This is a genomic window from Acinetobacter sp. 22301 (assembly GCF_052045285.1).
GTDB classification, from domain to species: domain Bacteria; phylum Pseudomonadota; class Gammaproteobacteria; order Pseudomonadales; family Moraxellaceae; genus Acinetobacter; species Acinetobacter pittii.
Map to the genome: position 1 here is coordinate 57,403 of NZ_JBQEOR010000010.1, position 57,671 is coordinate 115,073.

The window sequence follows — 57,671 nt, forward strand, 5'->3', positions numbered from 1 at the left end:
TCATACCAATAAGCAGAATAATGCCATCAGGACGATAAAAATTTTTCGGTGCTTGAGTGGTATCTTCATGTGGCTTTTCATCCTGTTCAAAAGACGTTAAACAAGAAGGAATAGCAACACCACCAATAACAAGTAAAATCATAACGACTGATAAAGTACTCATTAAGGGTGAAAGACCTACTGCCAATAATGCTGTCACAAGCATAGCGCCTGTTAAGCCACCAAGACTGCACATTCCATGGAAGCTAGACATAAGAGCTCGCACACTATGTTTTTCAACAACTACTGCTTGTAAATTGATAGCTACTCCAAGACATCCTGCTGCCGATCCAAAGATAAACAATGCTACAGCCATCGTCACAATGCTGCTCCACATCGTAAGGCTAGGCAATAAAACCATTAACAACATCAATGCCAAAGCAATTAACGGACGACATCCCCAGCGCTTTACTAAAGCACCAGTCGCAGGCATAGCAATCATTGAGCCAATACCCATACACAGCAAAAGTAAACCAAAATCGGCATGATTTAGGTTTAAACGCTGCTGTGCAAAAGGAATAAGAGGTGCCCAAGCTGCAGTCGCAAAACCTAAGCTAAAAAAGCTTAGTCGTGTTGCAAGACGCTGTGTGCTTAGAAGAGTAGCTGTATCTAAAACAGCAGGTTTGGTAAATAACATATTTCGCGAACTCACCATAAAATCATTGGCGATCCATACCAACCGATTTTCCATAGAAAAACCCTTGCCTCATTAAATTTCTAGGCAAGGGTTTTGTTGGCGAAATTATAAACAATTTCATAAAAAAAACAGGGGGTGTGATACAATTTTTCTGACTTTTTTGTAACTGCCAAAGCCTTATATAGTAAGGCTTTGAATATGTTCAATTTGACAAAATCAACATCTAAGTTAAGACTTCATTTTATTAAAATGAGTCAATAAAAAACCCAGCCTGAGCTGGGTCTTTTTATTAAATTTGAGATTGAATATAGTTTTGCAAGCCAATCAACTCAATTAAACGTAATTGCTTTTCTAACCAGTATGTATGGTCTTCTTCAGTATCTGATAATTGTTGACGCAACATATCACGGCTAATGTAATCGCCCTTCTCTTCGCAAAGTTTGATACCTGTCGCTAACTTTTCGCGAACGTGATATTCAAGCGCCAAATCAGCTTTTAAACAAGATACAACGTCTGTACCAACATTGATATCTTCACGGTGCATGTTTGGTTTAGCACCTAAAAACAATACACGGCGAATGATCGCATCAGCATGAGAAGCTTCTTCTTGCATCTCATGATCAATACGTTCATAAATTTTATTTAAACCCCAATCTTCATACATACGAGAATGGATTAGATATTGATCACGGGCAGCCAATTCTCCGCCAATGAGCATATTTAAATAGTCTATGACTTCTGGATTGCCACGCATAATAAATCTCCTATCGTATGAGAACTATTATGGGCAATCTTAAAAGTGATTGCAAAACAAAAAATGGTTAAGTTTATGATTTTTATCAAATTAAAATGAGAAACATACGCATTTGCAGTTTAAGTTATTTAAATTTCCTCTGCAAAAAGAAACGCTTGTCCAATTTATAAGTTCAGACAAGCGTTAAAATATGGCTCAAACCATCAATTTATAAATTTGTAACTAAAATCAATGGTTCTTATTTCGGTAGATCTATTCGCTTAAAGTCTGCCCATAGCTTGCCATAAGTGATAAGAAATCAGTCTCATTCATAACTGCAATACCAAGTTTTGCTGCTTTTTCTAATTTAGAACCTGCCTTCTCGCCCGCAACAACACATTTAGTTTTACTTGATACACTTCCGCTTACACGCGCACCTAATGCTTGTAGCATTTGAGTTGCCTGATCACGGGTCATTTGCTCTAAAGTGCCTGTTAACACCCAGCTTTCGCCATTTAATGGCTGTCGTGTTGGTGCAGTCGGTGCATCCCAATGAATTCCTGCCGCAATTAAGCGATCAAGCACTTCAATGTTGTGCGGTGCCAAGAAAAAGTCAGCAATCCATTCTGCAGTAATATCGCCAACATCTGGTGTTTTCTTTAAAGCTTCAACATCAGCAGCTTTAAGCGCTTCCAAAGTTTGGAAAGTATTGGCTAACATTCTAGCTGTTGTTTCACCTACCCCACGAATTCCTAAAGCATAAATAAAACGCGCAAGCGTTGTCTTTTTACTAGCTTCAATCGCATCAATCAGATTTTGTACCGATTTCTCGCCCATTTTTTCAATCCCGAGTAAAGTTTCTCGGTGTTCGTGCAAATGGTAAATATCGGCAACATCTTTGAGCAAATCGAGGTGTAATAAAGACTCTACCCAACGATCGCCTAGACCTTCAATATCCAGAGCTTTACGTGATACGAAGTGACGAATCGCTTCAATACGCTGTGCAGCACAGTACAGTCCACCAGAACAACGTGCTAAAGCTTCCCCTTCAGGCATTACAACTGGTGAAGCACAAACAGGACAGTTTTCAGGTAAATGTACAACTTCGGCATCAACAGGACGGAATTCTGGCCAGACTTTTTCTACTTTAGGAATAACATCGCCTGTACGATAAACACTCACCGTGTCACCAACACGTACATCTAGGCGATGGATCTCACCAATGTTGTGTAAAGTTACATTGGAAACTGTAACTCCTCCCACAAATACAGGGTTTAAACGCGCTACAGGAGTCAAAGTACCTGTACGCCCTACTTGCCAGTCAATCTGATCAACTGTAGTTAATGCAGCTTGTGCAGGGAATTTATAAGCAGTTGCCCAACGTGGTTCACGACTTAAAAAACCAAGTTGTTGTTGTTGCTTTAAGTCATCAACCTTTACAACCATCCCATCAATTTCAACTTGTAGATCTGAACGTTCTTGCTGAATTTGCTCATAACGTTGCTGTACTTCTTGAATTGAATTACACAGATATTGACGTTCAGCAATTTCAAATCCAAGTTTTGTGAGCCATTGCAGACTGTCATGCATGGTAGTTAAGCCATGATTAGGTTCACATTGAGCGATGCCGTAAGCATAAAATGCTAAAGGTCGAGCCGCAGCAATATTAGGATCGAGTTGTCTTAAACTACCAGCTGCGGCATTACGCGGGTTTGCAAATGTTTTATCGCCTTTGGCTTCTTGTTCGACATTGAGTTTTTCAAAACCGGACTTTGGCATAAGTACTTCACCACGAACTTCCAGCAAACGTGGAATTTCAAAGTGATCTGAATGTAACACTTTAGGCAAATTACGAATCGTTTTAACGTTCTGGGTAATGTCCTCACCAGTTTCTCCGTCACCACGTGTAACGCCACGTATTAACACACCATTTTCATACCAGAGAGAAATCGCAAGACCATCAAGTTTTAGTTCGACTTCGTATTGTACTTTTTGATTAGGCAAACGCTCTTCAACACGGCGTGCAAATGCGAATAAGTCTTCCTGATTAAAAACGTTCCCCAAAGAAAGCATCGGAACTACATGAGTCACACTTTGAAATTTAGAGAGTGCTTGCCCCCCTACTTTTGTAATTGGTGAATCTGATTGAACAAGGTCAGGATATTGCTCTTCTAAAGCTTTTAACTGGTGAAATAAATGATCATATTCACTGTCCGAGATTGTCGGCTGATCCATGACATAGTAGGCATGGTTATGCTTTGCAATCAGTTGAATAAGCTGACGCATCTGTTCGATCACGGAAGTTGTTGCCATTATGTTATTCACCATAAAAAAGGGTGGAAATTTCTCCACCCTGAGCTGCGACTAGATATGTTGCAATTATCGCAACGAACGTAAAAAATTAAAACTAGGCGGTCGCCTGTGCCGGACGATAATCAATCACATGATGACGCCAGTGCTCTTTTAACTGTGGCGTAAATTCAAGATTATTCTCATCGTAAACTTTGCCATCAATTTCGCGAGCAATTAAACCTGCAATACTCGCCATCATATCAAAACCAGTCACGGCTTTACTGTTTGGAAGCGCAAGGAAAAATGCCAACCCTTGAACTTGTTCAGTAGATAGAGTTTCAAGATCAAAACCAGCTGGTCCATTGTCTGTCATACGCAATACAGAGAACATGAGTACACTCGGCTCATCGGTATTTTCATAACGATGGAAGCACGACATTTCGCCGTAGCGTAAACCATATTTCAACAGCACTTTAAGCGCTTTATCGCCAGACAATGCACGACGAGGGTTTGGATAAACATTTAGCGCAATAATCTGTTCAGCCATCGCTAATGCACTTTCATCATCATAACGTTGCTGTTCATGTAAATGCACATCCAGAATATTACTCTCGCCTTCAAACTCAGCAATTTCGGCGGTTTCAATATTCGGATTTAAACTCAACTCAGGCTCAGTTTTTTCGCTTTCAGCTTCCAAATTTTCTTTTGCTAAAGCTTCAGCTTCCGGTTTAACAGAAACTGTATCAACCAATTCAACTGAACCATCTTTATGAATGGCAGAGCTTGGTACTGTTTCTTCAGATTTAATTTCTTTTACAGAAGCGTTTTCAACAACTGCTTGAGTTTTTTCAGTTTGAATTGCTTTAGCGGGTTCTACGGTCTCAATTTCTGACTGTTTTGTTTCAGGAGCTTCGCTTAAAGTCGGTTCTACTCGCTCTGCACTAGTCACCGCTACAGATTCAGCTTCAGTTTTCTCAAGCTGATCTCTCACGTGCCTAGGTATAACCGGTTGATTACTATCAGGATTAATATGTAAATCACTGTCTAATGAGGGTTCAGCATGGTTTGGCTTTTTTAAAATCATTTTTAAGCCAATTAGCATAATTATAATGGCAACAACGATGCCAATAATCGTATTGATTTCCATTCTATGACTCCGAAACTAACCCGTATTCTTTTGCCTGTTCTAAATCGACAGTGACTAATTTTGATGTACCCGGTTCAGGCATGGTCACACCCAACAAATCAGTTGCCATGGTCATCGCCAGCTTATTATGTGTAATGTAAATGAATTGTACATGTTCAGAAAGTTCTTTTACCAAATTACAATATCTCTGAACATTCGCATCATCAAGTGGTGCGTCCACTTCATCTAGTACACAAAACGGTGCCGGATTTAATCTAAAAATCGCAAATACTAATGCTAACGCTGTTAAAGCCTTTTCTCCACCGGAAAGTAATGCTAGAGAACTATTTTTCTTACCCGGTGGCCTTGCCATCAGTTTAACACCAGATTGCCAGTCATCTTCAAGACTTAAACTCGCCTCACCACCATTAAAAACCTTTGGAAACAGGTTTTGCAACTCCTGATTGATCTGATCAAAAGTTGTCATAAACAGCTTACGGGTTTCCTGGTCAATGCTTTTCATCGCATCTTTTAATTGAGTTACCGTATTTTCCAAATCTTGAATCTGGCGACTCAGCTCATCAAAACGCTGAGAAACTTCTTCAAACTCTTGCGAAGCGGCAAGGTTAACTGCACCGATTTTTTCAAACTGTTTCTGTACTTTTTCCAGTTTTTGCTGGTGCTCGACTAAATCTATTTGTAAGCCTTTTTGAAACTCGGCATTTAGCTCTTTAAGCTGCTCTTGATAATGCTCACGATCTGACTTGGCTGCTTGCCATGCCAACCGTTTCGCTTCAAGTTGTTCTCTGAGCTGCTCATCTTTTTGTTGATATTGATGACGCTGATCGGTCAAAGTCTGCTGTTTTTCCTGCACACTATTGAGTTCAAGCTGCCATTCATTCCAGTTCTTTTGCAACTTTTCAGTTTGAGCAAATTGTTGCTGAAACTCTGACTCAAGATTTGGTAACTCTAATTGAATAGGGTCAACAAACTTTTTCGCTTGCTCCATTTGAGCTGCAATTTGCTGATATTGGCTCTGCAAGAATGAGATATCTTTTTCAAGCAACTCAATCTGTTGAGTTGTCTGCGTGCTATTACGGCATAAAATTTCACGTTCTTGTAGCTGATGTTGCAGGGCTTGTTGCTGTTCTTCTAGCTGCTCTGTTAATTCTTCTACCCGAAATTGCAAAGTTTTATAGTCAGGTAAAATGGTTTCGAGCTTGATTGCTAATGCATGCAAATCAATTTCAAGATCGTCTTTTTGCATTGCATCTTCTTCAAGCTGCATGTCTAACTGATCAAGTTGATCTTTTAATTGCTGTTTTTGCAGTAAAAATGCTTGTGCTGCGGTTTGTTGCTTGACAATTTGCACATCAAGCTGTTGCAAGTCTTTTTGTTTTTGTTTAATGACTTGTTGTTTCTGCTGCAAGTCAACTTGTAGCTGTCCCAGCTCATCTTTTTGCTGAACTACAATTTGATCTAATACTTGTAATTCTGGTTGCTGCTTTTGAAGAACTTGTTCAATTTCGTCTAGACGAATACGGTGGCTCAGCATACCTTGCGCACTTTGACTTTCGTCATCATACATAAGAGCAATGACCCAATCCTGCCCGACATGATAACCATCTAAAGTCAAAATAGACTGGCCATATTGCAGTTGCTTTTGTACATTTAAAGCATGAGATAAATCTTGTGCAATCGCTACATTTGAAAAAATTGATAGTTGTGGCGATGCAATCCACTCATTTAAACAAGCCAAGTTCCCTTTAAATTGACTTGTTTGCTCTGAAGGTTTTAACTGGCGGGCAACTCCTTCTTGAAAGACTTGTTCAGTCTCAAGAATATGAGCTTGCAACCATTTTGCTAAAAACTTCTCAACAATCTGCGCATGTGGTTTACCTTGCTCGGTTAACTCTAGAGCCTGCATTAAACGTAGCGTATCTTGGTTTTGCTTTGGATTTTGTTTAGCAACAAGCTGGCTTAAGTTTTTCTGCTCTGATAATAAAACTTGGATTTCTGTTTTCAGCGTTTGCTGCTGATTTTTACTTGATTGATGTTGCTGTTGAGATTGCTCTAAATGCAGTAATTGTTGCTCAATTTCAGTTTCAAGCGACGCGATTTCGCCAAGTAATTTCTGTTGCAGTTGCTCAAGCTCGCCCTGCTCATCTTCATGAACATGCGATTGAATTTGGTTTGCTTGATGTTGCAGCGTTTCTTTTTGCTGCTCAATGCGCTGAACATTTTTACCCAACTGTTCAATTTGAGCTGACATCTGCATTTTTTGCTGCTGTTGTTTTTCAACCTGAGCTTTTACTTGCTGAAACTGTTGTTGTGCTTGTTTCTGCTGAGATTGTAAATCAGCAAAGTTTTGTTCAGCCTCCGTCGCTGTATGCTCAACTCCAGTTAAAGCTTCTGTTTGTTCTTCTAGCTGATTATTCAGTGTTTCAAGTTGCAATTCAGAAAGCTGTAAACGTTCTTTAGTTTGGAATCTTTGCTGCTCTAACTGAACGAGAGTCGTACTATTTTGCTGGTATAGACTCTGTTTTTGTTCAAGAGTCATTTTCAGCTCTGATAGTTTCTTTTCAGCTTGTTGCCATTCTTGTTGTAGCGGTGAAGATTGCTGAATAAGTCGCTGAAACAAAGCACTGGTTGCTTCTAAATCATGTTCAATCGTGCTTAACTCTGAGCGAACCAATTTAAAGGTTTCACCCAATTCATTCATTTGAACAGTATATTCTTCTTGTAGACGTACACTTTTCTCTGCCTGAAAAGACAAAATTTCAATTTTGAGCGTACGGATCTGGCTTTCTAAAGTTTTATATTGAACCGCTGCTTCCGACTGACGCTTAAGCGTTTTAAGCTGCGATTTTAACTCTAGTGCAATATCGTCTAAGCGCGAAAGGTTTTGCTCTGTATGTTCAAGATGCTGCAAAGTTTCACGACGACGAGCCTGATAACGAGAAACACCCGCGGCTTCCTCAATGAACACACGCATTTCTTCAGGCTTGGCATCAACCAAGCGGTTAATCATGCCTTGCTCAATGACCGCATAAGAGCGTGGTCCTAAGCCTGTTCCCAAGAAAATATCGGTAATATCACGGCGGCGACAACGTGTACCATTTAAGAAATATTCTGACTTACCCTCACGCGTGACCTGACGGCGAACAGCTAACTCATTATAAGCATTATACGATCCGCCCAACTTTCCATAAGTATTATCAAAGCGTAGCTCAACACTGGCCACACCAACGGGCTTACGTTTGGAAGTCCCCGTAAAAATAACATCTTGCATGCTACCACCACGGAGCTGACGAGCGTTTGACTCACCCATCACCCAGCGGATCGCATCAATTACATTGGATTTGCCACAACCATTTGGACCAACCACTGCTGTGCGGTTAGCCTTAAAATTTAAGGTTGTACTATCTGCAAAAGATTTAAAGCCGGAAAGTTTTAAACTGCTTAAACGCATAATGCCCTAACTAGCGGCGTGAGCGTCTTGCCCAAGCCAATTCAATCTGTTTCATTCGTGTCAGCGATTCCAACACAAGGTTACGTAAGTGTCGACAAAAATCTTCCATAAATAAAGCGGCTTGTTGTGATTTTCGGATTAAAATTGCATCAGTCACGAGTTTAAATAATGCAAATGCTTCTTGTAGTTCCCGCTTAGAGGTATTTAAGGTCAAAAAATAACTACGACGTAATGAAGGTAATAACTCTTTATAAAATTTCATTAGATAAGGATTCCCCACCATATCTTGCTGTTCAGCTAAATATTGGAAGACCCCATCATAAAATTTTTCGATATCACCTGCTTTGACATGCTCAAGAAGTTGCTCTAATAGCAACTGTAATTGATCTGCTTCATGCGCACGCCATGTTTCGCTCATGCGTTGTACAATATGCCCCAATAACATCATATTTGTATCAAACAACGCTTTAACTTGTTGTGCAGACATTTCTGAAACAATTGCCCCACGGCGTGGAAAAATCTCAATTAAATGAGTACGCTCTAATAATAACAATGCTTCACGAACTGATCCTCGGCTAACGTCAAGTTCTTTGGCAATACGTAGTTCTTGAATACGTTCGCCTTCTACTAGCTCGCCACTAATGATCTGTTCGCTAATATATTTGACAATTTGCTCAGAAAGACTTTCTGTGTCTTCGAGATTCATAAATCACCCGCTACTTTTTATATGCATTAATCCATGCTTTTCTTTCGCATCCTTGTTTTTAACTGATCCCATCGATTAAAAACTATGTCATTGTCTGACAATTTTATTGCATTTTAAGCCAACTCATCTAAAAACAACACCAAAATCAGATGAATAAAAGCTGGAGCGCTCTTATATTTTATAAATAAAAAAAGCTCGAACTCCTAAAAATTCAAGCTTTTAACTATAGTCTTATAAATTTAAAATTTTAGTCTCTAGTGCATAATGCCTTTATAAATAAAATAACTACCTACCACCACTAAGAGGCAAGCAAAACATTTTTTTAACATCTGCGGCGACAACGCATGAGCAACCTTTGCTCCAAACTTCGCTGTGACAAAACTCATGACACTAATGCCAATAAACGCATAGATATGTACGTAACCAATCGTGTTAGGCACTGAGATTTGTTCTTTTGCACCAAACCACATAAAGCCAATCGCTCCAGCAACCGCAATTGGTAAACCGCAAGCGGCAGAAGTCGCGACTGCTTTTTGCATAACCACGCCATGACGGTTTAAGTATGGAACGGTTAAACTTCCTCCCCCAATTCCAAAAATTGCAGAGGCAATACCAATTCCTCCACCCGCCATGAATTGCATAGGGGTTGTAGGAAGCTGACGCGTTGGATCAACAACTACATGTGCTCCTTTAAACATCCGATAGGCCATCACAACCGCAAAAATACCAATAAGAAGTTGCAAATGCTGGCCAGACATCAGGTCAGCAATACCCGCCCCTAAAAATGAACCCAACACCAGTCCAGGAGCTAAATTACGAAAAACAGGCCAAAGTACTGCACCCTTTTTATGATGAGCTGAAACAGAACTAAAAGACGTCACAATAATGGTTGCAAGCGATGTTCCGACTGCAATATGCATGATTACCGCTGGATCATAGTGTAACTGGGTAAAAACGACATAGAGGATTGGTACAATAATTAGTCCACCACCAACTCCAAACAATCCGGCAGTAAAACCAGCAATTGCACCAATGAGTAAATATATGATTAACTCCATAAATGTTTTACCACTCTGCTCATATTCAACATGGATTTAGAGACTCGCCAACTACAACAACTTTTAAGCGCAAAAAACCAGCTTCCAGAAGTGGTTTTATTAAAAGCAACCACAACTTCGACCAATGATGATATTCGTGAAATTGCCCAAAAAGGCATTACAACGGGCTTGGTTTGCAGTGCTCAACAAACTCAAGGGCGAGGTCAACATCAACGGCAATGGATTTCACCTGAAGGAAACATTTATTTAAGCACATTGGTGCAAACTCGAACACCCTTAGATGGTCGCTTAGCACTTGAAGTTGCTCTGAATATTTTGCAAATCCCCCAGTTACAAGCTCTGAATCTGCAAGTGAAATGGCCAAACGATTTATATAGTGCTCAGGGCAAATGGGGTGGAATTTTAGTCGAACCACTGTCTCAGCATCAGGCTATTGTAGGTGTAGGTATTAATTTAAAAACACCACCAGTGACTGATAGTGATCAGCCAATTACCTCTTTAGAGGATTTAGGTCTAGAGCAAATGGGTCGTCTTGAGTTAATTTCAGAGCTCTATGTTGCCATTCAAAATGCTGCTCGCTGGTTTGATCATGGCTGCTACAATTTAGCGGGACGTTTTAACCATCATGCGGCGTGGATTAATCAGCTAGTTCAGTTTGAACATAGTCAAGGACTGATACATGGCCGTTTCGTTGGAATTTCCAATGAAGGTGCAGTAATTCTTGAAACTCCAGAACCACAGCAGTTTTATCAAGGTCGCCTAAGACCACAAATAACTCAGTAATCAGGTATTTTCCCCATGAAAAGTTTATGGCTTGATATCGGAAACACTCGTTTAAAATACTGGATTACTGAAAATCAGCAAATTATTGAACATGCAGCTGAGCTACATTTGCAGTCTCCTGCCGATTTATTACTTGGGTTAATCCAACACTTTAAACATCAAGGTCTACATCGCATTGGAATTTCTTCGGTACTTGATACCGAGAATAATCAACGCATTCAGCAGATTTTAAAATGGCTTGAAATTCCAGTAGTTTTTGCGAAAGTTCACTCTGAATATGCAGGTTTACAGTGTGGTTATGAAGTTCCAAGTCAACTCGGGATTGACCGCTGGTTACAAGTGTTAGCTGTAGCTCAAGCATATGAAAACTATTGCATTATTGGTTGCGGAACAGCGCTCACAATTGACCTAACTCAAGGTAAACAGCATTTAGGAGGTTACATCCTGCCTAATTTGTATTTGCAGCGAGATGCTCTTATTCAAAATACCAAGGGTATTAAAATTCCAGACTCAGCTTTTGACAATCTAAATCCGGGCAATAACACTGTAGATGCAGTACATCACGGTATTTTATTAGGCCTGATTAGTACCATTGAAAATATTATGCAGCAATCTCCTAAAAAGCTGCTGCTAACTGGTGGTGATGCAAAACTATTTGCCAAATTCCTACAAAAATATGAGCCTGTGGTAGAAACCGATCTTTTACTCAAAGGGTTACAGCAATATATTGCTCATTACCCTAAAGATTAAAATACAGAACAAAATAAAAGGCGCTATATGCGCCTTTTATTTTATGGATTTATTTCTTTTGGTCATTATTACCAAACAGTGGCCCCATTCCGCCACCGCCACCGCCAAATTGCTTTTGCATATTGCCTAATGAACGCATCATTTTGCTCATACCAGATGGATTCGCAAATTTCTTCATCATTTTGGCCATTTGCGCTTGTTGCTTAATAAGTTTGTTCACTTCAGCAACATCCATACCGCAACCTGCCGCAATACGCTTTTTACGACTTGGGTTCATCAGGTCTGGATTACGGCGCTCTTTAACAGTCATTGACTGGATAATCGCTTCCATCTTCTTGACTTGTTTTTCAGGGTTCGCTTGCTCAATCGCTTGCTGAATTCCTGCACCGCTCATGCCAGGCAACTTGTCTAAGAAGCCCATCATGCCGCCCATTTTTTTCATTTGCTCAAATTGCATCAGCATATCTTCAAAGTTGAAGCTACCGCCTTTCTGCAATTTTTTCGCCATTTTTTCGGCTTTTTCTTTGTCGATTTTACGTTCAACTTCTTCGACTAAAGAAAGTACGTCACCCATGCCTAAAATACGTTGAGCAACACGGTCTGGATGGAATGGTTCTAAAGCGTCAAGCTTCTCACCCATACCCAAGAACTTGATTGGCTTACCAGTAATGGCACGCACAGAAAGCGCTGCACCACCACGTGCATCACCATCAGTTTTAGTAAGAATCACACCAGTAAGTGCTAAAGCATCATTAAATGCTTTTGCTGTATTTGCAGCATCCTGACCTGTCATGGCATCAACCACAAACAAAGTTTCAGTCGGCTTAACTGCTGCATGTAATTCTTTAATTTCGTCCATCATGTCTGCATCGACATGTAGACGGCCTGCCGTATCGACAATCAATACATCAGCAAACTGGATTTTTGCCTGTTCAATTGCACGATTAACAATATCAATTGGCTTTTCAGAAGGATCTGAAGGAATAAAGCCTGCACCAACTTCATTTGAAACAGTTTCTAACTGTTTAATTGCTGCCGGACGGTAAACGTCGGCAGAAACAGTCATTACTTTTTTCTTTTGACGTTCTTTTAAGAAACGTGCCAGCTTGGCAGCAGTTGTGGTTTTACCTGCACCTTGTAAACCAGCAAGTAATACTACAACAGGAGGTTTCGCACTTAAATCAAGTGTTTCATTCGCCTCCCCCATCATCTTGGTGAGTTCGTCATAGACAATTTTTACAAATGCCTGGCCTGGTGATAACTGAGTCATCACTTCTTGGCCCAATGCCTCTTCCTTAACTTTCGCGATAAATTCACGAGTTACAGGTAACGCGACATCGGCTTCAAGAAGTGCCATACGTACTTCACGTAAGGTATCTTTAATATTGTCTTCGGTCAGCTGCCCTGAGCCAGTAACATTTCTTAAACTCTGTGTGAGTCGTTCTGTTAAGGTATCAAACATTGCAAAATCCGCTTAAAATGGCTAGTTGCAAAAAAATCTTTCTCGAAATAGAAAATTTATGCATAGAATGCTATAGGATACTTTAGTTCGCAGCGAATTTATATCTTATATAGATGAATTAATCCTGAAAAAGGTTTGACATGATTAGCCTCCCCTTGGTTTATACAATTTTGGCACTCATCGCATATACCACTTCTTTCTGGTATCTGTTTATTCGTTTAATGTCAAAACGTGAACCAAACTCATGGTTATTTGCTTTTGTTACTATCTTGGCATTAGTACTGCACGGCACAGTTTTATGCGATGCCATGCTTACACCAGCAGGAATTAACTACGATGTATTTAACCTGATGTCTTTTACATCGGGGCTTATGTTATTGTTAAGCTTAATTTTTAGTACTTTCCGCCCTATTCTGCCGTTAAACTTGTTAGGCATTCCTGTCGCAGCTATTGGTCTTATTTTAGGGTTTGCCTTTAGTCGACCAGATCAATTTATTGAACAGCATTCGTTAGGACTTGATACTCATATCATTCTTTCGCTTTCTGCCTATGCAGTTTTACTGATGGCAACCATACATGCGATCTTAATGTGGTTCCAAAACCGTGAACTCAAAAAGAAACAAAAAAAACGTTTCTGGGTCAACTTACTCCCGCCGATTCAGGCAATGGAATCTTTATTATTTGATCTGATCATTACAGGTTTTATTTTATTAACGATTGCGCTTACATTTGGTTTTTTAACAATTGATAGCTTCTTTGCTCAGCATCTCGCTCATAAAACCGTATTTAGTATTATTTCTTGGTTTATCTATGGCTCATTACTGATCGGCCATTACAAACTTGGCTGGAGAGGTCAAAAAGCAATTCGTTTTACCTTAATGGGTTTTGTACTTTTAGCGATTGGATTTATCGGCAGTAAATTTGTGCTTGAGATGATCTTAGGGCGCTAAAAAAATTAAAATTTAATCGATACTAGACAGCGTTATGCATATCCCGTATAACGCTGTTTTCGTTTTACTCAGGTGACACAGACTGTGAAACTCATACTCGCTCCAATGGAAGGTTTAACTGACCCGATCATGCGGGATACACTCACATCTGTTGGTGATTTCGACTGGTGTGTGACCGAATTTATTCGCGTTACAGACAGCATTTTGCCAGACCACATCTATTATAGTTTTTGTCCTGAACTAAAAAATGATGGTAAAACAGCAGCAGGTACGCCTGTTCATGTTCAGTTCCTAGGTAATAACCCAGATATGCTGGCAGCAAATGCAGCAAAAGTTGTTGAATTGGGTGCACCTGCAATCGACCTTAATTTCGGTTGCCCTGCAAAAACCGTTAATCGACATCGTGGTGGTTCAGTCCTTCTTGATGAGCCAGACGTGGTACATCTGCTGATTAAAGCAGTAAGAGATGCTGTACCTGAACATATTCCTGTTTCAGCAAAAATGCGTTTAGGTTATCTTGATGAAAACCATACGATGGAAAATGCCCACGCTGTTGAAGATGCAGGTGCCAGCTGGTTAACTGTACACGCTCGAACTAAAGCAGATGGCTATACACCACCAGCTTATTGGGAAAAAATTCTACCTATTAAAGAAGCTTTAAAAATTAATGTGATTGCTAACGGTGAAATCTGGACCAATGCTGATGCTAGAGCTTGTCAGCAACAATCTGGCTGTGAAGACTTAATGATTGGCCGTGGTGCGGTAACGACTCCAGATTTAACCCAATGCATTCGCCAAAATATGGATGAAGCATTATTTAGTTGGGAACAACTCGTTGACTTACAAATTCGCTTTTTAAACGGTCAAGCAAAAACAGAAATTGGGATGGTTGGTCGTTATAAGCAATGGTTAGGCATGATGACCAAAGCCTATCCTCAAGCGAAAGAATTATGGGACCAAGTGAAACGTATTAAAGCTTTAGATGAAATTGTTCAACAATTAGAACATACCAGATCAGATACTATTTAACTCGCTATAACCTTAAAAAAAGAGGGCGATTGTTTTCACAACTGCCCTCTTTCGTATTTCAGGTTAAGCTATTATTCTTTTTTAAAAGCCGCTTACTTTCATTTTAAAGTCAGTTACAGAAACGCCAGTGACACCAAAACTCCCCATAGAACCATTAGATAAATTATTAAACGTTGTTGTATTTTGAGTACCCATATTTCCTAAAGTGACATTAGTAAGTGAAGCATCAAATTTACTAGATGCGCCTGTATTCCCAAAAGTTAATCCAGTTGGTTCAACACCTGCATAAAAACCATCTAACACAAAACCAGTTGAGGTATTTGTTCCTGCAAACTTAAACCCAAATGTAGCACCTGTATTATCGGACACTAAAGTAATTGGACAACCCGTAGTAGCAGAACAAATAGATTGAATTGCCCCACCAAATTTAACCATAACGGACTGGGCAGCATGACCCAGTTGAATGTTTAAACGGGGTTTATTGGTTTGTACAAAGTTAATATCTAGATTTCCAGTAGAACGAATGATTTCTTTTACACCCGTATTTACTGTCGTTCCCGAACTAAAAATTGATTTTGGTGCATAACTTGTTAATGCATAATCGGATGGGCTAGATAAAGATGTACTTGGGGCTAAATAAACTGAAAAAGGTAGAAGTCGAATACCATTTACATCATTCCCCATGGATATAGCTAAATTTAAAAAAGGATTTCCCCCCCCAGCATCGGTATCCATTGTAATATTAAAAGAAGGATTACCCGATACAGCGGCTTTAATAAACTCTATACCAGGAACTGGATTAGTAGAGTTTCCAGCAATGACAAAACCAGCTTTACTGTTATAAGAAGTTGAAGCAATACCGTTAGTATCAATGAGTGCGACTTGATTAAATTTAACTTTATCGGCCTGAATTCCTAAAGTTAAACCATTTTGGCCCGTCGTTGCTGCAAGGCTTTGATCATTCAAAGGTTGCATTGCAAAAACACTTGAACTACTGACAAGTAACAGCCAATATCCTATATTTTTATTCTTCATGTCGCTCTAATCCTTAAGAGACAAACGCTTATTATTTGTTCAGACTATCAGAATAATATTCAAGTACAAAGCAATTATCTCTATAACCCGACGAATGCAAATCCAATCACACTAAAATAAAATTTATATAAAAAAGTGACGATAATCGTCACTTTTTTATATTAGTTAAAGGCCCCATTTCTAGGCACAATACTAAAGCTACTATTTAAACGTCCACCAGTAATTGCAAGCTCACCTAAACGTGCTCCAGCTCCTGTTGAAGGCGGATAGAAATTAATGTCTTTAACACGTAATGCGCCGTCAATACTCTTATCAGGGTTAAAATAAACCGCCGTATTTACGCCAACTTTACCTAAACCACTTGTTGTATCTTTACCCACAACCAAAGCACTATTAAACGCTAGCTTTCCTGTAATATTGTCAAAACCAATTGCAGAACCATCAATCGGATCACTAATTTGAACCGTATTTCCAGTTGCTGTCGCAGGCACTGTGAAATCGCCGAGTACAGTTAAGGCACTACCATCTGCAATTGAACTATTTGGCACAATTGATAAGTTAAGATCGCCACCAAACCGGAGTTTTAGACCAAATAAGACATCATTATTTTTGGCAAAATTATCTATAGGTGAAGTACATGAACCCGTCGCTGGACAAGTTTTATATTTAGCCCCTGGTAGATAACCAGCTGCAATTTCTGTTGATAAAGCAAGTAGCATCTCTTTTAAACTAATATTAAGACTGCCATTTTCTAAACCAATACTTCCATTACCTTTGAGGAACATATCGATATTACGTAAGCCCATGTAATAATCAGTAGGACTACCACCATTATTAGCATTTGGAGAACCATCAATTAATAAAATTGAGGTTGTTTTGGTTCCTGTCGCATCACGTCCCGTAGTTCCAGCAGCAATACCAAAACCTAAACGCGAAGTCGTTCCAGATGTAGCCACAACATTTCGAACAGGCTTACCATTTGCATCTTTTGTATAGTAATAAGCACTATTTGCTGGTGCATCTAAACCATATACAGCAGCGTTAGCATTTAAATTATAAAAAGGTAATGCTAAGCCCCACTGGTTATTTGCACCATTGTCTGCAAACTGATTGGCAGCAGCAACATTTGCACTTGTCGTAAAACGACCGCGTCTTGAAAATGCTTGAAACTCTGCTCCACGCATCGCAAGAATTAAGCTAAACGGATTAGTGACCGTATCACGGTGAATGTTATGTTGGTAATCAGCAGCTGTTGTTAAAGTACCCGACCCTAAACGAATTGCATTTAAAGTCGCGTTGTTTGGCATTAATAAAGTTTTTGTATCAGCAAGATTTAGATAAATATTTCCGCTGTCGAAATAACCACGCGTAGCTGAGTTAAGACCAGTTAAATTGCCAAACTCGAAACCATAAGCATTCAGACCTGCTCCACCAATTTCTAAAGTGGTTGCTTTACCATCTGCACCTAGCATTGAATCATTATCTTTAGTGAATTCACCTTTCATACGAAAGGCAATGCCAGAATTACCTAAAATACTATTACTTGAGCCCGTACCCGTAGCAGTATTTGCTGTACCTAATATTGTTGTATCTGACGTACCATCCATGCCACGGACTTGTAAATAACTATTTACCATACGTCCGCTAGCACCTAAACGAATCAAACCTTTCGCATTTTGGGGACTATTAGTTGCGTCTAAAGCATAAGGGTTAGTTTTATCCACATTAGAACTTAACATGACCTCAATATTCAGGCCTGAATTAGTTACTTTTCCACTACTGTCTACATATGTGCCTGCTGTTAGACCAGAAGCTGAATCTGCTACACGGTTAAAATCAACATAGCCATAGGTACTATTTGGAGTTTGCCCTACACTAGCAACGTTAGTTCCAGTATTCGTCTGTAAAACTAGGCCACGAGTTGGGTCAATCAGCATGGCTCCTTTACCCACAAAATTAAAGTTAAAATTTCTTAAAATTAATTGATTTAACTGACTACGAGCATCTAATTGCCCTAAATAAATATTGGCATTATTAATACCAAGCGTCATGCTCGACTGACTATTTGCATTAAATAGACCATCTTGGGTTGTAAGTGCCAAATTTAGAGGAGAAGTCGTTTGAATAGCTAGCTGCCCCAGTGTCGGCGAACAAGTAGCAGAGTTATTACATACTTTAAAACTATTTACAGTTATAAGTGATGGACTGCTTTGCATAGAAAAGTCGAGTCCAGTTTTACCCGTAGTTGGGTTACTCCCTACATCTAAACGGTAATTTGTACTTAAAGGCTGACTAGATGCATTACTTTTTTGAACTTTTATCCCGCTCGCTTGAGCTCTTAAGACCTGATCTGCACTACTAGGTGTACCTGCATGGTCATCCCAGTAAGCATTATCAATATTGATTTCATTAAACGTCGTTTGAATCGAAATCCCATCTTGCCCATTAACAGCACTCAAGTCAGCATCAGTTAAAGCTTCTAACGCAAAAACATGTCCGCTCACTAACAACATGCTGGTTGTTAATGCGTTTAAAATAAACTTTGAGCTGTGATTTTCTTTATTTTTTTTCATCACTTCAGTTCCTTTGAAATCTACATTAACCCTTAACAACGAGGATGGCTGCCATCACAGCTAAAGACCATGACTTTTCCTTGGATAGCCAAATTCCCATTCATCATCAAGCCCATAAAACCAGTTTCACGTCCATGGTCATACGCCGATGGTGTTGCAGTAGCAACTTGCTGGTTTGCACTATTAGCAGTAGCCGCATAAGTTGGCTTTTTGAAATATGCATAATCATACATATTTGCACTCGACCCTTGCGCTGTTGTTGAGCTGGTAAAGTTATCTTGCTCAATTGATAAAGCATTAAAACCAAAGTTACGAATTAAAATTGGCTGTGCCGCACTAAAACTAAGCTGAATAGCAGGCTTAATCATTTCAGTATTATTTTTATCCAAATACTTTAAATCAGCGCCATCCAAACCCATCTTTTGAATATTTAAAGTACCTTGTACGCCTTTAAATACGAGCCAAAGTTTATTACCACTATCACTATTTTCGGCCCAACCACTTGGTTTACTCGCATCTGCTTGTACAAAACGCTTATTAATTGCCAAGCCAAGATGGCAAAACTCTACGTTCTCACAGACACCACCACTACCATTGTCAAATACACCGTTAGCTGTTTGGTTTAAATTGAGCATTAAAGATAAATCAGCACCAGCTTGACCATTAATCGCCTGTAATGCTTCATTATCTAAAGTTTGTAGCTCTGCATGAGTCACTGTTGCACAAAGAGCAAGGAGTAAAGCAGTTATTTTTTTCATCGCGTTACCCACCTCTTATAGACCTTTAGTTGTCAGTTTCAAGTGTTGGATTAAAACACCATCAATGACAGCAGACCCCAGGTTATTTATTGGGCTAGAATTTATAACAGGTGTGGGCGCCTGATTTAATGTTGGAAAAGTTGTACCTGTCATTCCATTATTAGCGCCAATTAAATTATTTACTTCATTATTTGCTGCAGTTAACCAAACAGCTGATGAGTTTGCCCAAACACGGTTTGCAATTGAACCATACATAGGTGTAGTTCCAGAAGTGCTACTACAACCAATAGTTGGAGAACATGTAGCATCAGCAGGCTTTGTTGTTGGAGCTAAAATTGCCCAAGGTGTTGAGCCATTATTATATTCCCACTGATATAAATATCCTGTTGTACCAGCACCACAAATAAATAGAGTACAACTATAAGACTGAACCCACGTCTGAGTATTTACTCCACGTTGTTTATAATGTACTTCAGTCATCTGATTTGAATAAGTTGTTCGTGAAACCGTACCTGAATTTAACTTACCAAACGAAATACCTACTGCTCCTTCATCGGTTGAAGCTCTTAGAGTTTTTCCGCCATCCTCACTAAAGGCAGTACCAATGGTAATACTACTGTGTGTTGCATTATAGCCTTGATAATTTTTACCACCTAAAGTTAGTTGGTTACCACATTGATAAACGTTACAAGTTGAGCCTTTATAAGAGGTATCCACACCGCTATAGTCAGTATAAATTTGTTTATAAATTTCTGGTTTATTCGCAATACGGGCAATTTCTAAACTAAAGTTTTTACCATCAGAACCTAAAATCAAAGGCTGGTACAAAGTACCTAATACAAGATTTATATTTGGGTTATAAAGGTAAACTCCCTCGTTAGCATCAAAAGTGGGTGCTACGCCACCATTAATTGCAGGTGTGATAAGGTTTCCACTATCGCTCGTTTCACGTGTACTCAAACGTAAAACTCCAGCATTCGATAAACCTGAAGCATCCCACGTTTTTGTGGCAGTTTTACTATCTGTACGTGTACGTTTTTCTACATAATAGCGGCATCCCGCTGAGGTACCAAAACTTCCTGTTCCTCCATTATTACAATCACCTGTTGTGCTTGTACTTAATGTTGAATTAGCACCTGCATGAATAAGAGTCCACGGAGTAGTAGTAGATCCCTCAGTTAGAGAACTTGTAGTAATAGCCTTAACATCCTTGCTGTCTCCGCTATTCAAACGTATAACTCCGGCAACCCCCAAAGTATTATTATAAAAAGGGCTCATTCCACCAGCAGATGTTGCTCCGCCTAATGTTTGGAAAAGCTGTAAACGGCTGCCATTTAAGCTAAAGTTATTCCACACTCCTTGTAAACGAAGACGGTTTGCACGAGTTGCATCAGTACTTGTACCAATTAAACCATTTGAGTCGCCATAATTAAATTGATCTGCTGCTCCATTTATTTTATTCGGATTTCGAACAAAGATATCGGACCATAGACCTAGTTTCAACTTATAAGCATCTATACCAGCCGTATCTTTTGTTCCAATCTCATATAAAGGTGCTTCCAAAGCTAGATAGGTTAATTGACAATTAGGATCAGTCGCACCTGTACAATTATTTGCACTAAAATTCGGTACTGAATTTTCAGTTGCAACTTTAAATATCCAAGGGTTAACAGCTGTACCCCAGCTTGATATTGCTGCTGCCTCAGTAGAAGCTATACGTGTATTAGTATTATTATCAGATTTGGATAAAGCAAGGCCATAAAGATAAATATCAGCTTTACCCACTGCACGGTCACCTGAATCAACCGAACCGTTTTTATTGGTGTCTGCCGAAGTCATACTTAATGGACCTACGGGTACATAATTGATATAACCCGTATCTTTAGTGCGGTCAGTTAAAATTTGGTTTGTAGTTTCATTCGCTCCAGCTCCACGAAATACCATATAAGTATTCTGTGGCAAGATAGCAATACCTTCACCAGTGGTTTCACTTAAACCTGCATCAGAAAGTTCTTCAAGAGCAAAACTTGGCTGACTTATACAAAAGCCAATTAAACTTGCCAGAACGGTTTTTTGAAACCTTACCGTATAATTAAGTGTAGTCATCTTGACCTTCCTGTTTATACGATGCCGCGCACCATATTTATTTTTCTTTAACAATCCTTGATGCTAGGTGAATTTTTCCTTTTCTCCCTAGACTAGAAGGCAAATCCAAATAGATATTGCCAACCCTTCCACATTTCCATTATGCGCAATATTTGCACGAATGCAAAAAAAAGAGCTTAAAAACTTACTTTTCCGATGAATGTAAAATTTAAAACTATGCATTCATACTTAGCAGAATTTTAAACTTCCGTAGCAGTTTGGAGCAAAAGACTGATTAGCTAATTGTAAATTCTGTAATTCTAGTACTGCTGGTCTCGCGTTTGATAAATCCCTTGTCCCAACATTAAAATCACCACCAATACAATTTACAGCCAAGAAACCACAGTTTAATGGATTCTGGGTTAATTCTTTACTCACTTCAGTAAGTGCATCTCTAATAGTATCTGTTTTAATAACGACGCTATTAGTCGGGTCAATTCGACCAATATCTATTGGATTTGATAACTCTAGCCACCAACCACGCATTGCTGTTGATACTGTTCCAGGCCAACGTATATCTTGTCCCTGCATCGATAATGATAATGGACTACCACTCAAATCAATTTTATGGATATAACCTAAATTTTCTAACAACGGTACTGTTACAGGTAAATTATTAATGGTCCCACGAAGATTACCATTTAACGTAATTCCCCCAAGGATATCAACATCAGCTGCCAGTGTACCCGACAAATCAATACCATTGACTATAGCAGAGGCTAATAAATTTACACTGCTCATCCGGTGTCCGGATACAATTGATTGTGGTAATGATAACTGTGCTTTTTGGGTAGGGGACAGTGTTATATCATAAGACTTAGTCTGGAAATCAAGATTAAATCCTGCTCCTAATGCAATTTCACCTCTAGCTTTACCTGTAATTGCTTGGTTAACACCACAACCCGAAGGAGATGGATATACGCCACAAGCAGGACTACCTGTTTGCGTGATGCGTGCAGCCTCAACAGTCGCCGCACCTACTTGGGGTGCTACTACCATATAACCACTTAAACTATTAATACCATTTGGTGTAGCTGAGTTTTCTGTGCCAATAGTTAAAAGCCCTTCAACTGCTTCAGCACTCAAGCGAATACCAGCTACTTCACGAGTTGATGCACTATTTGGGTTCTTTATTGCCAATTCGAAAAAAGGATTTGTCAGTTTAGCATCGCTTGCTACCCGGCCCTCGCGTGTATCTGCTACACCACTTAAACTAACATTATCAAAATCAATATCACAGCCGCCTGCACCATTTATCCCACCACAACCTAACTGAAGTTTACGAATATTGGCATTAATTTCTAACTCGGCCTCTAAACCTAATTTATAAAATCCTACATTACTACTGCTATCACGCAATTTTTCCAGATTTGCCGAATCATTAGGTGCAATATAAGACATACTCATCAGGGCTTGGCCCCGAGTTGCTGATAGTTCCGAATCAGACATAGGCACCAGTGTAGAAGCAGCGTAAGCTGAAGAAAAACATAAGCTTCCGAGTGTCAAAAGTGCTACTCGAAGAGACGTAAACTGTCGCATGGCCGACCTCCGTATCCGTGGGGGCATAATCCTGTTTAATTTCTTTTTATTTGGCTTATCTACATTTGATCATGTATTTAACTAAACATTATCAAAGAGAGCCTATATCTACTCTATTTGCTTTTAAATTCTGTGATACAGAGCAAAAAACAAATCAATCATTGATCATTTTATATCATTTTTTACAAAAGAAAACTGTCGTTTATCATAATTCCGATAAACGCTTCTCATAAAAATTTTATGTATAAAATTGGGCCACCTCAGTGACCCATCATTATTAAAACTATTATTCAGCTAAGAAAATTATGTTTTAGGAAGTGTAACACCTGTTTGACCTTGGTATTTACCACCACGGTCTTTATAAGAGGTTTCACATACTTCATCACTTTCAAAGAATAGCATTTGTGCTACGCCTTCCCCTGCATAAATACGTGCAGGTAAATTTGTTGTATTTGAAAATTCTAAAGTAACGTGACCTTCCCATTCAGGTTCTAATGGAGTCACATTTACAATAATACCGCAACGAGCGTAGGTCGATTTACCTAAGCACACTGTTAACACATTGCGAGGAATACGGAAATATTCAATTGTACGCGCTAGGGCAAATGAGTTTGGCGGAATAATACAAACATCAGACTCAATATCGATAAAACTTTTGTCATCAAAATTCTTTGGATCGACAATTGCAGAATGTACGTTTGTAAAAACCTTGAATTCACGGGCACAGCGTACATCATAACCATAGCTAGAGACCCCGTAAGAAATCAACTTTTCACCATTTTCATCAAAACGGACTTGATTCTCTGCATAAGGTTCAATCATGCCGTGTTTTTCGCTCATCTCGCGAATCCAACGATCAGACTTAATGGCCATGTATTTTCTATCCAAAAGGTAAATTCATTGATTTCGACGTACTTTAACTTAAAAAACCAATTATGAAAACAACACAGAGCTACTCAAATAAATAAGAATAGCTCAGCAGTACGTTTAAAGGTTCAGTAAAGCAGAATAACTAATTGGAATTGAAAAGCTGACCAATACAAGTGAAGCGGTTTTTTGCAAGTTAGTTTGATTTAACCAACCCACTTTCTTAGAAGCTAAAACCGATCCCAAGAAAATCCAGAACAATGCAATTGGGGTAATAAGCGCTAAATAAGCCATCATATGAATTAAATAAATATGAAAATTACTCCATGCAGCTACCGGGAAAATTGCTGAGGCAAAGAGTAAGGCTTTTGGGTTTAATAAAGTGGCGCAGAATAACTCACGAGCACGAATCGTTGGCTGATTTAATTCAACTTCTTGATTTGCCGTATGCCATAACTTGATGGCTAAGAAAATAATATAGCAAGCGCTCAATAGCTTTAGAATAGGCGGCAGCATTGGTAGTGTGCTAGACACTTTTCCAATCAGCATTCCCCATGCAGAAATAGAGATGACATAACCCAAAACTTCTGCTGGAATAAGTTTTACTGACTTCCTTAAGCCCACTTGTACCCCAGAAGAAGCGAGCAGAGTATTGGTTGGACCAGGAGTAAGTAAAATTGTGGCTACTAAGCCAATAAAAAGCCATGAAATCATTGAATGACCTCACAATATAGTCATCTCAGATTAATAGATATCCTGTCACAAGGCAAAAGGTAATTGTAAGACAAAGTATTTCAAATTATTTTTAAAACAAAAATAAAGTATATAAAAACAATTATTTATACAAAAATCACATAAAGTCGAGAAGAAAACTTTACGGTCAGTTGTTATACTTTTCAAATAGATTATGAGTTAAGTAACATAAGTATTTTTATTTTAAGTCTATTTTTCCATCAAAAGTCTTTATAATAAAAAATATATAGCAATGGTAAGTTTAAATTTTAAGCTTTTAATAAGTTTCAATTCATATATTGTTTCTGATTTTTTTATATAGAGCATCGCGCTTTACTACCCTTAATGATTATGGCAAAGCATTTTTTTCAATCTTGGCTTCCCTCCCCCGAGAAAGTTTCAAATATGAAATTTCTAAGGATTTTTGGTAAAAAGACCCTTAATCCTGTGCTTTGGTATGTCAATCGAAAATCAATCACCCGAGCTGTTTTTGTTGGAACTTTTTTTGGTTTACTGCCTATTCCTTTTCACAGCGTATTTATTGTGATGGCGGTATTACTATTTGAAGTAAATTTACCAATTAGCTTGATGCTCGCTTGGTTAAGTAACCCGCTTACATTAGTTCCTATTCTATATATTGGTTTTTGGTTCGGTGCCCACATTTTTCATGTGCATATGATTAACAAAGAAATGTTGCTGGGTGTATTGCATCAGATTTCTCGTTGGATTACTCATTTCGGCCATGGCCACATTGATTTTAGCCTCGCGAAAATCTTGATGACTGGACTTGTTGTAGAAGCTTTTGTATTTGCTGTTATTTTATATATATGCACAGAAATTTTCTGGCGCTGGATGGTTGTTAAAAACTGGAAAAGTAGACATCGTCAAAAGAAGCAAGAAGAGGTTTTATAAAATTTTCACTCTTCTTGCATAAGTTTAAATCATTATTTCGGCAATTTTGATTTCATATATTCTTCAGCCACATTAAGTACATACTCTTGGCAAGCCTCTCCTGTACCAGGGTCATAAGCTCCATTATTGGTAATATTATTAGATAAGATTCGAATGCCTAGGAAAGGAACGTTAAATTGACTTGCGATTTGCGCAACAGATGCTGCTTCCATTTCTTCAACAGAAGTACCATAACGTTGATGGAAAAATTGAATACGATCTAGCTCATTATTCCAGACATCTGCTGAACCAATTGTTCCTTCAACCACATCACCTTTATCATAACGGACTTTGTGGGCCGCCATTAATAATTCTCTGTCACCTTCAAATTTGCGTATCGCAATCGGCTCTGGGTCAGATTCATCTGTTGGCAAAACGTCAAAAGCCTCAACCCATGTGAGTGAGTTTGAACCACCACCCACTGGTTGTTTAGGAGTTCTAAATGCACCAATATTGGTTGTATATTTTCCTAAAACAATATCGTAAACATGCAAATCAGGATCATGTCCACCTGAAGTTCCCTGATTAATGATCGCAATCGGTTTATAACGCTCAATCGCTAGAGCAGTTGCTGCAGCAGAGTTACTCATACCCATGCGAGTTTTAGAAATAATCATTGGATAACCGTTATAGGTTCCTTTCCAGAAAGTCCATCCGCCTAATGTTTCAACAGTCACATTCTGTAATTTTGAAGCCATTTTTTCCGATTCTACTGGCAAAGCCCCTTGAATAATGATCGGCTGTAACTTCTGTTTTTGTTCCTGAACTGTTGGGGTTTGTGAAGCAGATGAGTTGTCATCGTTACATCCAACAAAAAATAAAGCGCTACATAAACTGATTACGCCCAAACTATACTTAAATTGCATTTTTTAACCTTTCTTTTTAAAAAGTGTAAGGTAGCAATCTACATGCCAATTTCAAGTTCAGCTTTGTTATTAGGATTCAGTAATTTAATTTTTTATTTTAATCACATGATAAAAAACCCGACTTAAAGCCGGGTTTTAATAAATTAGAAAATACGCTTATCATTACGTGTGCGTTGAGGGATTTTTTCAATCTGCTGCCAGACTGCTTTAGCAATCTCAATATAACTATCAGCCGCATCATCCATTGCCACAACACTCGGTTTACCCTGATCAGCATGTTCACGTATTTGAGCATTTAGAGGCAAACGGCCTAGCAATGGAATATGGTATTGCTCGGAAAGCTTATCACCACCACCGATACCAAAAATTTGCTCTTCATGACCACAGTTTGAGCAAATATGAGTCGACATGTTTTCGACGACACCTAATACTGGAATACCAACTTTATTAAATAACTCAATTCCTTTGGTGGCATCAAGCAAGGCAACATTTTGTGGAGTAGTCACAATGATGGAGCCTGTAACCGGAATACGCTGTGCAAGCGTAAGCTGAATATCACCAGTACCTGGTGGCATATCAATCATGAGTACATCTAAATCAGGCCAAAGTGTTTGATTAAACAATTGCATTAGAGCGCCTGTTGCCTTTGGTCCACGCCATGCAACAGGTGTGTTGTTATCACCAGTTAAATGTCCAATAGAAAGCACAGCCATACCATAAGCATCTAAAGGTACAAAATTTTCACTTTCAATAAGTGGAGTTTTGCCAGCGTTTCCTAGCATTGTGGGAATACTTGGACCATAGATGTCAGCATCTAATACCCCAACCTTAAGACCCATTTTTTGCAAGGCAAGCGCCAAATTGACGGTAGTTGTCGATTTACCAACGCCACCCTTTCCAGATGAAACTAAAATAACATTCTTAATGCGAGGGTGAAGTGGAACATCTCTTTGTTGCGGAGCGGCTTTTTGAATCGGTGGATTATTTGGATCTGGTTCTGATTTAGGTGAGGCATCAAGCACAGGAGGTAAATTTGAACTTTCTTGTGTAGGGCGCTTTTGTTGAACCACGTGTAAATTAAGTTCTTCAATACCGCACTTTTCTAATGCACCAGCTAAATCATCATGGATTTGCTGCAAATGCTCTTTTTCATCAGGAAATGTATTAATCGTAAGTTGTAATACACGACCCTGAACTTGAAGCTGACTAATGCGCTCCTTTAAAGCATCTTTCGAATGCGGTAATAAATAATTTTGGAGTACGGTTTGGATTTCATCTTCTTTCACCTCTTGTGCGGGTGAAAAAACGGACTTTAATGAAGAAAGCCAAGACATATTGTTTACTCCAAAAACAGATCATTACAGCTTAATGGAGATAGTGTAACAGTATTGCTCCACACTCGCTCACCTTGGGATGAATAATTACTCACTTCAGATCTCATCTTTTAGGTAAGGAGTGCAGATTTTAGTTTAAATCAGCTTATTCAGCAGAATCATGATTCTTTAATTTATTGAGTTTATCGGTTGCAGTTTTCTTCAACTCATCAAGTTTTGCTGTTGCTTGCGTTTTCAACTCATCAAATTTTGTAGCAGCCTCTTCCTTTAATTCCGCAGCTTTGGCTTTAGCATCGTCAAGTTTATGAGCTGCTTCTGTACGCAAGTGATCAAACTTATCTTGTAGACTATGCTGAGCATCCTCAAGTTTACCTTTTAAATCAGTTGCTTTTTCTTCAAGAGCCTCTTTACCAGAAGCTTGTTTCTCTTTTACATTTTCCTTTAAATCGTCCAAAGCTTTTTCGCCTTGTACTTTCGCATCAGCTGCTTTTGCCTTTAATTGGTCTACCTTATCTTCAACTGCTTCTTTACCAGCAGCTTGCTTCTCTTTTACATTTTCCTTTAAATCGTCCAAAGCTTTTTCACCTTGTACTTTTGCATCAGCCGCTTTTGCCTTTAATTCATCTAATTTATTTTCTGTAGTCATCGTTGTTATCCTCATAGTTAATTAAAAAATTACCTGAATAAGTTATTAGTTATACATCGTTATGGCTTATTTTCTGACCGTAACTGCAATTTGAAACAAAGACAATACAGGAAGATTCAAATATTTTTTGATTTGTTTATCTGTTCTAAAGAGAAACCATGCCTGACCAAAATCTATTTTAATAGAAATCTCTTATGCCAAGCCGGAGATTATTAATCTTTGCTTATCTCCCTGCATCAGTTAAAATCTTCCACCTTATAAATACGAATGAGAGAATGAAATCCGTGCGTAAAATTTTAGTCACTAATGCCCTCCCTTATGCTAATGGTCCAATTCATATGGGTCATTTACTCGGTTACATCCAGGCAGATATCTGGGTTCGTGCCATGCGAGCAATGGGTCATGATGTGACTTATGTATGTGCGGATGATGCTCACGGTACAGCAATTATGCTACGTGCCGAAGCAAATGGTATTAGCCCAGAAGAGCAAATTGCGAATGTTCAAAAAGAACACATCCGTGATTTTGACGGTTTTGGTGTACATTTCGATCATTACGATTCAACGCATAGCGATGCAAACAAAGCACGTTCAACAGATATCTATATTAAAAACCGTGACGCTGGAAATATTGCAGTTCGTCCTGTAACTCAATTATTTGACCCAGAAAAAGGGATGTTCTTGTCTGACCGTTTCATTAAAGGTACATGCCCAAAATGTAAATCAGAAGATCAATACGGCGACTCATGTGAAGTGTGCGGTACAACTTACAATGCAACTGAGCTACTTAACCCGCGTTCGACTTTAAGTGGTGCAACACCAGTTGAAAAATCTTCAGATCACTATTTCTTCAAGCTTCCAAACTTTTCAGAATATTTGCAGAAATGGACGCGTGATGAAGGTCGTTTACCTCTTTCAATTGCGAACAAGTTAGATGAATGGTTTGAAGCTGGTTTAGCAGACTGGGATATTTCTCGTGATGCACCATATTTTGGCTTTGAAATTCCAGACGCACCAAATAAATATTTCTACGTATGGGTAGATGCCCCAATTGGTTATATGTCTAGTTTTGAAAACTACATCAAAACTAAACGCCCAGATTTAAACTTTGATGATTTCTGGAAAAAAGACAGCCAAAACGATGTTTATCATTTTATTGGGAAAGACATTGTTTATTTCCATGCTTTATTCTGGCCTGCAATGCTTGAAGGTGCGAACTATCGCACTCCAACAGGCTTGTTTGTAAACGGTTTCTTGACTGTAAATGGACAAAAAATGTCTAAGTCACGTGGTACTTTCATTAAGGCTGAGACTTACTTACAGCATTTAAACCCAGAATATTTACGTTATTACTTTGCATCTAAGCTTTCAGATAAAGTTGAAGACTCTGACTTAAATCTTGATGACTTTGTTCAAAAAGTAAATTCAGACTTAGTCGGTAAAGTCGTTAATATTGCTAGCCGTTGTGCGAAATTCATCAACAGCAGCTTTAACAATACGTTATCTGCTCAATGTGCAGAAACTGATTTAGTACAAAGTTTTATTGATGCTGGCGATTCAATCGCTGCTGCATATGAAGCACGTGAATTCTCTACGGCGATCCGTGAAATTATGGCGCTAGCTGACCGTGCAAACCAATATATTGATGAGAAAAAGCCTTGGGCACTTGCTAAACAAGAAGGTCAAGAGCAACAAGTTCTTGACGTCTGCTCTGTGGGTATCAACTTATTCCGTCAACTCGCAGTGTACTTAGCTCCAGTTCTGCCAACTTTAGCTCAACAAGTTCAAGATTTCTTAAAACTTGAAAGCTTCGATTTCGAGTCACGCAAACAAATTCTTGTAAGCCATGAGATTGCGCAGTTCCAACCGCTTATGCAGCGTGTTGATCCAAAAGCTGTTGCAGCTATGGTTGATGCTTCTAAAGAGTCTTTAGGTGCTCCTGCTCCAGAAGCAACAAAAGCGGCAGTAAAAAAAGACAAAGCAGCTGAGAAAAAAGCAGCGCCTACTCCAGCAGTTGGTGAAGCTGAAATTATCGGTATTGAAGATTTCTTAAAAGTTGACTTACGTGTTGCTCAGGTCATTGAAGCAGGTACAGTTGAAGATTCAGATAAACTACTACAACTTACTTTAGACGTTGGTGAAGCTGAACCACGCAATGTATTTAGTGGTATTCGTAGCCAATACACACCAGAAGACCTAAAAGGTAAATTGGTTGTTATGGTGGCTAACCTTGCACCACGAAAAATGCGTTTTGGTATTTCAAACGGCATGGTACTTGCTGCCGGAAATGGTGAAGGTATTTTCATTATTTCTCCAGACAGCGGTGCGAAACCTGGCGATAAAGTTTCTTAATCTGCTTTCAAAAAAAGCTCCCTAAATTGGGAGCTTTTTTATTTTTAAGGGCTTTGAATAGGTTTAAACAAAGCTTACTAAATTATGACCACGGCCACCCTTCGCAAGGGTTATTAAATAAAACGTGTATATTTCCCAACTCTTCATTTGTTAAATAGCCATTCTTATTTTCATCTAAATAATGAAATAGCTCTGTCTGCTTGTTTTCACCTTGAAAACGCTTATCACTCGGCCAGTTATAAGGATAAAAGTCTTCAACCCGTTGAAATTCTTTTAGGCTATACATGCCATCATGATTTAAATCATATTTTTCCTGAAAAAGCTCCCCATCTAAAGAAGCAGGCTCACATGCAATTACCATATTCAAAATACAGTAAGTTGCACATCCAGCAAGTAACTTAATAGTTAGATTGCTCATGATTATTCACTTGTATATCGGAAATTTTATAGTCCTTTTCGTGAACTGGAGTACCCACAATACTCATAGTCCGCTCATTTGCCGATTGTTGTTTACTCGTCGTTCTCATCTCACATCCTGTAGTTAAGATGAGAAAAACTACAGAAATGCTCACTATTAGTTTTTTCATAACGTGATCCTCATTTCTTTTTGTTTTATTTATTAAGTTACCACTTTTAAAGTATTTAAGTGCTAAAAAAGATATTTCAATTTGTATATATTTTACTCAAAAATAAAGCCAGACTATAAATAGCTGGCTTTGGATTTTGTAGATATTTTAATTAAAGACTTATCATTTGAAGAAAATTAATTTTAAACCCAATAAAGTCACAATACTTCCAGCAACTCGATCCACCCCTGTTTTTGCTTTCAGATACATTTTTCGAGGCTTCTCTGAAGAGAGCAGCATTGCCACACATGAGTACCAACCAGCATCAATCATAAAACAAATCACTGGTAATGCGACGTAGTAATAATTTGGAATTTCTTTTGGCAACAAAGCAGTAAATACACTCGCTAGCACGACTGCGATTTTTGGATTACTTAACTGGGTAATTAAGCCATATCGATATGCCTGCTTATAGGTCATTTTCGATTTGCCATCGTTTTCCATCGCAATTGGTTCTTTAGCATGTTTAATAATTTTAAAAGCCAGCCAAAGTAAATATAGCCCACCACCAATTTTTAAAATTAGATAAGCAGAAGGCACCGCCAATAAAACTGCTTGCAATCCCATAACTGCTAATAGACCAAAAAGCGCTGCGCCTGTCCCCGTCCCTAAAGCGGTAAACAACCCATGTTTACGTGATTTAGAAATTGAATTTTGTGCAACATAAATAAAGCTTGGCCCAGGACTTATTGCTCCAAGCATCAATGCCATCGCAATTGAAAAAAGAGGAATAAGGGACTCAAACATTGTATTGACCTAGCATCATGCAATTGCGCGGTATTCTAACAGCTTTTTATGACACATATAAAAATGGCGAAGATATAAATGATGAAAATTGAATTTTCATGTTTTTACAATTTAAATCTTCACAACGGACAAAAATGTCCGTTAAATATATAACCTTTAGAACTCCCCAAACCGATGACATGAGTAAACGTCAAAAAATTGCAGCCCATAATCGGGATGAATTACTCAATGCAGCCGAAGAATGTTTTCGTATTCATGGTATTAATGTTCCCTTACAAGTTGTGATTGACCACGCTGGTGTAGGCAGAGCGACGTTCTATCGTAATTTTTGTGATCGAAAAGCTTTAATTAGTGCACTTTTAGAACGTGCGATTACACAGCTAGAGCAAAAAGCAGCTCATTTTCAACAATTCGAGGATGGTTTATTTCGTTTAATTGAAGGACATATTAGGCAACTTCCCAAACTCGCAATTTTGCAAGATTTTTGGAGAGTGATTGATCGACAAGATCCAATTATGTTAAAAATTTATGAACGGCGAAATAATGCACTTAACCCACTGATTGAAAATGCGATAGAACAAAAATTGTGCCGAGCTGATCTGACCGCCGATGACTATGCAATGGTCACAGCAATGTTGGGTTCTTCATTTCAAGGACATGAGCCAGAAGAACAAACTCGCTTAGCAAAACGAGCAATTGAATTACTATTTCATGGTATTCAAATACAAAAAATTCGAGGGATAGAATGAGTAAAACGCCTCGTTATTTGGAAACACCACCCGACTGGACCCCAGAAGAGCAACCGACTTTACCTGGTTCACCAGCAGCTATTGCACACTCTGTACCTAAGCGGTTTATTTACTTTTTTATTGGTTTATTTATCGCCCTTTCGGCAAGCTTAAGTAATGGTTTTATTACGGCAAATTTACCTTTAATCCAAGGTGAGTATGGACTAACTCCTTCCGAAGCGGCTTGGTTGCCTGCTGCTTATGTCATGGCAAACGTCAGTTCAAACCTGATTTTATTTAAAGCCCGGCAACAGTATGGCCTGAGAGTATTTTCTGAAATAGGACTCGTGATTTTTATTGCAGTTCTGGTATTACATATTTTTGTGCATACTTATGAAATGGCCCTATTTGCGCGGGTTGTATCTGGTTTAGCTGGTGCGCCATTAAGCTCACTAGGTATGTATTACACCATGCAAGCTTTTAAAAAAGCAGACATGGCAAAAGGTATATATATTGCCTTTGGTTTTCAGCAACTTGGCGTACCATTAGCTTGGATTATTTCTCCATTTCTTGTAAATACAGACAGTTGGTCTGTTCTATATACCTTTGAGCTCGGCTTAGCACTTTGTTGTTTAGCCATGGTCGTTTCATTGAAATTACCGCGGAGCTTAAGAATTTATGTTTTTGAGAAGCAGGATTTCTTTACATTTGCTTTATTGGCTCCAGGTTTTGCCTGCTTGTGTATTGTGCTCACGCAAGGTCCAATTTTATGGTGGTTCAACAGTGAATGGCTTGCTTACGTCTTAATTGCAGGTTTTAGTTTAGTTGTTCTTGGTTTGCTCTATGAGCACTATCGTGCCAATCCATTAATTATGACACGCTGGTTAGGTGCCGCTTCGACCCTACGCTTCATTTTTGGTGCCTTTGCCATTCGACTTTTAATGTCTGAACAAAGCTACGCAGCTGTTAATTTCTTAAAAACCATGGGAATGGGTCCTGACCAATTTGTTCCACTCTATGTGGTCATATTGATAGGGATTTTAAGCGGAACACTTTTTAGTGCACTAACTTTTTCACGCGAACGGATTATCTTCCACTTACTTTTTGCAGAATTTTTAATTTTAGTCGCGTGTGGATTAGATTATCACTTAACGAGTGATGTCCGACCTGTGAACTTCTTTGCAAGTCAGTTTTTAGTAGGCTTTGCAGGTGGTTTATTTATTGGGCCATTGCTCCTGATTGGCTTTGCGCAAACTTTGGCTAAAGGTCCTTCGTATGTGGTGACTTTTATTGTGCTGTTCTCTGCAACTCAAACATTTGGCGGCCTTGTCGGGTCTTCATTCTTCTCGACCTATCAACAACACCGCACACAAAACTATCAAGTCGAGATTATTAAAGATTTGGAACAAGCAGATCCTCTAGTTGCTCAAAGGCTCTCTACATATCAACGCAGTGCATCAGTTACGACTACTGACCCAGCATTACAAACAGCCCAATCCATGCGCTCACTTAATCAAGTGGTCACTCGTGAAGCGCAAGTGCGTGCCTACAATGACGTTATTGCATTAAACGGTATTTTTGCTGTCGCACTACTCTTGTGGGGTGGTTTTAATATTGCACGAAGTAAATATCTACAACGTAGAGGAATTAGCCGTCCTTAACGGCTTCTTTATTGATGAAATAGAAATTGAGATTGATATATGTCAGATGATCAAAACAAACCGGAACAAGATCCACCTCAAGCAGCTCCCGCTCCATCTAACGAACCGGCACCTGCGAGCAAACTGATTCCAACAAAACGCTCAACTTTATTATGGATGCTAGTTGTGCTCATTGTCGGTATTTTAGTGATTTTGTGGGCATGGAGAATCGGACCCTTCGCAACGAGTGTTCAGCAAACTGACAATAGTTATGTTAAAGGTAAAACAACGATTTTATCGTCGCAAATTAATGGCTATGTTAAAGATGTATTAGTTAAGGACTTTGACCACGTTAAAAAGGGTCAAGTATTAATGCATATTGATGCAACCACTTACGACCAAAAAGTAGCGCAAGCGGCTTCTGGAGTTGAACAAGCTAAAAATACTTTAGCCAATCAGACACAGTCTATTGCTCAAAAACAAGCTGATATTGTGGCTGCACAGGCTAAAGTTGAACAAGTTAGGGCTCAATATGAGCTTTCTTTAGCACAGCTTAGACGATATCAACAGTTAGGAAATAGTGGAGCAGCTTCTAAATCTGAGCAAGATAAAGCCGCAGCAGATGCTGAAAATAACCTTGCAGCACTGAAGCAGGCAGAGGCCAATGTTTTAGTTGCCAAAGAAGCGCTTAAAACAGCACAAGTGGCAGAAGCTGGATTAGAAGCACAAGTTTCCAGTGCTAAAGCACAGTTAGACCAAGCGCAAACCACCAAAGACTATAGCGTTATTGTTGCTCCAATGGATGGACAACTTGGTGAGGTGAACCCTCGTGTTGGGCAATATGTAGCAGCAGGCTCGCAGTTACTCTACTTAATTCCACAACAAACTTGGGTGATTGCTAACTTTAAAGAAACCCAAATTGCCAATATGCGAATTGGACAAAAAGCATGGTTCACAGTCGATGCCATGAAACACAAAAAATTTACAGGACATGTTGAGCAGATCTCACCTGCTGCGGGTTCTGAGTTCAGTGTGTTAAAGCCTGACAATGCAACAGGAAACTTTACCAAAGTAGTTCAAAGAATTGCCGTACGTATTACCATTGATCCAAATCAAGAAGGAATGGAGCACTTACGCCCTGGCATGTCAGTAATTACTTCTGTCGATACAAGTTCGTAAACAGCTTTTTAAAGCTCTATTTAAAAAGCTACAATGTGATCAATCATTATTTTTCTCAATTTCTAATGTTTGATCACATTGCCCAACCTGTTTCCTATCAGCATATTGAACTCCCCTCTTTAGTTCATCTCGACATTAAGCGATTAGATTTAGTTCATCCTCAAATTTCGGGCAATAAATTTTTCAAACTAAAATACAATCTGCTTGTCGCAAAACAACAAGGTTTATCGAGCATTTTGACTTTTGGAGGGGCCTATTCAAATCATATTGCCGCGACTGCCTATGCCGCTCATCTTTTTGGCTTAAAAAGTATTGGGATTATTCGTGGTGAAGAGTTAGCTGATAAACCTCTTAATCCAACCTTAGCAAAAGCTCAAAGTTTAGGAATGTATCTACATTTTGTCTCACGCAATGAATATCGCTTACGAGATGAGGCAAATTATCTTCAACAGTTACACCATCAATTTCCTGAAACTTTCATTATTCCTGAAGGCGGTACCAATGAACTGGCAGTTCAAGGTTGTCAGGAAATTATCAATCAAAGCGATTTGCAAAACTATGATGTGATTTGCTGTGCAGTAGGAACTGGCGGAACGATTTCAGGTCTTATTGAAAGGAGTTCAGCCGATCAAAAAGTCTTAGGATTTTCGGCTTTAAAAGGTGACTTTTTACAACAAGAAATTCGGCAGTGGACCAAAAAACAGAACTGGTCTGTGACAGATGCATACTGCTGTGGTGGGTATGCAAAAACTTCACCCGAGTTATTGGCGTTTATAGAAAGTTTTGAAGAGCAGCATGCGGTACCACTTGAACCGATCTATACGGGAAAGATGATGTTCGGTCTGTTTGATCTTATAAAGAATAATTACTTTTCTGAAGGTACTCGCATTCTGGCAATTCATTCTGGTGGTTTACAGGCAGATATAAGAAATAAAAACACATCAATAACTTATTAGCTTTTAGTACACATTACTCCGCATAGCAGTAAATGTCTTTAGCATGACTAAGGCTCGGCATGATAGTATATGCCCCTTTTAAATTTTCACGATTAATCGAGAATCTCTTATGTCTAACAGTCATGTTGATGTCATTGTCTTAGGTGCAGGTGCTTCTGGACTCATGTTGGCTGCACATGCTGCTAAACGAGGGCGCTCGGTTTTAATTTTAGAAAAAGCCAATAAAATTGGTAAAAAGATTTTAATGTCGGGCGGTGGCAAGTGTAACTTTACCAACCTGTATGTAGAGCCTGACAACTATATTTCTCATAATCCACACTTCGTTATTTCTGCCCTATCACGCTACAGCAACTGGGACTTTATCGGTTTGGTATGTGATTATAAAATTGCTTATGAAGAACGAAAACACGGGCAATTATTCACGCTAAACGGCGCTAAAGAAATTTTAGAGATGCTAGTGAGTGAATGTGATAAAACCAATAACGTTGATATCCAAACTCAATGTGAAGCTGTACAGATTGATCCATTAGAAAAAGGCGGTTTTACTGTACACACAAACCAAGGCCGATTTAGCTGTGAGTCATTAGTGGTTGCTACAGGTGGTTTATCCATTCCAACTTTGGGTGGTTCTGGGTTTGGCTATGAACTGGCACAAAAATTTGGACATACGGTTTTCCCAACTCGCGCAGGTTTAGTCCCATTTACTTTTTCAGATCATATTAAAGAAGTCACTACACGCCTAAGTGGTAATGCTTTAGATGTGACTCTAAGTAACTCGAAAAATAGCTTTACTGAAGCCTTATTGTTTACGCATCGTGGTTTGAGTGGTCCAAGTTCTTTACAGCTTTCAAACTATTGGAATACCGGTGAAAGTTTTAAAATTGACTTTTTCCCGAGCCAAGATTTAGCAAATTATTTAAAAGACAAAAAGAAAGCCAAACCTAAAGTTTTATTGCGTACTCTTCTGAATGAATTTACGGCAAAAAGTATTGTACAAGAGTTACAACAACTTATATGGCCAGAGCAGAGCGAGACAGTAATTGGTAATATCAGTGATGCACAGCTAGATCATATTGCCGAGCAACTACATGGTTTTGCTGTGAAACCATCAGGCACAGAAGGCTATCGTACTGCCGAAGTTACTTTAGGTGGAGTTGATACAAGTGAAGTATCTTCCAAAACAATGGAAAGTAAAAAGCAGAAAGGACTGTTTTTTATTGGGGAAGTACTTGATGTGACTGGCCATTTAGGAGGTTATAACTTCCAATGGGCTTGGTCTTCCGCTTATGCAGCAGCACAATACGTTTAAATGATCAATAAGCTAATTTGAGGCTTTCGAATCATTTGATGATTTTTCAGAATTACGAGTATGAGTTGTTGCCTGTTTTGATGAGTTAGATTTATTAAACACAAATTTATAAGCACTTGCTAAAAAACCTACCGTAATTCCCGCAATGACAATCGGTGCTAAAAAACGACCTGGTTTCTTCATCGTATTTTCCTCACTTATTTGTTTTTATAACGTCTAAAAAGAACGACCACTCAATATAGAGTGGTCGAACTTATCACAAAAATCAAAGATTTTTTGTACGGTTTATCTGAAAATTAGTTTTACTTACTAAATTTCGTCATTTTCTCCAGTAGATCCAAACGGTTTATTTACTGGTGGTTCTGCTGGATTTACTTGTGCAGAATCAGCTGGTTTTGCATCAGATGAAACAGTTGATGGTGAAGTTGTAGTCGTTGGTGCAACTGTAGATGTTGACGAACTCGTAGTTGCAGATGAGCTACCAGCAGATGGGCTGCTCGTTGTGGTAGTAGACGGTGGTTGATACAGAGGATTTGGTTCATTCGCTTCTTTTTTAGCTTTATCTAGCAAATCGCTCAACAGTCTTTCTGCTGGTTGGCGACCACCTAAACCAAATGCAAGAGCGAAAGCAACTGCAACTGCGCCTAGAGTCAAGCCAAATGCAAGATTAACGATTGAATCTGCAATACCCATCGCTCTTAAACCAAGCGCAAGTACAAGACCAATAATTAACACACGAACTAAACTACCTAACCAACGCGAGCTATTATATTCGCCGCGTTGAACCACGTTCGCCACAACATTGGCAAGCCAGAAACCAATAACCAAGATTACAGCGCCCAATAGAATGTTTGCACCGAAATGGATAAACATTGCGATTAGACCACTAATTTGATCGAAACCAAGACGATCCGCAGCTTCAGAAACTGCAAATAACATAGTAAAGAATACAATTAACCAGCCAACTGCATTAGAAACTTTAGTTTGGCCTAAAAAGCGTTGTACATCTAACTTTGCAGGAATTTCATCAACACCAGTACCTGCAATTAATTCGGCTACTAAGCGGCCAACAAAACGAGAAACAATATAAGCAACTAGTAGAATTAAACCAGCAGCAATAATGTTTGGAATTGCCTGCAAGATTTCATTAAGCATTGCTGTTGCTGGCTGAGAAATTGTCTCAATCCCTAAAGCTTCAAACGCTACAATCAATGTTGTAATAATGATGATTGCGAAAACAAATGAACCTAAGAATTTGCCTACGTTAGAGCTTTTGAAAAGACCAATTTTTTCAGCTTGAGCCTGAACACCTAAGCTATTTACTAAACCTTCAACAATACCGCGTACAATTTTTGCCAAGATATAACCAACAAAAACGATAACACCAGCAATAAAGATATTTGGTAAGAATGCTACAGCATCATTTACCATATTTTGAACTGGAATCAGTAAGCCTGTTAATCCTAATATTGAAAGAACAATCGGAAGGAAAAGTAACAATACAAGCCAGTAAAGAATTTCACCAATATTCTGGCTAATTCCACCTACACCCACTTCGCTGCTTAACTTATCATCGAGTTGCGTTCGGGATAAAACATTGGTCACCCCCGCTCGCACCAGTCGAGCAACGATCCAACCAATAAAACCCACCACAACAGCAGCAATAATATTTGGAATATAGACGAGTACCTGATTCACCATATTGCTGAACGGGCCACTTACTCCACTAATGTTAAGTACATTGAGAGCTGCGACAACAGCTAAGATTAGAATAAACCAGAATACGACTTTTGAAATAAGACCTTCTATGTTTGGAGCACGCCCAGTTGCTGAAGATAATTTTGCATTGGTATTTACTTTTTGCAGAAGTTTTTTTACACCTGCCGCAACTAATAAAGCGATTATCCAGCCAACCAGTAAGATGACGATTGCAGCTAAAATAGGATGAAACTGATCCCAGTAATACATCGCATCAAACTGAGCGCCGCGAGGCCCATCAAAAAATTCATTCATATTGTTATGTCCTCAATTGTTATGTTCTTTTCAGTGCCATCAATTATGAAAAACACTTTTCGTTGTTAAAAATGACGATAAATGCGGTCTATCTCACCTTATGTTTTGAATATTTTGTAATCAACACACTTCTGCATAAATACAACAAATTGATGCAAAAGGTTGCAAAAAAAGCCTTCAGGTCACATCCCAAAGGCTTTCTATGAAGATATACTGGCTAACTTATTACCCTTTATAAATATTCAAATCTGAAGTGCTCTTAATGACATGTGGTGTGGCCTCATGTTGAAAAGCGGCTTCTTCTTTAGGTGTTTTGCTGTGATCAGCAACCATGTAGACGATGAGTGCAATAAGAAAAAGCCCAACAATAATTAAAATGTAAACTGGCAATCTTCTTTTTTTCGCAGTTTCTTCAGGACTCGTCACATGAGGTGGTTTTGAAAAATCATGCATCTTCTTTCCCCTCTTCTTTTATCATTAACTTTATAATCATCATAGCAATTTGGTTTGTTGCATTGTGTGAAAAAGCATTATGCTAAGGTGTCTGTGTTTGCAAAACTCTACTATTAAAATAATAAAAACAGTATAAAATTTAGGCAAAAATATTTAGCCATTTAAAAATATTGATAAATTATGCTCGAGCTTCTTTAAGGTTCTATTTGTAATACAATATGTTTTAGCGCTTACTTTTTATAAAATAGGCTATAATAAGCCCCCTTGTTTTAAAGCTGCTCTATTTTATGATGTATCGTCAGCAAAACGTAACACTTGATCTCGACACTGACGTCACGCATCAATGTTATATACATCAGACGAGAGACGAACATCTCATTGGTATTATTGAATTTAATAAACCAAGTTATGAACTCAAATGGGGTGATTTAGAGTATTTTCGTCGCCGTACTGAAGAATTTTCCGTCATGCCATTTCCTGACTGCATTAATGCCATGATTGTTGATATTCGTAATATCAATATTTTTCTAGACAATGATGTTCCGATTTTACCTTGGCGCTTACTAGAAGAAGACTGTCCTGTTCGCTTAGTCGTTCCACAAGATCGTTTGGAACATTATGCAGGTCTTTTTGAGCCAACTTGGCTTTCAACCGATGTAGACAGCGCAATTTCAGAAATTCGCGAATTTATGGATATGTTTGTCCACTAATAAACATATCCATAAAATTAATTTTAAATTACTTTCAAAATAAGATTTATTACCAGTAGTTTTCTACCGCAATATTTCCCTCACCTCGACGATTCATCGTCAAACCACGGCGCTTTAAAGCCTCTTTAGTGTCATCTACCATTTGTGGATTTCCGCAAAGCATAACGTGGCTTGAGGCAGGATTCAGCTCTATACCAGCAGATTTTTCTAATTCACCATTTTCAATCAGAATCGGCAAACGATCATGCAATGGCGCAGATGGATCTCTAGTAATAATCGGAATAAATTTAAATCCGTTATGTCCTTCCCCAAAAGTTTCAGCAATCTCTTGAATACGATCGACATAAGCTAACTCAGCTGCGGTACGGACACTGTAGACCAAATTAATTTTTTGATATTTAGACCATGTATCGAAGTCTTGTAACATCGATAAAAATGGAGCTAATCCTGTACCCGTTGCCAATAACCATAAATCATGTGGTAAAGGTTGTTGATAGCGAGCTAAAGTCAAATAACCATAAGGTATTTTTTCTAAATAAAGCTCATCTCCTACCTTTAAATATTGAAGATTTGACGTAAATGCACCGTCTGGTACTACAATCGAAAAAAACTCAAGCGTTTCATCAAATGGTGATGAGACTACCGAATAAGCACGAACAACGAGTTCCTCTTCAACTTTTAGTCCAATACGTGCGAATTGCCCAGCAGTAAATTTAAAATGTGCAGGGCGGGTCATGGTGAAACTGAAAAGAGTTGGAGTCCAGCGGTGTACAGATAAAACTTTTTCTACGCTAAATTTTTCAATTGACATGATTTCAACGTGGCATGAAATAGTGCGCTCATGTTAGCATGACAGCCGAAATAATGAATACTTTTAAACGTTAAGGCTTTTTAAACATGCGCATGACATTACGCCAGTTGGCTGTTTTTGTAGCAGTCGCTCAAGAAGGAACTGTCACTAAAGCGAGTGATGCGGTCAGACTGACGCAAAGTGCAGCAAGTATGGCTTTAGCAGATTTAGAGGATGGTCTTGGTGCGCCTCTATTTGATCGTTTAGGTAAACGATTACAGCTTAATGATTTAGGTCGTTTTCTATTGCCTCAAGCATTAGAAATATTAGGTCGCTGTGAAGCTTTTGAGCAAGCTGCAAAAGGTGAATTGCAAAGCATTGATTTACGTATTGGGGCCACTTTAACGATTAGTGATTACCTCATGCCAGATTTAATGGCAAACTTTTTACAGCATCATCCTAAAGCGCATTTGCAATTACAAGTGGGCAATACACGCCAAATGATTGAAGCAGTCAATCAATTCCAACTTGATTTAGCTTTAATTGAGGGATCATGTCACTTACCTCAACTCCAATGTATTCATTGGCGTGATGATGAGCTTGCAGTTTGCTGTGCCCCAAATCACCCGTTAGCACGTTTAAATAGACCTCTAACAGCGCATGATTTTCTTCAAGTCGAATGGATTTTACGTGAAGAAGGCTCAGGAACTCGTGAAGTGTTTGATAATGCTATATTGCAAGATCTGCCAGATGCGAATATTCGTTTAACCCTAGGTCACAATGAAGCAATTTTAAAAATTGTTGCTGGTGGTTTAGGTATGTCATGTATTTCTAAACTTGCCATTGAACCTTTAATTGAAAAGGGACAATTAGTAATTTTAGATACACCATTCTGGCAGCTTACCCGTCCGCTTTATATGCTGGTACATCGTCAAAAATATCAGGGTCCAGGTCTCAAAGCATTCTTACAATTCTGTGAAGATCAGGTTTAAAACCTGATCTTTTCGTTGATTAGCGTCGAAAATTTGATAGCAATTCGCTTGTGATCGCTTTATTGTGATCCGCAATTTTATTTTTCTTGGTTTTCGCAGGATTCGGGTCAACACGCTCAATTTTGATCGCTTTAAATTTGCCCTGATTATCTGCAGCAAGAAATCTCACTTTTTCATTTCTTTTCGGTTCGCCCTCTGATGCAGGGAAATCAGAAATATGAAAGAAAATATCTCCTTCAGTGGTCTCAATAAAACCAAAACCTTTATCAGGGTTATATTGTTTTACCCATCCAGTATAAAACTCTTGCTTCATGATCTTTCCCCTACTTTTCCAATCCAGTCGTTGCAGTAAATAAAAAAGAGACTCACGATTCCGTTTTTAAAATTATACGGTTGAATGAAGTCTCTTTTTAATGCTATTTCAAAAAATTAATCTTTTTGTACACTACCAAAAATTTTATCGCCAGCATCACCCAAGCCAGGAACAATATAACCTTGTTCATTTAAGCCATTATCAATAGATGCCGTATAAATTTGCACATCCGGATGAGCTGCTTCAACTTTAGCGACACCTTCTGGAGCAGCAACCAACACCATAACACGGATATCTTTACAACCACTTGCCTTTAACACATCAATAGCAGCAACTAACGAATTACCCGTTGCTAGCATTGGGTCAATAATCATTGCAAGACGATTAGCCACATCTGGAACTAATTTTTTATAATACGTGCGAACTTCTAATGTTTCTTCATTACGCTCAAGACCTAAAACACTCACTTTGGCGCTTGGAATTAGATTAAGTACGCCATCCAACATACCAATTCCGGCACGTAAAATCGGTACAATCGTTATTTTTTTACCAGCAATACGCTGAGTAGTAACAGTTCCAGCCCATCCATCAATTTCACAATCCACAACTGGTAAATCTTTTGTTGCTTCATAAGTCAATAACATAGTCACTTCCTGAGCAAGCTCACGGAAATTCTTAGTACTGATGTCAGCACGGCGTAACAAGCCTAATTTATGACGAATAAGTGGGTGACGAATTTCTTGAATGGCCACAGATGTTACCTAAAAATATAAAAACGTATTTATTATAATCTTTTTTTAACGCTCAATAAAAAAAAGCCTCCAGATTTGGAGGCTTTTTTGTACACCAGAATTACTGTTGTGAAAGCATGAAATGTAATGGAGATAAAATTTCTGCTTTTAGTGCCAAATTAATCATTGGATCTGGGTAGACACCCAAAATAATAACTAATGCTGCAGCAGCTAATACCATTAAACCACCCACTTTTTGTCCCCAATGAGCATCTGCATCAATACGAGGAGTTTCTGGTGGTGTCATATACATTACAACCATCACACGTAAGTAATAGTACAAACCGATACCACTACCCACAATAATCATTGCAGCTAAGAACCAGTGTTGAGTTGTTACAGCAGCCATTACCACCAAGAACTTACCAATGAAGCCTGCTGTTAATGGAATACCAGCCAAAGACAACATCATGACTGTTAAAGTTGCTGTAAGTACTGGACGACGCCAGAACAAACCACGGTAGTCTGCAAGGCTTTGTGCTTCATCTACGTTGTTATATGGGCTAGACATTAACGCTACTGCACCAAAGGCACCAATAGTTGTTAATACATAAGACACCACATATACAGTTACGCTACCCAAGCTCGCATAAGTCATGCTAATTAAAGCAATTAACAAATAACCAAAGTGAGCAATAGATGAATAACCAAGAATACGTTTTAAGTTAACTTGACGAACAGCGAGTAAGTTACCAACTAAAATCGACAATACAGCAATGATCGTCAAAATAGTTACTAACGAGTTCACCATCATTGCGCCTGAAGCAAGCATATAGCGCACGAACAAACCAATTGTTGCAACTTTAGCAGCAGTCGCTAAGAAAGTTGCCATTGGCGCTGGTGCACCTGCATATACATCCGGTGTCCATTTATGGAACGGCGCAAGCGACAATTTAAATGCAACAGCAAAGATAATAAGTGCTAAACCTAATAACACCATTGGCTGTTTGATTGCTTCAAATAATGCTTGTACAGAATCATAGAATGAAAGTGAACCTGTATATGCATAGATATATGCCATACCCATCAACAACATTGCAGAAGCTGTTGCTGAAAGTACAAGGTACTTAATACCCGCTTCAAGTGAGTTACTACGTTGATAAGTATAAGCAAGTAAGCCATATACAGGAATCGACATTAACTCAAGGCTAATGAAGAACGATGCATAGTGAGAGCTTGCAACCATCAACATTGCACCTGCTACTGAAGCAAGTAACAAAAGATATAACTCTTCGCGGTTGTCTTTATAAGTTTCGATGTAAGCATGAGACAAAGTACAACATGCCAATGCCGCAATCAAAATCATAAATTGATAGAACATGGTAAATGGATCAACCATAAACATGCCCATCACATTTGCCGGTACAAACTTACCGCCAAATACTGCAAATAAAATATAAAGTGCAGCAAGGTTTAAACCAACAACAGAAGCTGTTGCGATTAAATTATGATTACGCTTAATTGAAATTAACAGCATGACGACGATTGTTGTCAAAGCAACAATCATCACCGGAGCTAAAGGCATAAGCGTAGAAAATGATACTGTGAAGTTCATGATTATTGGATCTCCACATGGTCAAGTTGAGTAGCTGTTTGCTGAACAGTTTCAACGACTTCTTGTACTGGCACATAACTATTGACCAACCACTGCATGCTTGAATGAGATACATCCAAGAATGTTTGTGGGTAGATACCAAGCCAAACGAGACCAATCGCACAAATCATCAAAATACTAACTTCACGAGCAGATAAGTCTTTCAATGGACTAGTGTAATGTTGCTTTTGTTCAGGATTTGGTTCACCAAATAAAGCACGGTGAATCAAGATCAAGCCATATAAACCTGCAAATACAAGGCTGATAGAAGCAAGAATCGTGAAGACAGGATATTTATTAAATGAACCCATCAAAATCAGGAATTCACCAATAAAGTTACCTAAACCTGGTACACCTACAAGAGCAGCAACGAAGAACATCAAGAAAAATGGCAAGTACTGAAGCTGGCCACGAAGACCACCCATTAAACGTAAATCACGTGTATGTAAACGTTCGTAGATTTGACCAGACATAATGAACAATGCAGCTGATGACAAACCATGTGCCAACATCATGATCATTAGACCTTGGAAGGTCAAAATATTACCTGCATAGATTGCAAGTAAGATAAAGCCCATGTGTGAAATCGACGTATACGCAAGTAAACGTTTCATGTCAGTTTGCTGGTAAGCACACCATGCGCCGTAGAAAATACCAATCAAACCGAAAATAATCGCAATGTCTGCAAACTGTGCAGAAGCTGTCGGGAAGAATGGAATAACAAAACGAAGCAAGCCATACGCAGCTGTTTTAATCAAGATACCCGCTAAGTCTACAGAACCCGCTGTAGGTGCTTGAGCATGCGCATCTGGTAACCAACCATGTAATGGGAATACTGGTAACTTCACCGCAAAACCGATGAAGAAACAGATCATGAAACCGTAAGCTAAGCCTGCAGGTAAGTGGTTAGCTACAGCTAATAAATAGTTGTAATCAAAACCGATCATGCCCGTCATCATGTAGCCATAAACTACAAGACCTAGGATACCGATTAACATCACTAGACCGGCAATCTGCGTGTAAAGGAAGAACTTAGTAGCAGCGTAAACACGTGAACGACCGTTTGAACCTTTATGACCCCATAACGCAATCAAGAAGTAAATTGGTACAAGCATCATCTCCCAGAAGAAGAAGAACAAGAACAAGTCAATCGCTAAGAATACACCGATAACGCCACCTAAACTCCATAATAGGTTTAAGTGGAAGAAACCAACGTTCTTTTGAATCTCACCCCATGAACAACCAACAGCAAGTACACCAAGTAACGCTGTTAATAACACCATGAGTAAAGATAAACCATCCACAGCTAAGTGAATGCCAATACCGAGTGATTGAATCCACGGTAAATAGAACTCAGCAGACCAAGTTGGGATTTTAGAACCCAACTCGTAGCTATAAGTTCCACTTTGCCAAAGTGCAAGACCTAAGCCCAAAGTAATGAGCATACCAATTAAGGCAATCCAGCGTGGCAAAGTTTTGTCGAGCTTATCGACTAACCAACAAATAAAACCGGCAATGAACGGAACAAGGATCAGCGCGGGTAAAATTAAATTGTTTTCCATTTTATTTCCCCACTACCTGAATAACGATCAAGATCATCAATAACACCACTACACCGAGTGACATGCTTGATGCGTATTCACGCAATGAACCTGTTTGACGTGAGCTTGTAAAACTATTTCCGCCTTTCACGAGTGCAGGAAGAACTAACCACAAACCGTCAATCGGATCACGGCCAAAGATTTTGGCGAAGAATAAATAAGGTTTAACAAAAACGATGTCATACAATGCATCAAAACCAAAAGCGGTACGGCAAATATGTGCCAAACCTGAACCCAAACTTGTTTGAGCGAATGATTTCACTGCACCATAAGCAAATGTAAATAATGCTATACCAACAACTAGACCAACTAGTGCAATACCTACTGCTAAGTGCTCTGCCCCATGCATGCCCTCTACAAATTGTTCAGCGACATGGAATTCAGGGATTTTTGCAGTATTCAGAATACCTGCTACCGGTGCTTTTAATACCGCACCAACAAAAGTAGACAATACAGCTAAAATACCCAATGGAGCCCAGTAAGTTGCACCTTTAATTTCATGGTAAGGCGTGTTTTCTTGACCAAAGAATACAACCCAGATTAAACGGAATGTATAGATTGAAGTCAGGAATGCACCTGCTACACCCACCCAATATAAGGTGTGATATAAAGCAACTGATTGACCTTGTACCCAAACTTCACCAAGAATCGCATCTTTAGAGAAGAAGCCAATTGTTAAGAATGGAATAGCTGCTAATGCACCGCCACCAATCGCGAAACAAGCAAACAGGAATTTGTTACGTTTGAACAAACCACCCATTTTGAAGATGTTTTGCTCGTGGTGGTAAGCCAAAATCACCGCACCAGAAGACAAGAATAATAATGCCTTAAAGAATGCGTGAGCCAACATGTGGAACAAGCCAGCTTGATAAGCTTCCGCACCTACAGCCATAAACATATAGCCAAGCTGACTCATTGTTGAGTAAGCCAAGATACGTTTGATATCTGTTTGAACGAGTGCAGCAAAACCTGCAACTAACAAAGTTACCGCGCCAGTTACCGAAATGAATTGCATCACTTCAGGAGCAAGTTCAAATACGCTGAATAGACGGCAGCATAAGTACACACCAGCCGTTACCATTGTTGCTGCGTGGATTAATGCAGAAACAGGTGTTGGACCTGCCATCGCATCTGCCAACCATGTTTGCAATGGAATTTGAGCAGACTTACCAGCAGCACCCAAGAACAACATTAATGCAGTCCAGATTGTAAGTGACGAACTCTTCGTCATTACTTCTGCTGCGTGTTCAACGATGTACTGAGTATTCAGCGTACCAAATTGTTGGTAAAGCAAGAATAAAGCAATAAGCAAGAATACGTCACCAACGCGGGTCACTGTAAACGCTTTGATCGCAGCCCAACCATTTGCAGGGTTTGCATAATAGAAACCGATTAGCAAGTAAGAGCAAAGACCTACGCCTTCCCAACCCAAGAATAACAACGCCAAGTTGTCACCCAATACAAGCACAAGCATGCTTGCAACAAACAGGTTGAAATAAGAGAAGAAACGCGCATAGCCCTCTTCACCACGCATGTACCATGATGCAAAGATGTGGATTAAGAAACCAACACCCGTGATCATGCCCATCATGAGTAAAGATAAGCCATCTAAATGTAAGCTAATGCCCGGCGCAAAACCGCCAACATTGAACCATGTCCACAAGTTTTGAACAAAAACTTGCTGACCACTCGTAGTAAATGCCATTCCAGCAATGAGTGCAAATAATGCAGATAAACCTACAGAACCTACACCAATAACAGCTGCAACATTTTCAGAGAGTTTGTCTCGTCCTGCCGCCAATAAAATAAAACCGATTAGCGGAAATAATACTGTTAAATATAAATAACTCATCCGCGCATCTCACTAGCAGCATCCACATCCAAATGATGGAAGCGATGATAGAACTGAAGGACAATCGCAAGACCGATACATGCCTCTGCTGCTGCAAGGGTCAAAATCAAGATGAACATCACTTGCCCATCTGGTTGTGCCCATACGCTACCCGCAAGAACAAATGCCAATGCTGCAGCATTCATCATGATTTCAAGGCTCATTAACATAAATAATAGGTTGCGTCGCACCATTACACCGTAAAAACCGAGTGCAAAAAGGATGGTTGCAACAATCAAACCATGTTCTAAAGGAATCTGGCCCATTATTCTTTTTCCTCTTCTGCACCTGGTTCACGTTTACCTAAGTGGTATGCTGCAACAAGGGCTGCTAGCAATAACATCGCGGCAACTTCAACCAATAATAAATAGTGAGTAAAGAGTGCTTGACCAACTACTTTTGGTCCAATCACTTGTGCCCCAAGCGGTGCTGAAATAGTGGTGTATTCACCACCAAGCATCCAAACTAAAAGCAAGCCGAGCAAGAAACTCATGAGTGCTGGATATGCCCAAGCATCTGAAGAAAGCCATTTACGTTCTTGTTCAACGGTGTGTTGACCTAAGTTAAGCATCATCACTACGAAGACAAACAGAACCATAATTGCTCCGGCATAAACAATGATTTCAAGAGCACCTGCAAAAGGCGCCCCCACGATCATGAAAATACCAGCAACAGCAAGCAATGAAACAATTAGACTAAGTAGAGCGTGTACAGGGTTCGTGTTAGTCACTACACGAACCGTAGAAACGATGGCCACGAGTGCCATCAAATAAAACGGCCACATCATGGTAATAGACTCCGTACATCGATTGGTGCACTTTCTTTTTGTGCTTGACCTTTCTCTTTACCGTTAATTGCCATACCCGTTACACGGTAGAAGTTGTAGTCTGGGTATTTGCCTGGACCTGAAATGAGTAAGTTTTCTTTCTCATAAACAAGGTCTTGACGTACATATTCGCCTAACTCGAAGTCTGGTGTGAGCTGAATCGCAGTTGTTGGACAAGCTTCTTCACACATACCGCAGAAAATACAACGTGAGAAGTTGATACGGAAAAACTCCGGGTACCAACGACCATCTTCTGTTTCTGCTTTTTGTAGTGAGATACAGCCAACCGGACATGCAACCGCACATAGGTTACATGCTACGCAACGCTCTTCCCCATCAGGGTCACGCGTTAATACGATACGACCACGAAAGCGTGGCGGCACAATCTGTTCAGCCGGAACTTCTGGATATAAAATCGTGTCACGTTTACGCGTTGCATGGCTAAACACCATGAGTAACGTACGTACAATTGATCCGAATCCAGCTAGAAATTTATACATTTTGTACTCCCTGCTGTCCTAGGCCTGATTCATCAGAATCACAGCACCAGTCACTAACAAGTTGACCAACGCCAATGGCAAACAAATTTTCCAACCAAAGTTCATGACTTGGTCATAACGCGGACGCATTAAAGAACCACGTGCCAATACAAACATCATTACAAAGAATGCTGTTTTAATCACAAACCAGAATAATGGTGGAACAAATGGAATTTCTAAATTGAATGGCGTTAACCAGCCACCAAAGAATAAAGTCACGATCAATGCAGAGATCAGTACTACGTTGACATATTCAGCAACGAAGAACATACCCCATTTCATACCGCCATATTCAACATGGTAACCTTCTGCCAATTCTTGTTCTGCTTCTGGTTGGTCAAATGGATGACGGTGAGTTACCGCAACACCAGCAACTACGAAAATCAAGAAACCTAAGAATTGCGGAATGACAAACCAAACATCACGTTGTGCTTCAACAATTTCACGAAGGTTAAATGAGCCTGCAATTGCAACCACACCCATCAATGAAATACCTAAGAACACTTCATAAGAAATAGTTTGAGCTGCTGAACGTAAACCACCAAGCAACGAGTATTTGTTATTTGAAGCCCAGCCACCAAATAAAACCGCATAGACTGCAATACCAGCCATTGCCATGAAGAACAATAAACCGATACTCATGTCGGCAACACCCAGTGAAGGACTCACTGGGATTACCATGAATGAAAGAACCGCTGTTGCCATTGCAACAGCTGGTGCTAAACGGAATGTAAGTTTGTCAGCAAACTTTGGTGTCCAGTCTTCTTTGAACATGATTTTGAGCATGTCGGCAACGATCTGGAACATACCACCAGGACCAACACGGTTTGGACCATAACGGTCTTGCCACCAAGCAAGTAAACGACGCTCAATAAAAGACATCAACGCTGCAACTAAAACTACAACAAGCAAAATCACAACTGCTTGAACGACAGCATAGGCAATCGGCCAGTTCTCAGCCCAAAGTGGCGTTTGACGTATAATTTCTTGATTCATGAATTACACTCCTAAAGCCACTGAAACAGGCTCAGCTAGTGACACCATTGGTGCTAAACCAACTGGGTAACCAATATAACCTGTAGGTAAATATTCAATTACTTGTACCGGCAAGCTTACAGTTGTTTCGCCTGCTTTTACTGTAATGCGTTGACCTTCTTGAAGGTTCAAACGAGTTGCATCTTGTTCGCCCACTGCAAACACAGCTTCAGGAATACGAGTTTCCATTGCAGGTGTTTTAATGGTGAATTCGCCAGAACCAAAAATATGGTGCATTGGAACTAAGCGGAAACTTTCAGGATTTGCAACTACTGGCACTGGAGCAACGTAGCTACGTGCAGGACGTTTTGCCAAGCGATCGAATAAACGAACACCAGAATCACCACCTTTTAAGTGACCACCGACTTCATCTTGGTATTTATTCCAGGATTGTGGAGAGTTCCAACCCGGAGCCCATGCAAATGGTACTAATGATGATGCTTTTTGCGGACCAACATAACCTTCCATTGAGAATGTTAATGCTGAATCTGGATCAGTAGGCTGTTTAGGCTCATGAACCGATAACGGCGCACGCATTGCTGTACGACCTGAATAACGACGTGGTTCACGCGCGATTTTCAAGCCATGTACACGGTAACCTGCATCAGGCGCAACATCTTGGATAGCTTCGAGTACTGGTACATTTTTCACGATGCTTTCAATTACATCGTCAAGCAATGTCCAATCTACAGCCTTACCTTTAATGCCAGTTTCAATGGCATGTAACCAACGCCATGATTCTTTAATTGCATATTCAGGTTTGTAGTAGCTTGGATCGTAAACTTGATAGAAACGCTGTGCACGACCTTCTTGGCTTACAACAGTACCATCACCCTCTGCAAAGCTTGCTGCCGAAAGAACGATATCAGCCTGTTTCACAGTTTCAGTTTCACTGTGATCAAGCACGATTACTGTTTCAGCTTTATCTAATGCAGCTTTTACTTGTGCAGCTGGTAAGCGACGGAACAAGTCATTTTCAACAATAACAAGTGTGTCGTAGTCTTGAGCAAATGCTTGTTCAAGGCTTAAACCACCGAACAATGCCAAGCCCATAGAGTTCACTTCAGGAACTACAAGACTTAAACCAGCTTTAGAACCTAAGTTCTGAGTCAACTGTGCTGCAGCTTCCATAATAGAAGCATCTTGCAAGCTTGTACCCGCAATAATTAATGGTTTGTTTGCTGCTTTTAGAGTGTCAGCAATGGTTTGAGCAAATGCTTTTGCATCTTCATCTAAACCACTTACAACTTCACCATTCACTGCCGCAGCAACTGCAAAGCCTAAACGTGCGATGTCATTTGGAGAAGCAACCACTTCACCAGTTGCAACGTCAGCAAGACGAGTTTGAGTTGCAGCTAAAATGTAAACCGGAGATTTTGCTTCTTGGCCAATACGTTGTACAGGCTCAGCTAACCAATCTGGTGTACGTGTTTTTGCAGCCATTTCGCGTGCTTTGTTTTTCGCAGCTTGGCGAACAGACAATGCCATGCGAGGTGCAGTTTGAGTTAGGTCTTCACCTAAGATCAGAACAGCATCATAGCTTTCAATTTCACGCATATTCGGGTTGTAAATACCCTCGGTTTGCATGATAGATGCAGCAAGTTCAACAAGCTTTTGCTCTTTTTGTGCAATACCAGTTGAATAATTTGCCTGGCCTACAAGCTCACGTAATGCATAGTTAGATTCCAAGCTTGCGCGAGGAGAACCAATACCCAAAACTTTTTTGCATTGAAGCTTAGCAATCGCTTGATCGAGAGCTTGATCGACAGAAACAGTTGCAACAGTTTCACCATTACGGAACTGAGGCTGACGTGGACGGTCTGCACGGTTTACATAACCTGTGCCAAAACGACCTTTGTCACAAAGGAAGTATTGGTTAACCGAACCATTAAAACGGTTTTCTACACGACGGATTTCACCATAACGTTCACCCGGAGAAATGTTACAACCAGAAGAACAGCCTTGACACACGCTTGGTGCATACTGCATATCCCACTTACGGTTATAACGCTCTGAATGAGTCTTATCAGTAAATACACCTGTTGGACATACTTCAGTCAAGTTACCAGAGAATTCAGACTCTAAAGTACCTGATTCCGGACGACCAAAGTAAACACGAGATGCATTGGCATATACGCCAAAGTCTGTACCGCCCGCATAGTCTTTGTAGTAACGAACACAACGGTAACAAGCAATACAGCGGTTCATTTCATGCGCAATGAATGAGCCGAGTTCTTGGTTGTAATGGGTACGTTTTGTAAAACGGTAGCGACGACGGTCATGGCCCGTCATTACAGTCATATCTTGTAAATGACAGTGACCACCCTCTTCACAAACTGGACAGTCGTGCGGGTGATTCGTCATCAAAAATTCAACAATAGATGCACGGAAATCCGTTGCTTCTTTGTCTTCAATTGAGATATAGGTATTGTCAGATGCTGGTGTCATGCAAGACATGACTAAACGACCACGCGTATCTTCTGGATTCGCATATTGCGTAACAGCACATTGACGGCAAGAACCAACCGAACCTAAGGATGGATGCCAACAAAAATATGGGATGTCGATGCCCAGACTCAAACATGCTTGTAGCAAGTTTTCCGAGCCGTTGACTTCATACGATTTTCCATCGACATGAATTGTAGCCATAGTCGAATTCCTTAAGCTTGTTCTACGTTGCTGGTTTGCACGACAGGACGATTCGTCACTTTCGCTTCAAACTCACCACGGAAATGTTTGAGTGCGCCCATAAGCGGCTCCATCGCACCTGGCGCATGGGCACAGAAAGTTTTACCAATCCATAATTTACGAGTTAGTTCTTGTAAATGGTCGATATCTTCTTTCTTACCTTCGCCTGCTTCAAGTGCTTTAAGCGCTTTAACAGCCCATGGCAAACCATCACGACATGGTGTACAGAAACCACATGATTCACGCGCAAAGAACTCTTCTAAGTTACGAGTGAGCGATACCATACATTGGGTTTCGTCTACTACCATTAACAAACATGTTCCCAAACGAGAACCTGCTTTCATAATCGTGTCTGCATCCATTGGTAAATCAATGGTATCTGCTGGTAAAAAGTCAGTTGAAGCACCACCTGGCAACCATGCTTTGAGCTTTAAGCCCTCACGCATACCACCTGCATGATCTTCAATTACTTCACGTGCAGTTGTACCAAACGGCAATTCCCAAAGACCTGGGAATTTAACTTTACCCGATGCACCATAAATTTTAGTGCCTGGATCTTTTGATTTACCCGCTGACAAGCCGATATACCACTCTGGTCCACGAAGCATGATTGCTGGCAAGTTGTTATAAGTTTCAACGTTGTTCACAATCGTCGGACGACCCCATGCTCCTGCAACTTGCGGGAACGGTGGCTTAGTACGTGGGTTAGCACGACGGCCTTCAAGCGAGTTAATCAATGCAGTTTCTTCACCACAGATATAACGCCCTGCACCCGTATGTACATGCAGATCAAAATTCCAGCCAGAACCTAAGATATTTTCGCCTAAATAACCTTTAGCACGAATCTGTTCTAATGCTTCATTTAGATATTGAGCAGCCTCGATGTATTCACCACGGATAAAGATATAACCTTGAGTTGCTTCTAAGGTATAACCCGCAATTAACATCCCTTCGATCAATTGATGTGGAAGTTTTTCCATCAACAAACGGTCTTTAAAGGTACCCGGTTCCATTTCGTCGGCATTACAGATCAAGTAACGTGGACCACCATCATTTGGTGCCATCAATGACCATTTAATACCCGCAGGGAAACCCGCACCACCACGACCTTTTACAGTTGCAGCTTTAATGACATCTAACACTTCAGCAGGTTTCATGCCTAAAGCTTTTTTAAAGCCAGCATAACCTTCAAGTGCTTCGTAATCATCAGCACTACGTACCGCTTCTTGTTTACTTAAACGCCAAGTAAGCGGATGAGTTTCCGGATTACCGTCGCCATAAATTGGTTTTGGTTCAGTATTCATACATACTTCTCCAATAACTGTTTAATTGATGTCACTTCGACTAAACCGTGAGTATCTTCATCAATCATTAAAGTTGGGCCTTTGTCGCAGTTGCCTAGGCAGCAAATTGGAAGCAATGTAAAACGACCATCTGGTGTCGTTTGACCATACTGAATTCCTAATTCACGCTGGAATGCTTCAGCAAGAGTTTCTGCACCCATTAAGAAGCAAGCAATTGAGTCGCAAAGTAAAATTACGTGACGACCTACCGGATGGCGATAGATACGGTTGTAAAATGTTGCAACGCCTTCCAAATCAGCAACACTCATCGACAACAACTGTGCGATGGCATTCATTTGAGCGTCATCTACCCAACCATTACGGCGCTGTACACACTTCAATGCATCCAAAGAGGCTGCACGAGGGTATGGATAGTGACCAATGTGATGTTCGATTTCGTGAATTTCTTCCGCAGTCAAAATCCCTTCGACATTCACACGTGGTTTTTTATCAGTCAAAATCATCATTATGTGTTACCTCTTAGCGATCCACGTCAGCCATAACCACGTCAATGGTCGCCAGATAAATGATTAAGTCAGATACTAAACTTCCGTTAATCACTGAAGGCATTTGCTGTAAGTGAGTAAACGTCGGTGTACGAATACGAGTACGATAACTCATAGTCGCTTTATCTGAAGTCAAGTAATAAGTACTTGCACCTTTAACCACTTCAGTCATAAATGATGACTCGCCCGCTGGCATGACAGGACCCCATGAAACGCTCAAGAAGTGCGTAATCAAGGTTTCAATATCTTGTAATGTCTTATCTTTCGGTGGTGGAACAGCCAATGGATGATCCGCTTTGTATGGACCAGAAGGCATGTTATCCAAGCACTGTTGAATAATTTTTAGCGACTCGGTAATTTCACGGAAGTGAACAAGCACACGTGCATAAGCATCGCCTTCATACTCAACCGGCACATCAAAATCGAAGTTTTCATAGCCGCTGTATGGACGATATTTACGTACATCAAAATCGATACCTGTTGCACGTAAACCAGTACCAGTTACACCCCATGCGAGCGCAGATTTGGCATCGTATTGTGCAACATTACGCGTACGACCAATAAACACAGAGTTTTTCAATGCTGCTGTGTAGTACTCGTTTAAGCGTTTAGGCATCCACTCTAGCAATTCTTTAACAAGCTTTTGCCAGTTGTTTGGAAGATCGTGTGCTGTACCACCAATACGGAACCATGCTGGATGCATACGGTAACCCGTGATTGCTTCAACAATATCGTAAACTTTTTGACGGTCCGCGAACATATAGAATACTGGTGTCATACCACCGGCATCCTGAATTGCCGTACCACAGAATAATAAGTGGTTATTAATACGGAACAATTCGTTCAACATGACACGAATCACTTGCGCACGTTCAGGAACTTTAATACCTGCCATTTGCTCAACAGCCATTACATACGGCATGTTTTGAGCACAACCACCTAAGTAGTCAACACGGTCAGTATAAGGAATGAAAGAATGCCATGTTTGACGTTCAGCCATCTTTTCCACACCACGGTGGTGATAACCGATATCAGGTACACAGTCCTTCACTTCTTCGCCATCTAACTGCAATACAACACGGAACGCACCATGTGCAGATGGATGGTTAGGACCTAAGTTCAAGAACATAAAGTCTTCATCAGCGTTACCACGCTTAAGACCCCAGTCTTCAGGTACAAAACGTAAGTGCTCTTGTTCAAAGTCTTGTTTCGCTTTGTCTTGCATGTACGGCGTATATTCTGTCGCACGTGCTGAATATTCTTTACGAAGCGGGTGACCTTCCCAATAAGTTGGCAACAAGATACGACGGAGCATTGGGTGCCCTTCGAAATTGATACCGAACATATCGTAAGCTTCACGTTCATACCAGTTGGCATTTGGCCAGATATTTGTCGCTGTCGGAATATTAAGATCATTTTCGTTCAAGGCAACCTTGATACGAATGTCACTATTACGCTCAAGCGATAATAAATGATAGAACACAGTGAAGTCAGATGCTGGTAAACCATCACGATGAACACGTAAACGTTCATCCATCGCAGATAAGTCAAACAGCATTACATACGG

General features: G+C 39.6%; 51 protein-coding genes (2 of these 51 only partly in view). 13 read left to right on the forward strand and 38 right to left on the reverse strand.

What is annotated here, in order from left to right; all coding sequences use genetic code 11:
- From ACTJJH_RS14535 to ACTJJH_RS14565, 7 genes are all read right to left on the reverse strand, one after another.
- A protein-coding gene (locus ACTJJH_RS14535; RefSeq protein WP_167564410.1) for an MFS transporter crosses the window boundary here: on the reverse strand, positions 1-676 show its 5' portion. The gene continues 518 nt to the left of window position 1, outside the view; 676 of the gene's 1,194 nt are visible here — the first part of the coding sequence; it begins with the start codon at positions 674-676; the stop codon falls past the left edge of the window.
- A gap of 289 nt (positions 677-965) precedes the next feature.
- Positions 966-1,430: a heteropolymeric bacterioferritin subunit Ftn gene (gene ftn / locus ACTJJH_RS14540; protein WP_001214863.1), complete on the reverse strand. Its 465-nt coding sequence runs from the start codon at positions 1,428-1,430 to the stop codon at positions 966-968.
- A 252-nt stretch (positions 1,431-1,682) separates the two neighbouring features.
- The gene (gene ligA, locus ACTJJH_RS14545) at positions 1,683-3,722 is read right to left on the reverse strand and encodes an NAD-dependent DNA ligase LigA (RefSeq protein WP_311077845.1); all 2,040 of its coding nucleotides are present in this window, start codon (positions 3,720-3,722) and stop codon (positions 1,683-1,685) included.
- Positions 3,723-3,816: 94 nt separating this feature from the next.
- On the reverse strand, positions 3,817-4,848 hold the full coding sequence (locus ACTJJH_RS14550; protein ID WP_078225459.1) for a cell division protein ZipA C-terminal FtsZ-binding domain-containing protein: 1,032 nt from the start codon (positions 4,846-4,848) through the stop codon (positions 3,817-3,819).
- Between the two features lies 1 nt (position 4,849).
- Positions 4,850-8,299: a chromosome segregation protein SMC gene (smc, locus tag ACTJJH_RS14555; protein WP_440601341.1), complete on the reverse strand. Its 3,450-nt coding sequence runs from the start codon at positions 8,297-8,299 to the stop codon at positions 4,850-4,852.
- A 10-nt stretch (positions 8,300-8,309) separates the two neighbouring features.
- Entirely contained in the window at positions 8,310-9,005 is a 696-nt protein-coding gene (locus ACTJJH_RS14560) for a GntR family transcriptional regulator (protein ID WP_002120391.1), read from the reverse strand.
- A 254-nt stretch (positions 9,006-9,259) separates the two neighbouring features.
- Complete coding sequence (locus ACTJJH_RS14565; RefSeq protein WP_032006734.1) at positions 9,260-10,063, reverse strand: sulfite exporter TauE/SafE family protein; 804 nt, start codon at positions 10,061-10,063, stop codon at positions 9,260-9,262.
- Between the two features lie 30 nt (positions 10,064-10,093).
- On the opposite strand from ACTJJH_RS14565, the gene ACTJJH_RS14570 reads away from it, so the two are divergent.
- Entirely contained in the window at positions 10,094-10,846 is a 753-nt protein-coding gene (locus ACTJJH_RS14570) for a biotin--[acetyl-CoA-carboxylase] ligase (RefSeq protein ID WP_068565938.1), read from the forward strand.
- A 15-nt stretch (positions 10,847-10,861) separates the two neighbouring features.
- The gene (locus tag ACTJJH_RS14575) at positions 10,862-11,596 is read left to right on the forward strand and encodes a pantothenate kinase (RefSeq protein ID WP_440601342.1); all 735 of its coding nucleotides are present in this window, start codon (positions 10,862-10,864) and stop codon (positions 11,594-11,596) included.
- A gap of 49 nt (positions 11,597-11,645) precedes the next feature.
- On the opposite strand, the gene ffh is transcribed toward ACTJJH_RS14575, so the two are convergent.
- Positions 11,646-13,058, reverse strand: a complete 1,413-nt coding sequence (gene ffh, locus ACTJJH_RS14580; RefSeq protein WP_002120334.1) for a signal recognition particle protein — start codon at positions 13,056-13,058, stop codon at positions 11,646-11,648.
- A 140-nt stretch (positions 13,059-13,198) separates the two neighbouring features.
- Here ffh and ACTJJH_RS14585 point away from each other — a divergent pair, with 140 nt between their 5' ends.
- Both ACTJJH_RS14585 and ACTJJH_RS14590 read left to right on the forward strand, forming a co-directional pair.
- On the forward strand, positions 13,199-14,008 hold the full coding sequence (locus ACTJJH_RS14585; RefSeq protein WP_002120294.1) for a cytochrome C assembly family protein: 810 nt from the start codon (positions 13,199-13,201) through the stop codon (positions 14,006-14,008).
- Positions 14,009-14,092: 84 nt separating this feature from the next.
- A complete protein-coding gene (locus ACTJJH_RS14590; RefSeq protein ID WP_068613151.1) occupies positions 14,093-15,037 on the forward strand; it encodes a tRNA dihydrouridine synthase in 945 nt (314 codons plus the stop codon).
- Between the two features lie 81 nt (positions 15,038-15,118).
- Here ACTJJH_RS14590 and ACTJJH_RS14595 read toward each other — a convergent pair whose 3' ends face one another.
- The 7 genes from ACTJJH_RS14595 to ACTJJH_RS14625 all read right to left on the reverse strand — a co-directional run bounded on the left by ACTJJH_RS14595 (position 15,119) and on the right by ACTJJH_RS14625 (position 24,668).
- Positions 15,119-16,072 (reverse strand): DUF6160 family protein, encoded by a 954-nt coding sequence (locus ACTJJH_RS14595; RefSeq protein ID WP_440601343.1) that lies wholly within the window; start codon positions 16,070-16,072, stop codon positions 15,119-15,121.
- Between the two features lie 161 nt (positions 16,073-16,233).
- A complete protein-coding gene (locus ACTJJH_RS14600) occupies positions 16,234-18,645 on the reverse strand; it encodes a DUF6160 family protein (protein ID WP_440601344.1) in 2,412 nt (803 codons plus the stop codon).
- A 32-nt stretch (positions 18,646-18,677) separates the two neighbouring features.
- Entirely contained in the window at positions 18,678-19,403 is a 726-nt protein-coding gene (locus ACTJJH_RS14605; RefSeq protein WP_032036779.1) for a DUF6160 family protein, read from the reverse strand.
- A gap of 15 nt (positions 19,404-19,418) precedes the next feature.
- Positions 19,419-21,509 carry a hypothetical protein gene (locus ACTJJH_RS14610; RefSeq protein WP_069035953.1) on the reverse strand — a complete coding sequence of 697 codons (2,091 nt, stop codon included), beginning with the start codon at positions 21,507-21,509 and terminating at the stop codon, positions 19,419-19,421.
- A 228-nt stretch (positions 21,510-21,737) separates the two neighbouring features.
- The gene (locus ACTJJH_RS14615) at positions 21,738-23,087 is read right to left on the reverse strand and encodes a hypothetical protein (RefSeq protein ID WP_039756282.1); all 1,350 of its coding nucleotides are present in this window, start codon (positions 23,085-23,087) and stop codon (positions 21,738-21,740) included.
- A gap of 303 nt (positions 23,088-23,390) precedes the next feature.
- Positions 23,391-23,960 carry a dCTP deaminase gene (dcd, locus tag ACTJJH_RS14620; protein ID WP_003653416.1) on the reverse strand — a complete coding sequence of 190 codons (570 nt, stop codon included), beginning with the start codon at positions 23,958-23,960 and terminating at the stop codon, positions 23,391-23,393.
- Positions 23,961-24,074: 114 nt separating this feature from the next.
- Complete coding sequence (locus tag ACTJJH_RS14625; RefSeq protein ID WP_005071033.1) at positions 24,075-24,668, reverse strand: LysE family translocator; 594 nt, start codon at positions 24,666-24,668, stop codon at positions 24,075-24,077.
- Positions 24,669-25,031: 363 nt separating this feature from the next.
- Between ACTJJH_RS14625 and ACTJJH_RS14630 the strand changes: the two genes are divergently transcribed.
- Positions 25,032-25,598, forward strand: coding sequence for a DUF2062 domain-containing protein (locus ACTJJH_RS14630; RefSeq protein ID WP_017401861.1), 567 nt, complete (start codon positions 25,032-25,034; stop codon positions 25,596-25,598).
- Positions 25,599-25,630: 32 nt separating this feature from the next.
- Here the strand turns inward: ACTJJH_RS14630 and ACTJJH_RS14635 are convergent, their stop codons facing one another.
- The 3 genes from ACTJJH_RS14635 to ACTJJH_RS14645 all read right to left on the reverse strand — a co-directional run bounded on the left by ACTJJH_RS14635 (position 25,631) and on the right by ACTJJH_RS14645 (position 28,483).
- Entirely contained in the window at positions 25,631-26,503 is an 873-nt protein-coding gene (locus ACTJJH_RS14635) for a 5'-methylthioadenosine/S-adenosylhomocysteine nucleosidase (protein WP_069035954.1), read from the reverse strand.
- A gap of 143 nt (positions 26,504-26,646) precedes the next feature.
- Positions 26,647-27,837: an iron-sulfur cluster carrier protein ApbC gene (apbC, locus tag ACTJJH_RS14640; RefSeq protein WP_060466144.1), complete on the reverse strand. Its 1,191-nt coding sequence runs from the start codon at positions 27,835-27,837 to the stop codon at positions 26,647-26,649.
- Between the two features lie 145 nt (positions 27,838-27,982).
- A complete protein-coding gene (locus ACTJJH_RS14645; RefSeq protein WP_069035955.1) occupies positions 27,983-28,483 on the reverse strand; it encodes a hypothetical protein in 501 nt (166 codons plus the stop codon).
- A gap of 284 nt (positions 28,484-28,767) precedes the next feature.
- Here ACTJJH_RS14645 and metG point away from each other — a divergent pair, with 284 nt between their 5' ends.
- Positions 28,768-30,834, forward strand: coding sequence for a methionine--tRNA ligase (gene metG / locus ACTJJH_RS14650; protein ID WP_440601352.1), 2,067 nt, complete (start codon positions 28,768-28,770; stop codon positions 30,832-30,834).
- Between the two features lie 82 nt (positions 30,835-30,916).
- On the opposite strand, the gene ACTJJH_RS14655 is transcribed toward metG, so the two are convergent.
- The 3 genes from ACTJJH_RS14655 to ACTJJH_RS14665 form a co-directional block, all read right to left on the reverse strand.
- A complete protein-coding gene (locus ACTJJH_RS14655; protein WP_017481292.1) occupies positions 30,917-31,252 on the reverse strand; it encodes a hypothetical protein in 336 nt (111 codons plus the stop codon).
- The gene (locus ACTJJH_RS14660) at positions 31,233-31,421 is read right to left on the reverse strand and encodes an NF038215 family lipoprotein (RefSeq protein WP_032004289.1); all 189 of its coding nucleotides are present in this window, start codon (positions 31,419-31,421) and stop codon (positions 31,233-31,235) included. The genes ACTJJH_RS14655 and ACTJJH_RS14660 overlap by 20 nt, the downstream gene beginning before the upstream one ends.
- 162 nt (positions 31,422-31,583) lie before the next feature.
- Positions 31,584-32,207 (reverse strand): LysE family translocator, encoded by a 624-nt coding sequence (locus ACTJJH_RS14665; RefSeq protein WP_002120398.1) that lies wholly within the window; start codon positions 32,205-32,207, stop codon positions 31,584-31,586.
- A gap of 179 nt (positions 32,208-32,386) precedes the next feature.
- On the opposite strand from ACTJJH_RS14665, the gene ACTJJH_RS14670 reads away from it, so the two are divergent.
- The 5 genes from ACTJJH_RS14670 to ACTJJH_RS14690 all read left to right on the forward strand — a co-directional run bounded on the left by ACTJJH_RS14670 (position 32,387) and on the right by ACTJJH_RS14690 (position 38,019).
- Entirely contained in the window at positions 32,387-32,956 is a 570-nt protein-coding gene (locus tag ACTJJH_RS14670) for a TetR/AcrR family transcriptional regulator (protein ID WP_440601353.1), read from the forward strand.
- On the forward strand, positions 32,953-34,596 hold the full coding sequence (locus ACTJJH_RS14675; protein ID WP_440601345.1) for an MFS transporter: 1,644 nt from the start codon (positions 32,953-32,955) through the stop codon (positions 34,594-34,596). The genes ACTJJH_RS14670 and ACTJJH_RS14675 overlap by 4 nt, the downstream gene beginning before the upstream one ends.
- A 39-nt stretch (positions 34,597-34,635) precedes the next feature.
- Positions 34,636-35,754, forward strand: a complete 1,119-nt coding sequence (locus tag ACTJJH_RS14680; RefSeq protein WP_440601346.1) for an HlyD family secretion protein — start codon at positions 34,636-34,638, stop codon at positions 35,752-35,754.
- 65 nt (positions 35,755-35,819) lie between these two features.
- A complete protein-coding gene (locus ACTJJH_RS14685; RefSeq protein WP_032036800.1) occupies positions 35,820-36,710 on the forward strand; it encodes a 1-aminocyclopropane-1-carboxylate deaminase/D-cysteine desulfhydrase in 891 nt (296 codons plus the stop codon).
- 109 nt (positions 36,711-36,819) lie between these two features.
- Positions 36,820-38,019: an NAD(P)/FAD-dependent oxidoreductase gene (locus tag ACTJJH_RS14690; protein WP_174724205.1), complete on the forward strand. Its 1,200-nt coding sequence runs from the start codon at positions 36,820-36,822 to the stop codon at positions 38,017-38,019.
- Between the two features lie 12 nt (positions 38,020-38,031).
- On the opposite strand, the gene ACTJJH_RS14695 is transcribed toward ACTJJH_RS14690, so the two are convergent.
- The 3 genes from ACTJJH_RS14695 to ACTJJH_RS14705 all read right to left on the reverse strand — a co-directional run bounded on the left by ACTJJH_RS14695 (position 38,032) and on the right by ACTJJH_RS14705 (position 40,485).
- Positions 38,032-38,202 (reverse strand): hypothetical protein, encoded by a 171-nt coding sequence (locus ACTJJH_RS14695; protein WP_002120038.1) that lies wholly within the window; start codon positions 38,200-38,202, stop codon positions 38,032-38,034.
- Between the two features lie 126 nt (positions 38,203-38,328).
- Complete coding sequence (locus tag ACTJJH_RS14700) at positions 38,329-40,032, reverse strand: mechanosensitive ion channel (protein ID WP_017481287.1); 1,704 nt, start codon at positions 40,030-40,032, stop codon at positions 38,329-38,331.
- Positions 40,033-40,257: 225 nt separating this feature from the next.
- Entirely contained in the window at positions 40,258-40,485 is a 228-nt protein-coding gene (locus tag ACTJJH_RS14705) for a hypothetical protein (protein WP_005803268.1), read from the reverse strand.
- Positions 40,486-40,775: 290 nt separating this feature from the next.
- On the opposite strand from ACTJJH_RS14705, the gene ACTJJH_RS14710 reads away from it, so the two are divergent.
- Positions 40,776-41,195: a hypothetical protein gene (locus ACTJJH_RS14710; protein ID WP_014205905.1), complete on the forward strand. Its 420-nt coding sequence runs from the start codon at positions 40,776-40,778 to the stop codon at positions 41,193-41,195.
- Positions 41,196-41,244: 49 nt separating this feature from the next.
- Here ACTJJH_RS14710 and ACTJJH_RS14715 read toward each other — a convergent pair whose 3' ends face one another.
- Positions 41,245-42,006, reverse strand: coding sequence for a ferredoxin--NADP reductase (locus ACTJJH_RS14715; protein WP_440601347.1), 762 nt, complete (start codon positions 42,004-42,006; stop codon positions 41,245-41,247).
- 86 nt (positions 42,007-42,092) lie between these two features.
- Here ACTJJH_RS14715 and gigC point away from each other — a divergent pair, with 86 nt between their 5' ends.
- On the forward strand, positions 42,093-42,977 hold the full coding sequence (gigC, locus tag ACTJJH_RS14720) for a LysR family transcriptional regulator GigC (RefSeq protein WP_002120024.1): 885 nt from the start codon (positions 42,093-42,095) through the stop codon (positions 42,975-42,977).
- A 19-nt stretch (positions 42,978-42,996) separates the two neighbouring features.
- On the opposite strand, the gene ACTJJH_RS14725 is transcribed toward gigC, so the two are convergent.
- From ACTJJH_RS14725 to nuoC, 13 genes are all read right to left on the reverse strand, one after another.
- The gene (locus ACTJJH_RS14725; RefSeq protein WP_005803269.1) at positions 42,997-43,290 is read right to left on the reverse strand and encodes a cold shock domain-containing protein; all 294 of its coding nucleotides are present in this window, start codon (positions 43,288-43,290) and stop codon (positions 42,997-42,999) included.
- Between the two features lie 116 nt (positions 43,291-43,406).
- Positions 43,407-44,042, reverse strand: coding sequence for a uracil phosphoribosyltransferase (upp, locus tag ACTJJH_RS14730; protein ID WP_002120045.1), 636 nt, complete (start codon positions 44,040-44,042; stop codon positions 43,407-43,409).
- A gap of 100 nt (positions 44,043-44,142) precedes the next feature.
- On the reverse strand, positions 44,143-45,636 hold the full coding sequence (nuoN, locus tag ACTJJH_RS14735; RefSeq protein WP_002120035.1) for an NADH-quinone oxidoreductase subunit NuoN: 1,494 nt from the start codon (positions 45,634-45,636) through the stop codon (positions 44,143-44,145).
- Between the two features lie 2 nt (positions 45,637-45,638).
- Positions 45,639-47,237 carry an NADH-quinone oxidoreductase subunit M gene (gene nuoM, locus ACTJJH_RS14740; RefSeq protein ID WP_108011837.1) on the reverse strand — a complete coding sequence of 533 codons (1,599 nt, stop codon included), beginning with the start codon at positions 47,235-47,237 and terminating at the stop codon, positions 45,639-45,641.
- A gap of 1 nt (position 47,238) precedes the next feature.
- Positions 47,239-49,128, reverse strand: coding sequence for an NADH-quinone oxidoreductase subunit L (nuoL, locus tag ACTJJH_RS14745; RefSeq protein WP_002120008.1), 1,890 nt, complete (start codon positions 49,126-49,128; stop codon positions 47,239-47,241).
- The gene (gene nuoK / locus ACTJJH_RS14750) at positions 49,125-49,433 is read right to left on the reverse strand and encodes an NADH-quinone oxidoreductase subunit NuoK (RefSeq protein ID WP_000529822.1); all 309 of its coding nucleotides are present in this window, start codon (positions 49,431-49,433) and stop codon (positions 49,125-49,127) included. Before nuoK ends, nuoL begins: the two co-directional genes overlap by 4 nt.
- Positions 49,433-49,951, reverse strand: a complete 519-nt coding sequence (gene nuoJ, locus ACTJJH_RS14755; protein ID WP_014205902.1) for an NADH-quinone oxidoreductase subunit J — start codon at positions 49,949-49,951, stop codon at positions 49,433-49,435. The genes nuoK and nuoJ overlap by 1 nt, the downstream gene beginning before the upstream one ends.
- Entirely contained in the window at positions 49,951-50,493 is a 543-nt protein-coding gene (nuoI, locus tag ACTJJH_RS14760) for an NADH-quinone oxidoreductase subunit NuoI (protein ID WP_002120012.1), read from the reverse strand. The genes nuoJ and nuoI overlap by 1 nt, the downstream gene beginning before the upstream one ends.
- 18 nt (positions 50,494-50,511) lie before the next feature.
- Entirely contained in the window at positions 50,512-51,528 is a 1,017-nt protein-coding gene (nuoH, locus tag ACTJJH_RS14765; RefSeq protein WP_440601348.1) for an NADH-quinone oxidoreductase subunit NuoH, read from the reverse strand.
- Between the two features lie 3 nt (positions 51,529-51,531).
- The gene (gene nuoG / locus ACTJJH_RS14770; RefSeq protein WP_440601349.1) at positions 51,532-54,216 is read right to left on the reverse strand and encodes an NADH-quinone oxidoreductase subunit NuoG; all 2,685 of its coding nucleotides are present in this window, start codon (positions 54,214-54,216) and stop codon (positions 51,532-51,534) included.
- Positions 54,217-54,227: 11 nt separating this feature from the next.
- Positions 54,228-55,559, reverse strand: coding sequence for an NADH-quinone oxidoreductase subunit NuoF (gene nuoF, locus ACTJJH_RS14775; RefSeq protein ID WP_002120030.1), 1,332 nt, complete (start codon positions 55,557-55,559; stop codon positions 54,228-54,230).
- Entirely contained in the window at positions 55,556-56,065 is a 510-nt protein-coding gene (gene nuoE, locus ACTJJH_RS14780; RefSeq protein WP_002120040.1) for an NADH-quinone oxidoreductase subunit NuoE, read from the reverse strand. The genes nuoF and nuoE overlap by 4 nt, the downstream gene beginning before the upstream one ends.
- Positions 56,066-56,078: 13 nt before the next feature.
- Positions 56,079-57,671: the 3' portion of an NADH-quinone oxidoreductase subunit C/D gene (nuoC, locus tag ACTJJH_RS14785; RefSeq protein WP_002120052.1), read on the reverse strand. The gene runs 195 nt beyond the window's last position; 1,593 of the gene's 1,788 nt are visible here — the last part of the coding sequence; its start codon lies beyond the right edge, outside the window; it ends in the stop codon at positions 56,079-56,081.

Excerpts from the sequence above, each read along its gene's own strand:
- ftn (WP_001214863.1), bottom strand. The coding sequence starts at position 1,430 with ATGCGTGGCAATCCAGAAGTCATAGACTATTTAAATATGCTCATTGGC.
- ligA (WP_311077845.1), bottom strand. The coding sequence starts at position 3,722 with ATGGCAACAACTTCCGTGATCGAACAGATGCGTCAGCTTATTCAACTG.
- ACTJJH_RS14550 (WP_078225459.1), bottom strand. The coding sequence starts at position 4,848 with ATGGAAATCAATACGATTATTGGCATCGTTGTTGCCATTATAATTATG.
- smc (WP_440601341.1), bottom strand. The coding sequence starts at position 8,299 with ATGCGTTTAAGCAGTTTAAAACTTTCCGGCTTTAAATCTTTTGCAGAT.
- ACTJJH_RS14560 (WP_002120391.1), bottom strand. The coding sequence starts at position 9,005 with ATGAATCTCGAAGACACAGAAAGTCTTTCTGAGCAAATTGTCAAATAT.
- ACTJJH_RS14565 (WP_032006734.1), bottom strand. The coding sequence starts at position 10,063 with ATGGAGTTAATCATATATTTACTCATTGGTGCAATTGCTGGTTTTACT.
- ACTJJH_RS14570 (WP_068565938.1), top strand. The coding sequence starts at position 10,094 with ATGGATTTAGAGACTCGCCAACTACAACAACTTTTAAGCGCAAAAAAC.
- ACTJJH_RS14575 (WP_440601342.1), top strand. The coding sequence starts at position 10,862 with ATGAAAAGTTTATGGCTTGATATCGGAAACACTCGTTTAAAATACTGG.
- ffh (WP_002120334.1), bottom strand. The coding sequence starts at position 13,058 with ATGTTTGATACCTTAACAGAACGACTCACACAGAGTTTAAGAAATGTT.
- ACTJJH_RS14585 (WP_002120294.1), top strand. The coding sequence starts at position 13,199 with ATGATTAGCCTCCCCTTGGTTTATACAATTTTGGCACTCATCGCATAT.
- ACTJJH_RS14595 (WP_440601343.1), bottom strand. The coding sequence starts at position 16,072 with ATGAAGAATAAAAATATAGGATATTGGCTGTTACTTGTCAGTAGTTCA.
- ACTJJH_RS14600 (WP_440601344.1), bottom strand. The coding sequence starts at position 18,645 with ATGAAAAAAAATAAAGAAAATCACAGCTCAAAGTTTATTTTAAACGCA.
- ACTJJH_RS14605 (WP_032036779.1), bottom strand. The coding sequence starts at position 19,403 with ATGAAAAAAATAACTGCTTTACTCCTTGCTCTTTGTGCAACAGTGACT.
- ACTJJH_RS14610 (WP_069035953.1), bottom strand. The coding sequence starts at position 21,509 with ATGACTACACTTAATTATACGGTAAGGTTTCAAAAAACCGTTCTGGCA.
- ACTJJH_RS14615 (WP_039756282.1), bottom strand. The coding sequence starts at position 23,087 with ATGCGACAGTTTACGTCTCTTCGAGTAGCACTTTTGACACTCGGAAGC.
- dcd (WP_003653416.1), bottom strand. The coding sequence starts at position 23,960 with ATGGCCATTAAGTCTGATCGTTGGATTCGCGAGATGAGCGAAAAACAC.
- ACTJJH_RS14625 (WP_005071033.1), bottom strand. The coding sequence starts at position 24,668 with ATGATTTCATGGCTTTTTATTGGCTTAGTAGCCACAATTTTACTTACT.
- ACTJJH_RS14630 (WP_017401861.1), top strand. The coding sequence starts at position 25,032 with ATGATTATGGCAAAGCATTTTTTTCAATCTTGGCTTCCCTCCCCCGAG.
- ACTJJH_RS14635 (WP_069035954.1), bottom strand. The coding sequence starts at position 26,503 with ATGCAATTTAAGTATAGTTTGGGCGTAATCAGTTTATGTAGCGCTTTA.
- apbC (WP_060466144.1), bottom strand. The coding sequence starts at position 27,837 with ATGTCTTGGCTTTCTTCATTAAAGTCCGTTTTTTCACCCGCACAAGAG.
- ACTJJH_RS14645 (WP_069035955.1), bottom strand. The coding sequence starts at position 28,483 with ATGACTACAGAAAATAAATTAGATGAATTAAAGGCAAAAGCGGCTGAT.
- ACTJJH_RS14655 (WP_017481292.1), bottom strand. The coding sequence starts at position 31,252 with ATGAGCAATCTAACTATTAAGTTACTTGCTGGATGTGCAACTTACTGT.
- ACTJJH_RS14660 (WP_032004289.1), bottom strand. The coding sequence starts at position 31,421 with ATGAAAAAACTAATAGTGAGCATTTCTGTAGTTTTTCTCATCTTAACT.
- ACTJJH_RS14665 (WP_002120398.1), bottom strand. The coding sequence starts at position 32,207 with ATGTTTGAGTCCCTTATTCCTCTTTTTTCAATTGCGATGGCATTGATG.
- ACTJJH_RS14670 (WP_440601353.1), top strand. The coding sequence starts at position 32,387 with ATGAGTAAACGTCAAAAAATTGCAGCCCATAATCGGGATGAATTACTC.
- ACTJJH_RS14675 (WP_440601345.1), top strand. The coding sequence starts at position 32,953 with ATGAGTAAAACGCCTCGTTATTTGGAAACACCACCCGACTGGACCCCA.
- ACTJJH_RS14680 (WP_440601346.1), top strand. The coding sequence starts at position 34,636 with ATGTCAGATGATCAAAACAAACCGGAACAAGATCCACCTCAAGCAGCT.
- ACTJJH_RS14685 (WP_032036800.1), top strand. The coding sequence starts at position 35,820 with ATGTTTGATCACATTGCCCAACCTGTTTCCTATCAGCATATTGAACTC.
- ACTJJH_RS14690 (WP_174724205.1), top strand. The coding sequence starts at position 36,820 with ATGTCTAACAGTCATGTTGATGTCATTGTCTTAGGTGCAGGTGCTTCT.
- ACTJJH_RS14695 (WP_002120038.1), bottom strand. The coding sequence starts at position 38,202 with ATGAAGAAACCAGGTCGTTTTTTAGCACCGATTGTCATTGCGGGAATT.
- ACTJJH_RS14700 (WP_017481287.1), bottom strand. The coding sequence starts at position 40,032 with ATGAATGAATTTTTTGATGGGCCTCGCGGCGCTCAGTTTGATGCGATG.
- ACTJJH_RS14705 (WP_005803268.1), bottom strand. The coding sequence starts at position 40,485 with ATGCATGATTTTTCAAAACCACCTCATGTGACGAGTCCTGAAGAAACT.
- ACTJJH_RS14710 (WP_014205905.1), top strand. The coding sequence starts at position 40,776 with ATGTATCGTCAGCAAAACGTAACACTTGATCTCGACACTGACGTCACG.
- ACTJJH_RS14715 (WP_440601347.1), bottom strand. The coding sequence starts at position 42,006 with ATGTCAATTGAAAAATTTAGCGTAGAAAAAGTTTTATCTGTACACCGC.
- gigC (WP_002120024.1), top strand. The coding sequence starts at position 42,093 with ATGCGCATGACATTACGCCAGTTGGCTGTTTTTGTAGCAGTCGCTCAA.
- ACTJJH_RS14725 (WP_005803269.1), bottom strand. The coding sequence starts at position 43,290 with ATGAAGCAAGAGTTTTATACTGGATGGGTAAAACAATATAACCCTGAT.
- nuoN (WP_002120035.1), bottom strand. The coding sequence starts at position 45,636 with ATGAACTTCACAGTATCATTTTCTACGCTTATGCCTTTAGCTCCGGTG.
- nuoM (WP_108011837.1), bottom strand. The coding sequence starts at position 47,237 with ATGGAAAACAATTTAATTTTACCCGCGCTGATCCTTGTTCCGTTCATT.
- nuoL (WP_002120008.1), bottom strand. The coding sequence starts at position 49,128 with ATGAGTTATTTATATTTAACAGTATTATTTCCGCTAATCGGTTTTATT.
- nuoK (WP_000529822.1), bottom strand. The coding sequence starts at position 49,433 with ATGGGCCAGATTCCTTTAGAACATGGTTTGATTGTTGCAACCATCCTT.
- nuoJ (WP_014205902.1), bottom strand. The coding sequence starts at position 49,951 with ATGTGGCCGTTTTATTTGATGGCACTCGTGGCCATCGTTTCTACGGTT.
- nuoI (WP_002120012.1), bottom strand. The coding sequence starts at position 50,493 with ATGTATAAATTTCTAGCTGGATTCGGATCAATTGTACGTACGTTACTC.
- nuoH (WP_440601348.1), bottom strand. The coding sequence starts at position 51,528 with ATGAATCAAGAAATTATACGTCAAACGCCACTTTGGGCTGAGAACTGG.
- nuoG (WP_440601349.1), bottom strand. The coding sequence starts at position 54,216 with ATGGCTACAATTCATGTCGATGGAAAATCGTATGAAGTCAACGGCTCG.
- nuoF (WP_002120030.1), bottom strand. The coding sequence starts at position 55,559 with ATGAATACTGAACCAAAACCAATTTATGGCGACGGTAATCCGGAAACT.
- nuoE (WP_002120040.1), bottom strand. The coding sequence starts at position 56,065 with ATGATGATTTTGACTGATAAAAAACCACGTGTGAATGTCGAAGGGATT.